This is a genomic window from Catenulispora pinisilvae, from assembly GCF_015356865.1.
In the GTDB taxonomy this organism is placed as follows: domain Bacteria; phylum Actinomycetota; class Actinomycetes; order Streptomycetales; family Catenulisporaceae; genus Catenulispora; species Catenulispora pinisilvae.
This window is the reverse complement of record NZ_JAAFZA010000026.1, coordinates 1-57,671: the sequence shown is the minus strand read 5'-3', so window position 1 is coordinate 57,671 and position 57,671 is coordinate 1. Positions and strand designations below refer to the sequence as shown.

Below are 57,671 nucleotides of genomic sequence, written 5' to 3'. Positions count from 1 at the left end.
AGCTCAACGCCACGCGGCTGCCGATGCTGCTGACCGGCCGGACCAGTCCGCTCACCGAGCGGGTCTCGGACACCCGCGTTTTCAGCCGGGCGGCCGGGATCGAACTCGACGACCTGACGCTCGATGATCTGGCCGGATACCTGCCCGGTACCGCGCGGCCGGGCACGACGGCGACGCGCTGGAACCTGGTACTGGAGGAGTTGATCCAGCAGCCGGAGAGACCGCAGGCCGAACGACTTCTCAAGGTTCTGCGTACGCCGCTGATGACGTTGGTGGCGCGCACGATCTACAGCGACGTACCGGACAACGATCCGGGTGAATTGCTGGACACCGCGCGTTTTCCCACCGTCACCGCGCTTGAACAGCACCTGTTGGCTGGATTCGTGCCGGCGCTGTATCGGCGGCCGTACATATATCCGGCGACATATCCCGCAGCCGGCACCGATGGCCGCGTTCATCGACGTCTGACACCCTCGTGGACCGCGGAACAAGCCGGGCAGTACGCCGCGCACCTTGCCGCCCACGCGCGGCGCTCCGAGGACACGGCGGGGCAAGATCTCGCGTGGTGGCGATTGTGCGACTCGGTCAGGCCGGCGTCGCGGATCTTGGCTGTGGTGCTCGCCGGAATAGCCATGACCATTGTCGCGGATACGCTGGTCGCGCTGTCTTACATCGCGCTGGGCAACCGGAGGCCCATGGCGATGCCCCAAGCGTTCGCCACCGACGTGTTTATCTTCGGCCCGCTTGTAGGGCTGTCCTTCGGGTTCATATATGCGCTGACGGTATTGCCGGGACGGTTTCCGATCGAGCCCTCACAGATGCGGATACGCCTGCTCTTCCCGACGCGACACGCCAAAGGCCCGAGCGGGCATGGGCGCGTGGGAACGTGGTTCGCCTACGGGTTTCTCGGCGGCACCGTTCTGGGCTGCGGATACGGTCTGGGGCGTGCGGTCCAGAACTTGGCGTTCGTCCGCGGCCCCAGCCACACTTCTGTCCATGTAGCCCTCTCGGTCACCCTCACGGACATGGCCGCGTTCACCCTCATATTCGGCCTGGCCGCCGGCTTCTCCTTCGGCCTGGCCGCCGGCCTGAGCGTGCCGGACACCGAATCCGCGCCCACGCCGTTGAGTCTGCTGGCCGATGCCCGCGTCGCAGCCGTGCGGCAACTGCTGCTCCTCGTCCCCGCACTGGCGTTGACGATCGCTGTCGGAGGCAAACTGGTGGCCGAGACCGCGCAGGTGTTCCTCGGACGGCTGAACTGGTCCTTCGCCGCCGCGACCGCTATCGGTGTGGTGGGCGGCGTGATCGGGGCCGTGATGTACACGCTCGCGTTCACCGCCTGGGGGCAGTGGCTGCTGCTGACCCGACTCTGGCTTTCACTGACGGGGCGCCTGCCTTGGGCCACCGCCGATTTCCTCGACGACGCCTACCACCGCGGACTGTTGCGGCAGTCCGGCGCGGTGTATCAGTTCCGGCATGCCCGGCTGCAGGCTCAGTTGTCGGCGGCACCGGCATCCGGGCCGGACGTGAAGCCGCCGGTTCAGGATCTGAACACGACCTCGCTGTAGTGAACCGCACCTCGGGATCGCACCCCGGATCGCCCCAGAAGCCCGGCGGGAAGGACGCGATGAACAAAGTCGCCGGCGATCTCCAGGCCGTAGTGACTCAGGCGGAGAGCGGCCACCGACCGTCCGCGCACCAGGCGCTGACCGACGCCCAGGTGGTCGCGGGCATCCGCGGCTCATGATCCATGGCCGCGAGCCATGGTTGAACTCACCTGTCCTGTCGCACCCGGTCCGCGATATGGCGGGCGATCTCGAATGCGCTCGTCGCGGCCGGCGAGGGCGCGTTCAGAACGTGTACCTGGTCGCGCGCGGTCTCGATGAGGAAGTCGTCGACCAGTGAGCCGTCGCGGTGCATGGCCTGCGCGCGTACGCCCGAGCCGTGGCGCACGATGTCGTCCTCGGTGACGGCCGGGACGAGGCGGGCCAGGCTGGCGGCGAAGCGCTTCTTCGAGAACGAGCGGCGGACCTCGTCCAGGCCGGTCGGGATCGCGTGGCGGCGGGCGAGGCGCCAGGTGCCGGGGAAGGTCGCGACCTCGGCGACGTCTCTGGCGGAGAAGTCGGTCCAGCGGTAGCCCTCGCGGCGCAGGGCCAGGACGGCGTTCGGGCCGGCGTGCACGCTGCCGTCGAGCATCCTGGTGAGGTGCACGCCCAGGAACGGCAGTGTCGGGTCCGGCACCGGGTAGATCAGGCCCCTGACCAGGTGGCGGCGCTCGGGCCGGAGCTCGTAGTACTCGCCGCGGAAGGGCACGATCCGCGCCGACGGCGTCAGGCCGGCCAGCCGTGCCACCCGGTCGGAGTGCAGGCCGGCGCAGTTGACCAGGGTTCTGGCGCGGACCACGCCGGCGGCGGTGGCGACCTCGACGCCGCCGGTGCGCCCGGCCCGGATGCCGAGCACGGCACTGTTCAGCCGCAGGTCGGCGCCGGCCTCGCCGAGCAGCCGGACCAGCGCGGCACACACGCCGGGATAGTCGATGATGCCGGTCGACTCGACCCGCAACGCGGCCACGCACGAGACCTCCGGCTCATACTCCCGAGCCTGGGCCGGCGTGATCCGCTTCGCCGGCACCCCGTTGGCAGCGGCCCGCTCGGCCAGCACGTCGAGCGCCGGGATCTCCTGCTCGCCGGTCGCCACCACGAGCTTCCCGCAGACCTCGACGGGCACGCCGTGCCGCCGGGCGAAGTCGATGACGGACCGGTTGCCGGCGACGGACATGCGGGCCTTGAACGAGCCGGGCTTGTAGTAGAGCCCGGCGTGGACGACGTTCGAGTTGTGGCCGGTCTGGTGCGTGGCCCAGCCGGCCTCCTTCTCCAGCACTGTGACGCCCAGCCCGCGCCCGGTCAGCTCCCAGGCAACGGCCAGACCGATGATCCCGCCGCCGACCACTACGACATCGCCCACAAACGGTCAGGCTACGCGACTCGGTATCGCGTTCCCAGGCACCGGCGATTTCGATCACGAAGGTCGGATATGCGCACCGCGCCGATCCCGCCGATCCCGCCGATCCCCGGCTTCGGCGGAAGGCGCCGGCTCCAGGCTTCAGCGGGGCCGCCGGTTTCACACTTCAGCGAGGGCGCTGGTTTCAGTGGAATCCGCCCCCCGCCCCGGCCCCAGCCTGCCCGGCGAAGGCGATCACCAGTTGTTTGGCCCCCGTGGCGATCTCGTCGGTCAGCGCGCTGGTCCGCTGGTGACCGCGGTGCTGGGCGATCCAGGAGCAGCGGATCTTGATGATCTGGTCGACGTCGGCGGGCCGCAGGAACATCGCCTTGCCGGCGTGCAGCCGCCGCGGCCCGCGGTGCTGCCACAGTCGGTGCCAGAACCCTGATTCGGTGTCGAAGCCGAGATACCGGTTGCCCGTCTCCAGCTTCGCCAGCGCGTAGCGGGTGATCAGGCCGCCCATGCTGAAGCCGCCCACGACGAGCTCGGTGTCCGTGACGAATTCGGCGATCGTCTGCCAGATGCCTGGCCGCGGCCCCGCTGTTCGGCGACTCGGCGTTGCTGGCCTCACGACGACCGGACGATAGAGAAGAAGGGCCCTGATATCACCGACCACGTCTTCGCGCGCGGTGCAACGGGGCCGAGGCCGCGCCGCGACTCCCTTGCTGTGCGCGACGCTACCGGGATCCGACCCCCGGTTCTCGTTGAATGTCGACGATCTGCTCGAAGAAGAACTCGTGCTTGAGGAAGGAGACGTCATACTCGTGGCCCGGATAGGGCGGGATCAGTTGGGATGCCTGGATCAGCCGCCAGCCGTCTTGAAGTGCCGCGAGCCCTGACTCATACGGCGGTTCGTCGCCATCGCCCGTGGTGGGTGACGTGTGCCCGGCACCGTCGTACTGCGACCAGCCGACGACATGGGAGTCCAGTGCGGAGTTGGCCAGGTACAGAACCAGCACCTGCTGGCGGAGCAGGGGAGTCGCGGTGGCGGGACGCCGGCCGGAGTCCGAGGTGGTCGTCATATCGCCGCCTCCTTCGGGCGGTTGGAGACCCTGGTCACCCAGTAGTCGATGTCGAAGCGGTCGTCGCCGGTCAGCGCACGCCACAGCAGGACGCGGTTGTAGCGCTCCAGCCGTCCGGTGGCCGGCTCGTACCACGGGAAGGTGGCGTCCAGTTCCCTGATCACCTGCGGGTCGTCGAGGTCTGAGGTGTTCCACAGCCGCAGTTGGCGGACCGCCGGATTGAAGCGGATCTTGAACATGTGGCGCACCGTGTCGCTGTCGTTGCGCCGGCCGCCGTGCCAGAGGCCGTGGTGCAGAAACGCCACGGTCCCCGCCGGACAGACCAGCCGGTCCTGGCCGCGCAGGTTCTGGTAGCGCCCGGTGTCGGACTCGTTGATCCGGCGCAGGTGGCTGCCGGGGACGCTCAGCGTTCCGCCCATATCCAGCGTCACCGCCTGCGGGTAGTACATCAACTGCACGTCGAAGGCGTCGGGGCGGACATCGATGATGGCGTCCCCGTGCAGCGGTTGCGCCTGGCCGCCGTGCGGCTCGCGGACGTGCACGGCGTGGTGGTCCACGGTCGGCTCGGGCCCCACCAGGCTGTGGAGAGCCCCCGCCACCTGTGGCAACTCCAACAACCGGCGAACGAAAGAGTTCTTCGCATAAGCCTGGGACAGCGGGGTTCCGTACGGCACCGGCGGAACCCCGGCCGCCAGCGCCGTCAAGGCCTCGGCATTCATCTGCTCCGGCACGACCGCGTCCAAGCGCAGCGACCCGCGCGCCACGAAGCGCGCCATCTGAACCGAGGCGAGCAGTACTTTCCTGTTCTCCATGGCCGCCACGCTAGGTGCCGGCCCCGGAGCGCCGGGTGGGTTCGGCTCACCCTCCACTGGTCGATTATCACCATGCTCGCCAGAGGCGGTTGTGATCGCTGTGGTAGACACGTGCCCATGGACACGGCTCTCGCTCACCTTGACGAGCCTCCGAGCCTTGCCGCGGTCGGCATCGGGGTGCACGGCCCGGCCGGTCGTGTGGACGAGTTCTCGCTGCCGGATCTGTGGCAGCTTCATCTTTACGGCTACGAGGCCGACTTGACGGTGGACGGTACCGCGCACGAGATCCGCCCCGGCCGTGTCAGCCTCATCCCGCCCGGCACCCAGGTCTGCTACCGCTACCGGGGCCGCTCCGAGCACCTCTACGTGCACATGCGCCTGCGACCGACCGGGGATGCCCAGAGCGTGCCGGTGATTCAGGACACTGGTTCCGAACTCTCCTCACTCACCGTGCAGTTGCGCCTGGCACTGGCCGCCTGGCCCAACACTCCGGCGCGAGCCGCCGCCGAAGTGTGGGCCGCCCTGTGGCGGATCGCCCAACTCGGCCCGCCGCGGCCCCGCAAAGCGCAGGAGACCCACCCGGCGGTGGCCACCGCGATGGCCCTGATCGAGGCCCAACTGGCCGAGCCGCTGACGGTACCGGCGATCGCACGGGCGGCAGGCGTCTCGCACAACCACCTGACCCGATTGTTCCGCGCTGCCACCGAGCAGTCCGTCGTCGGCTACATCCGTACCAGGCGGATGGAGCGCGCCCGCCACTTCCTGAGCTCCACCACCTTGTCGATCCCCGCGATCGCGGCCTCCGTCGGCATCCCCGACCTGCAGGCGTTCAACAAGGCCTGCCGCCGCGAACTCGGCGGCGCCCCCCGCAGCATCCGTGCCGCCCTGAGAACGGCAGATCGTTCCAGGTGAGAAGCGGCCCCCGTGCTGGGGAGATGTTTGACCAGTCAAACATCGCGGGTCATGGCCGGCGGTATGACCCCGACGCGGTGGCTGACCCCCACGGAGATGCGGGCGTGGACCGCGTTCCTCGACTGCTCGACCCTGCTGGGCGACTACCTTGACCAGCAGCTCAGACGCGACGCGCGCCTGACGCACGCCGACTACGGGCTGCTCGCCCGCCTGTCCGCGGCGCCTGACCGGACGATGGAGATATCGCCGCTCGCAGAGCAGCTCAAGTTCACGCGCAGCCGCCTCACCCGCGCGGTGATCCGCCTGGAGGACTCCGGCTACGTCCGACGCCGGGACGATCCGTCCGACCGGCGCGGCCAGTTGGCCGAGCTCACGGAGACCGGCGCGGAGCTGCTCACGAAAACAGCACCGGGCCATGTCGCCGCTGTACGGCGCGCGGTGTTCGATGTCCTGGTCCCCGAGCAGGTGGGGCAATGGGCGACGATCAGCGAAGCCATCACCGCGGCCCTGCGCCGCGCCGACGAGGAGTCCGCCTACCCGTCGGCGCCGCCCTGGCAACGCCGCTGACATTCCCGCCGGCTGTACCGCCGCCACGGCGGCATCCGCACATCGCACATCTGCCCGTATAGGAGGGCGCCACGCGCGTCGCCATCACCGGATCCACCGGCCTCATCGGTTCCGCCCTCACCCGCTCGCTCCTCGCCGACGGACACCAGGTGGTCCGTCGACTCGGCTCCGGAGACCAATACTGGCCGTTCATCTCGCTCACCGACCACATCGCGGCACTGCGCTTTGCGATCGACGCCGCGGAGGCGTCGGGCCCGGTCGACTTCACGTCTCCCGAACCGCTGACGAGCCGCGAGATCACCCGAGCCTTGGGCCGCGCTCCGCATCGCCCGACCGGGGCCGCCGTCCCGGCCTTCGTCCTCAGGGTGGTGCTCGGCGAGTTCTCCACCAGCATCACCTCCAGCTGCCGCGCAGTCCCAGCCGGATTGCTCAAGGCAGGCTTCGCTTTCAGCCACCCCGGAATCGACGACGCGCTCCACTTCGTTCTGCGAACGAGCTGACCGCATCCGTCGCGGTGAAGGCGCCGCCGGGAAGCCTGCGCTCCAACTGATCGAGCCCACTGTCATGCCGCGGGTGAGCGTCCGTTGGAAGATGAGGAAGAAGACGATCGCCGGGATGATGCCGAGGAGAGCGGAAGCCGCCTGCATCGTCACGTCCACACGGCTGCGCACATGTAGGGCTCAGGGCGCAGTCCTGGACCGAATCGGTTCGACGAGTGGCGTGCGCTGTCGACCTTGGACGCCGGGATGCGCCGGGGAGCGCTTTTCAGGACGCTTTCATAGTGCTGCGCAGGTCTGGGCCTCGCGAAGCGCGAAGTATGTAACACGCCGTTGACCGACCCTGTCAGCAGTCGTAGCATCCGATCCACCGGATACGCGAATCGATTCGATGCCCTGACCGGTCAAGCCGCAGAGCCCGTGACCGGTGTCACTGACGACCTGTCCAGACCGGGGTGCCCGCTGTGTCCTGACAGCGCCCGCCGGCCTTCCGTGAGTCAAACGCATCGTGTGCAGAACAACGCAGCCGCGCCGTACCACAGGAGGAATCGATGAGAACAAGAAGCAGACCCAGCCACGTGGCGCTGGCGATCGCCACCGCCCTGGCGCTCGCGTTCTGGATGCTGGCACCGGCCGTGAGCCGGGCATCCTCCGGCGAGTCGTTGAGTGTGGACTTGGCGTCGACACGCGGACCGTCGACAGGGGTGGGGGAGGGGTTCCTCTACGGCTTCACCGAGGACGGCACGCAGCCGGCGGACCAGTTCATCCAACCTCTGGGGATCAACGCGTTCCGCGGCGGCGGCTGGTTCTCCGGCGGCTGGATCAAGGACAACTACCAACTCGGCTCCGCCACGCAGGCCGATGTCAACTCGATCCTGGCCGAGGCGAAGAGGCTGACCCAGCCGCCGTATCACGCGCAGTACCAGGTGTTGCTCACCGACCTGTACGGACTCAACGGGGGTCAGCCGTCGAACACGATGTATCCGTGCGACAACGGCAACTGCTCGAACTGGGCCGCCTTCATCGATCAGACGGTGAGCGCGTTGCAGGCCTCGGGGTTGAAGCTGGCCTACGACATCGACAACGAGCCGGACATCTCGGTCTTCTGGAAGGCGGGGGTGGACAGCACCCAGTACTTCCAGATGTGGGACACCGCCTACCGGGAGATCCGCCGGGTCGCTCCCGGAGCGCAGATCGTGGGGCCGTCGTTCGGCTACACGCCACAGCGCAGCCCGGGTGAGTGGCAGACCTGGTTCTCGCACGTCAAAGCGGCCGGGACCGTGCCGGACATGATCAGCAACCACGACGAGGGGGACGTGGACGACCCGGTCACCGTCGCGCAGGCGCTCAACAGCGATCTGACGGCGGCGGGGATCGGCGCGGTGCCATTGTCGGCGAACGAGTACCAGCCGGCCGACCGGCAGACCGCCGGCGTGACCGCCTGGTATCTGGCACGATTCGCGCAGTCCGGATACACCAACGCGATGCGCGGCAACTGGTCGTGCTGCGTGACGCCGAACCTGACCGGGGTGCTCACCCAGGTCAACGGGACCTGGCAGCCGACCGGCAGTTGGTGGGCTCTGCGTGACTACGCCGACATGACCGGAACCCTTGTGAACACCTCCGGGCAGGTCGGCTCCACCGCGATCTCGGCGTCCGAGGACTCCGCCGACAAGCGCGCGGTGGCGATCATCGGGGACTCCAACGGCTACACCGGCGCGGCGTCGGTGACCTTCGACAGCCTGTCGTCAGTACCCTGGCTCGCGAACAACGGCAGCGTGAACGTCACCGTGGACCGCATTCCGGACCAGGCGCCGCTCAGCTCGCCGCAGGTGGTCTACAACCAGAACGTCAGCACCTCGGGCGGTTCGATCACCGTGCCGTTCACGTTCCAGTCCGCGCACGACGCGTTCGCCGTGTACGTGACTCCGGCCGGATCGACCGGCGGCGGCTTCCCGAGCGGCTACCACCAGATCACTGTCGCCAGCGACAGCTTGTGTCTTGACGTGTATGGCGACACCGGCAACGCCGGCGCGGCCATCGACCAGTGGACCTGCAACGGGCAGGGCAACCAGCAGTTCCAGTTCGTCCCGGTCTCCAACGGCTATGGCGAGATCCAGGCGCAGAATTCCGGTCAGGACGTCGCGGTCGCGAACAGTTCCACAGCCCAGGGCACGCCGGATATCGTTCAGCAACCGGTGAACGGTGCTTCGAACAGCCTGTGGCTGCCCCAGCAGCAGTCCGACGGCTCCTGGCAGTTCAAGAACCAGAACAGCGGCGTGTGTCTGGACGCGTACGGCGACGGCAGCAATGCCGGCCAGCAACTGGATCAGTGGCCGTGCAAGAACGCGCCCGGCACGAACCAGGATTTCGCGCCTCGCTGAACGCACCCGCCGCCCCGTGGCGTTCGTGACAGAGCACTGCGGGGCGGCTCCCGCCGAATCCTGCGACGGTGTCGCGACTACACTGGTGCGAATCGATTCGATCGGAGTGTCGATGAACATCGGGGAGATCGCCCGCCGCTCGGGGGTGTCGCGCAGCACGGTGTCGTACGCGCTGTCCGGCAAGCGACCGGTGGCGGCGGCCACGCGCAGGCGCATCCTGGAGGTCGTCGACGAGCTCGACTACCGTCCCAGCGCCGCGGCGCGGGCGCTGAGGGAGGGGCGGACCCGCACCCTGGGCCTGGTGATCCCGCCTGCCGGGGCGCGGCTGACGTCCATGCAACTGGACTTCGTCGCCAGCGTCGTGGAGGCCGCGGCCCGTGTCGATCTGGATGTGCTGCTCTCCCCGTCCGGCGGCGACCACGACCGCTCCTTCGACCGCCTCGTCACCGGACAGCGGGTGGACGGCGTGGTCCTGATGGAGATCCGGTTGGCGGATCCGCGGGTCACCCGCCTGGAACAAGCCGGAATGCCGTTCGTGACCGTGGGCCGCGTCGGCGAGCCGGACCGCATGTGGTGGGTCGACGTGGACTACGCGACGCTGATCGCCCGCTGCGTCCACCACCTCGCAGATCTGGGACACCGCCACATCGCGTTCATCAACCGCTCCGCCAGGCTCGTGGCAGCCGGATACGGCCCCGCTCGGCGCGCGTATCAAGGATTCACCGAGGCGGCCGTCCAGCGGGGGGTGATCGCCTCGGAGTTCTGCTGTGCCGACGACGCGTCGGCGGGAGAGACCTGCGTGGCGCAGATCCTCGCCGCGCACCCCGAGGCCACCGCGATCGCGACGATCAACGAGGCCGCGCTGCCGGGCGTCCAGCGAGCGTTGGAGCGCGCCGGGCACGAGATTCCCGACACGTTCTCCGTCACCGGGGTCGTGGCGAGCCGCTGGGCCGAGGAGTCCCGGCCGCAGCTCACCGCCGCCGACGTCCCGGCGGCGGAGATGGGCGCGACCGCCGTGCAGCTCATCATGGAGCGCATCGCGGAACCCGGTGCGGCACCGAAGCGTCGGCTGTTCGCGCCTCCGATCTCCTTGCGCGGCAGCACCGGCCCGGTCGTGCGGTGAGGATGTGTCGTCGGGGCACGGGCTCCGGGAGCGCGGGGATCAGCCCATCGGTATGCGGTGCCGCGTACGGCTTCCAGCGCGGCGGGCGTCTTCACCGGGGTCCAGGCGTTGGACGCGTTCCACTGGATGCCCGCCTGATTGTCGATGTAGCCGGCGGTGGTCGGGGCGTTCCATGTCGTGTACTCGAACGTGATGCCGGAGAACGTGATGTCGTGAACCGGTGTGACGGCGGCCGGGATGACGACGAAGCCGTCCAGCAGCATGTAGCTGCCGCTCTGCTTCACGAGTTGGATGGTGTGGCTGCCGGGCGCGAGGCCGGTCACCGTCACCAGGGCCTGTTGAGCTGTTCGGTCTGGGTAGCGCCGCTGATGACCGGGGTCTGCCCCGGCGCCGCCTGCCACAGGACGGTGTGGCCGTTCTGCCCGGAATCCCGCGGTCCGAGTTGGAAAGTTGTGGAGAGCCGGTAGGTGCCGCCGGTCAGGGACACCACGATGTCTCCGGTCATCGAGCTCGCGAGGCTCTCGACCGTGCTTTTCGCCTGGCTGAGGCTGCATGGCGAAGACGACGAGCAAGCGGTCCCCGAGCCGCTCGGCGAAACGTAAAGCGTCGTCTGCACAGCCGCACGCGCATCGGCGGCGCCGAATAAGGGTGCGCAGATGATCGACGACGCCAGCCGACGACGCCAGCCCGAGTATGGACAGCCACAGCGCGGGTCTGGTTCGGGCTGAGTGCGTTCTCATGTGTTGCGCCCTTTCGGCGTGGCTGCTTCCCGCCTGTCAAGATTGCGGCGTGCTTGCTAGTGCGGTGGCCGGATTGGTTCACCGGGTTGGTGGTGTGGTCACCTGTTGGACGAGAGTCGGGTGCGGAGGTCGCCGGTCGTGTACGGGGTTTAAAGGCGTTGTTGAGAAATCGGCAGATTTCGGCCAAATGTTCTCGCGCACGCGGCGGCGGGCGGGCAGGCGGCCGAAATCCGCCGGTTTCTCAACAACATGTGTACTCACCCCGAGAACGAACAACCCAGGCGCCAACCCCCGACGCCGGGACCAGAACCACCGCAGCGCCCGCACCCAAGCCGGGCACGGCTGAGCCGACCACACATGTTGTGAAAAAACGGCCGGTTTTCGTCCGCCCTGCCACGCGACCGCGCCTTGCGTACACAAGCCGGCGGACGAAAACAGGCGGTTTTTTCACAACGCCCTTAACCCCGTACGTGACCGGCGGCCTCCGTGCCCGACTCTCGCCCAACCCGCAACCACACCACCAACACGGCAAACCAATCCAGCCACCGCACTAGCCATGGTGCAATGTTCCAGACTGATGTAGCTACGGATGCGATATGTGTCAAGCACATCAGTTTTGGCACGAGTGTCAGCGCATCGGGTTGCCGCATCGCCGCTCAGACGCGGCTGCCATTCCGGTGAGACATAAGCCCTGTTGGGTGGCCTTCAACGTGAGGCGAAACGGGTTGATGAACGCCTCGACAGGCGCTGGTAGATGATCTCTTTACCGGGCTCTCCATCGCCGAAAGTTGCATACTCGCCGTGCTGCGCAGGCGCAGCACGGCGGCGCCGTCCGCGCGAGACGATTCCGTCGTGGACGTCGATCTGGAGCGAACGACATGGGATGGATGATCGCACTCCGGCAGGTGTTGAGTAATGGGCTGGTTACCCGGTGCCCTGCGCTGATCGAGCTGGAAGTTTCACCAGGCGGCGGCCGGTGGCGTGCGCGGTCCCGATGGTGACTCGACTCTAAAGGCACTGGTCAGGTGCTTCGTGGAAGCTCACTGGCGGTGAGCTGGTCTGGGCGGGGCTCTAGGAGACCACGATGAAGCTGTGGCGGTCCTTGTGCGCCCGCCGATGTCCTGTCATTGTCAGCCAAGAGGTCCGAAAGTTCGCGCACACATCCCATCTCTGGGTCGGCAGTGTGCCCCAATCCGACCGTGCGGGCGGTGAATGCTGTGCAGCCACGAGGAGGTCGGGTCATGCGACGGCAGAGGTGGGCGGTGCCGACTGGCGGCGCGCGGACGGGATCCGTGTCAGTGCTCTGGCGGCATTCATTTCGACTGCCGGTCGCTGCGGTCGCGGCCGTCGCCGCACTGCTCGCGGCGATGCTCGCGGTCGGACCGGCCTTCGCCCAGTCACGTGTGCCCGGCGCTGCGGCGGTGCAGGTGACGGGGACGCAGCGTGGTCCGGATCCGACGCTCGCGATGATCGAAGCCAGTCGCGGCCCGTTCGCCACCGCGCAGCTCAGCGTTCCGTCCGGCAACGGGTTCGGCGGCGGGGTGGTCTACTACCCGACGGACACCAGCCAGGGCACTTGGGGCGCGCTGGCGATCGTGCCGGGATATACCGCGCTGTGTGCCAATGAGGAGGCCTGGATGGGCCCCTGGCTCTCCTCGTTCGGCTTCGTCGTGATCTGCACCGAGACCAACACCGGCACCGACAGCGACAGCCAACGCGCCGCCGAACTGCGGGCCGCGCTGACCTGGCTGACCACCCAGAGCCCGGTCAAGAGCGAGGTCGACCCGGCCCGGCTGTCCGTGCTCGGCCACTCCGCGGGTGGCGCCGGGGCCATGGAAGAGGCCGAACAGCACCCCGAGCTGCGGGCGGCCATCGGGCTGGCTCCCGGCTTCCCCGGCCAGGGACTGACTCTGGCCACTGACACGGTGCCCACGCTGATCGTCGGCGGCCAGAACGACGCGACCGTCACGCCGTCGTATCTCAGTAACCTGTACGGCACGCTCCCGGCCTCGACGCAAAGCGATTTCGCGCAGATCGCCGGAGCGGACCACGTGTACTACACACACCCGAACAACGTCGAGATGAAGCTGATCATCCCGTGGCTCAAGGTGTTCGTGGACAGCGACACCCGCTACACGCAGTTCCTGTGCCCGGCGCTTCCGGATCCGTCGTCGATCTCCGCCTACCAGCCCAAGTGCCCGTACGTGCCTGGCGGCAGCACCCCGCCGCCGCCCACGTCGGTCGCGATCGTCGGTGCCGGCTCGGGGCGTTGCGTGACTGTGCCCGGTGGTACGCAGACCGGCGGCACCCAGGTGCAGTTGTCGGACTGCACCGGCGGGACCAGCCAGCAGTGGACCGACACCGCCACCGGCCAGTTGCGGGTGCTCGGCACCAGCTGCCTGGACGCGAACGCCCAGGGCACCAGCCCCGGGACCAAGGCGATCATCTGGTCGTGCAACGGCCAGCAGAACCAGCAATGGACAGTGCACGCCGACGGCACCATCACCGGAGACCAATCAGGACTTTGTCTGGACGCCACCGGCGCGGGGACGGCCAACGGCACGCCGCTTGAGCTGTGGACCTGCAACGGCGGCAGTAACCAGAAGTGGACCCTACGGTAGGAGGCTCGTTCCATGCCCGCTTCGGATTCGTTCCCAGAGCACCAGCACCAGCTCACGCGTCGACGGCTGTTGGCCACCGGCGCGGGCGCGGCCGCCGCGTTCGCTCTGCCGCGCTTCGCCCCCGCGGCTTCTGCGGCCGCGACGACCGCCAGTCCTGAGAACCTCACCGCGACCAACGCCGCGCTCCAGTCCGTCGACCTGTCCGGTTCCTGGAGCTTCACCCCGGCCGGCCAGGGCACGACGTCGATCATGGTGCCCGGGGGCGGGTGGTACAAGCAGGGCTTCACCAACGTGGGCGAGGCGGTGTACTCGCGCAGCATCACCGTGCCGGACTCGGGGCAGCCGCAGTCGGTGTGGATCGAGTTCGGCGTGGTGAACCATCAGGCGACGCTGTCGGTGGACGGCCGCGTGGTCGCCACCCAGACCACAGCCTTCACCCCCTCGATGTTCGACATCACCGCGTACGTGACACCCGGCACCACGCACACGATCAGCGTGGACGTCAAAGGCCGCAACGCGCTGAAGAGCTCGTCCGGCAACTATCTGGTGCCTGTCGCCGCCGACTGGTGCGAAGCGATCCCCCAGGGCATCTTCCGCTCCGCGTTCCTGCGCGTGTATCCGGCGGTCTACGTCAGCGACGCGTTCGTGCGTACCTCGGTGGCCAACCAGAGCCTCACCTACGACGTGTCGGTGACCAACACCTCGGGCAGCTCGCGCTCGGTGACGCTGACCGGGTCGCTCGCCTCCGACAACGGCACATCGTTCAGCTACCCGACACTGCCGGGTGCCACCGTCACGGTGGCCGCGCACTCGACCGCGAAGGTGACGGTCGGTCCTGTGGCCTGGAACCTCGGCACCGCCTCCTACTGGTGGCCGAATGTGCCCTATCGCTCCGGCTACGGCGCACAGCTGCACGATCTATCAGTGCTCGCATCCACCGATGACGGACACACCAGCGAGGCCACCTACCGGTTCGGATTCCGGGAGTTCACGCAGAACGGTGCGTACTACTACCTCAACGGCATCCGCGCGAACCTGCGCGGCGACAACCTCCAAGGCGCCGACTACGACCGGGTCAACAACGGCGGCGTGGGCGACGCCTATGACACGCTGCCCGGCTTCCTGCCGCCGTCCCAGGGCAACGGCGGCTGGCCGCAGGCCGTCGACAACTATCAGCGGCTCAACTACAACGTGGTCCGCGTCCACCAGGAGCCGGCCAGCCCCTACATGCTCGATGTGGCCGACGAGATGGGCCTGATGGTCATCGACGAGACCGCCATCCGCGGCTCCAACAACACCCAGGACTTCGTCGCCGGACACGACAACATGGTCAACCACGCCCGCGCCCTGGTGCTGCGCGACCGCAACCACCCCGCGGTCATCCGCTGGAGCCAGGCCAACGAGCCGACCGGCAGCACCTTCGACTCTGAGCAGTTCGAGCAAGACCTGTACGCGGCGATGAACGGCAACGACGGCACCCGGCCGATCAGCGTCGACGCGGGTGTCGGCGCGTCACCGAACCACTACCCGGACATGACGTACGCCAACTTCAACATCGTGCCGCACTACCTGGACGGCTTCGGCCACTACGGCGACCAGCTCTGGTCCGGGACCGGCCGCCCCCTCGGCGACGGCGAGTACATCTGGCCCGCCTGTAACACGAAGCAGGGTTTTGAGTGGTTCGCCACTTCCACGGCCGCCAAGCGCGGCAAGGACGCCAGCGACCTGCGCCCGTACACGCTGCTGTCCGCCTGGGCCGGGTTCGTGCCCGGTGTGAAGACCACCGACTTCACCCCGGAAGAAGGCGGCCACCCGATCTACGGTGCCGACAACCTGCCCGACCCCTGGAGCAACCCGCAGATCCAGCGGATCCAGGCCGCCTTCAACCCGATCGCCGCCCTGGACCTGCCCTACTGGTCGGCCTCCGGCGTCTCGGACTCCAACGGCGACTTCCCGCTTGCCCAGTCAGTGCCCTCATACGCCTACGGCAACACCGTGACACGGAACATCACCATCTTCAACGACGACTTCGCCACCACCTCCGTCGGCTTCACCTGGACGGCGCACCTGGACCAGCCCACCGGCACGGTCATCGCCACCGGCACCAGCACCCTCACCATCCCGCTCGGCTCCCGCCTCACCCAACCGGTCACCTTCACCGCCCCGGCCTCCGGCTCCCGGATCTACCTGGTGCTGTCCACAAGCAAGTCCAGCACCACCACCTTCAGCGACTCGGTCGAGTACTTCACCCTGAGCGGCAGCTCCGGCGGCGGACCCACACCGGGGACGTACCACATCGTCAACCGCAACAGCGGCAAGCCGCTGGCCATCGCCGGCAACTCCACCGCCGACGGCGCCAAAGCCGTCCAGCAGACCGGCGCCGCCGCGTGGACCATCAGCACCACATCGGACGGCGCCTACACCCTGACCTACACGGCCACCGGCAAGGTGCTCGACGTCAACGCGTCTTCCTCGACCGCAGGGTTGCAGCTGCAACAGTGGACCGCCAACGGCGGCACCAACCAACAGTGGTACCTCAAGCCCGCCGGCACCGGGTACTACACCATCGCCAGCCACGACAGCGGACTGGTGGCAGACGTCTCCGGCCAATCGACCAGCGACGGAGCCCAGGTCGTGCAGTGGACCGCCAACGGCGGTACCAACCAGCAGTGGCAGCTGGCGCCTTGACCGAAGACTCACAGGGTCGGCGGCCGGCGATCGCGTCCTGCCACCCACCCGGTGCAGCTACGCGAGCCGGTAAGCGAGTCTTCTATCGATTCAGGGCGTGGCTTGTGCTGGGAGATGCTGACACGTCCAGTCCATGGGGCTGCCGCCCGAAATGTGCTGGTGGCCGACCCGCCCGACGTCCGCCGGCCTGGCCGGGAACAGGCAGCGATGGAGGCTGTGACGATCATCAACTCCAACGGCACCATCACCGGAGTGCAGTCAGGACTCTGCCTGGACGTCACCGGCGCCACCACCGCTGACGGGACACCGGTGGAGCTGTGGACCTGCAACGGCCAAACCAACCAGCAATGGACCCTCGGCTGACCGGATCGCGCCAAGGTTGAAAGTTTCGTTCTCATCGATGAGGAGGGCGCCAGCGCATCGCAGGCCTCGACGAGTCGTGACCTGTGATGTCCGGCGTGCCACCGCTCCAGTCGTCGGCGAATCGATTCGATGCCTTCTTGAGGTTTCGGCGGGACCTCGACACCGTCACCAGCGACCAGCGGTGCCGAAGCGGTGCATCGGGTCGTTGGTCGGCGAGGAGGCGGCGGATGTACAGCGACTTAGTCGGTGAGCGGTCAGTGGAGCACCGGGTTCACAGCCGATGTGAGCGTGACGAACAGCGAGATCGCACCGACCAACGGGTGGAAGGCGCCTTGGACCGCCACCGCGGACTACAGCGGCTCGATCGCGCCGAGAGGCGATACCTCGTCCGGCTTCCGGGCCGGCTATTCGGGTACTGACAGATGTTCGACGTTGACCTGCACCACAAGATGAAAAGGAAGGCGATTGTGTCTAGACTCAGCGGAATCCTCAGGCGCCTGCGTGGTTCCACGGCGGCGCTCGCGGGCCTGGCGCTGGCTGCGAGCGGTGTGGTAGCCGTCGTGGCCGCACCGGCGCACGCCGCGACGTCCATCACCGTCAACGGCGCGTCCGGCGGGCGCACTTTCGATGGCGTCGGCGCGATCAGCGGCGGGGGCGGCAACAGCAGGTTGCTGATCGACTATCCGGAGCCCGAACGCAGCCAGATCCTGGACTACATGTTCAAACCGGACTACGGGGCGGCCGCGCAGATGCTCAAGGTCGAGATCGGCGGTGACACCAACTCCACCTCGGGCGCCGAGCCCAGCATCGAGCACAGCCGCGGGGTGGTGAACTGTACCGTCGGCTACGAGTTCTGGCTCGCCGAGCAGGCCAAGGCTCGCAACCCGAACATCAAGCTGTACGGACTGGCCTGGGGCGCGCCCGGCTGGATCGGCAACGGGAACTTCTGGTCCACCGACATGGTGAACTACCTGGTCTCCTGGCTGGGCTGCGCGAAGTCGCAGGGTCTGAGCATCGACTACCTCGGCGGATGGAACGAGCGCGGGTACAACGTCGCCTGGTATGAGCAGTTGCGCAGCGCGCTCAACGCCAACGGATACGCCGGCGTCCAGATCGTCGGGGCGGACTCCGACTGGACGATAGCCAACGACGTCGACTCCAACCCGTCCTTCGCCTCCGCGGTCGGCGTCATCGGGGCGCACTATCCGTGTGGCTACCGTTCGGCGCAGTCCAGCTGCACGGTTCCGTCGGCGGCGAGTTCGTCCGGCAAGCAACTGTGGGCCAGTGAGAACGGCTCGGACGACTACAACGCCGGCGCGCAGGCGATGGCGCGCGGCATCAACCGCGGCTATATCGACGGGCGGATGACCGCGTACCTCAACTGGCCGATCGTCGCCGCGGTCACGCCGAACCTGCCGTATCCCACGATGGGCCTGGTGTCCGCGCCGCAGCCGTGGTCCGGCTCCTACTCGGTCGGCAAGAACGCCTGGGTGATGGCGCAGACCACGCAGTTCACCGCGCCGGGCTGGAAGTATCTGGATTCCTCCAGCGGCTACATCGGCGGCAATCGCGGCAACGGCAGCTACGTGAGCCTCAAGGCGCCGAACAACAGCGACTACTCCACCATCATCGAGACGGTCGACGCCGGCAGCGCTCAGACGCTGAACTTCAACGTTGCCGGGGGCCTGTCCACCGGCCAGGTGCACGTGTGGGCGACCAACGTCAATTCCAACAACTCCGCCGACTACTTCGTGCACACCGCTGACGTCACGCCGTCCGGCGGGAGCTTCAGCCTGACCGTGCAGCCCGGGTACGTCTATTCCCTGACGACCACCACCGGCCAGGGCAAGGGCACCGCCGTAGGTCCCGCCTCGGCGGCGATGTCCCTTCCGTACAGCGACACCTTCGACAGCGACGCCACCGGTAGCGAAGCGAAATACCTGATGGACTGGCAGGGCTCCTTCGAGGTCGCCGCTTGTGGCGGCGGTCGCAGCGGCCAGTGCGTGCGGCAGATGAGCCCGCAGGCGCCGATCACGTGGGACACGCTCTCCGATCCGCATGCGTTGCTCGGTGATGTGTCCTGGAGCAACTACACCGTCAGCTCGGATGTGCTGCTGGAGAAGTCGGGTTACGCCGAGCTGATGGGCCGGGCCAACACCCAGTCCTACGGCGGGGCCGGCGGGCTGAACGCGTACCACCTGCGCGTCAGTGACACCGGGGCGTGGTCGATCCTGAGCACGAACACCGGCGCCACTGTCAGCACCCTGGCAAGCGGTACCGTCGCGGCACTGGGCACCGGCCGTTGGCACAGCCTGTCCCTGGCCTTCTCCGGCGCCACCATCACCGCGACCATCGACGGCACCCAGGTCGGTACCGCGAACAGCACCACCTGGGGCGCCGGCCAGATCGGCTACGCCACCAGCCAAGGTGAGACCGCGCAGTTCGACAACCTGTCGATCACCCCCGGCACCGGCGGCGGCGGAGGCAGCGGCGAGATCATCGGCACGGGCTCCGGCCGGTGCGTCGACGTGCCCAACGCCTCGCAGACGCAGGGCACGCAGGTCGAACTGTGGGATTGCAATGGCGGCACGAACCAGCAGTGGACCGCCACCGCCGCCGGCGAACTGCGGGTCTACGGCAGCGACTGCCTGGACGCCTCCAACCAGGGCACCAGCGCGGGCACCAAGGTCGACATCTGGCCCTGCACCGGCGGCAGCAACCAGAAGTGGACGCTGAACGCCGACGGGTCGATCACCGGCGGTCAGTCCGGCTTGTGCCTGGACGCCGCCGGGGCCGGTACCGCCAACGGCACGCTGCTGGAGCTGTGGACCTGCAACGGCGGCAGCAACCAGAAGTGGACACACAGCTGATCCGCTCGAGAACCCGTTGATCTCCGTCGTTCGCGACCCGGGTCGCGAACGACGGAGATCAACGCCGCCCGCTGAACCCCCTGGTCACCCTGCCCCACCTGAACAACGCCAGCGGAGCGCTCCGCAACCAGGGGAGTCTCTCCACCGATACGGTCCCGCTGATCCCCGGCAAGACCATCAAGTATCTGACGCTCCCGAATGTCGGCGTGACCTTGATCAACCAGACGGCGCTGCACGTCTTCGCGATCGCCGTCGGCTGACCCTCGCCACACCATGACGGGGCCGGGCGCGGCCCCGCGTCATGGGATGACGACCCAATCGCACCGTCCTGAAAGGTGAAACTTTCGATCAGAGAACCATCGTCGATCAAAGGCGGAAACTTGATCGATATTGCTCTCAAGTGCCATTACCCGGATGACGGTCCGGGACTAAGGAGAGAGCGCCACCAGCCTTTCCTGGACACCCCGTTCAGTTCGGACTACAAGACATCCCATGTGCACCGGCCGCGAAGCCGGTCCGCCACTATGCCATGACCCATGCAGGGAGTCTTTCTCATGCGCTTCCGACTGCTCCTGACCCGGTTCCTTCCTGCGGCGGCAGCATTGGCGCTCGCCGTACCCATCACGGCGGCGACCGCGCTCAAGCCTCCGAGCGCCGCGGCGGCCGCTGCCGGCACCACCACGGCGTGGCACGGCGGTGCCTTCGCGCTCGACACGGCCGCCGTCGTCTCCCGGTCGAACATCGTGATCGGCAAGCCGAACGCGGCGAGCACGCAGTTTCTGCCGCTGGGCAACGGTTCGCTCGGGGTCGCGGAGTGGGCGGCAAACGGTTTCACCGCACAGTTGAACCGCAGTGACACCATGCCGGACCGGCTCTCTGCGGGCCAGGTGCAGATTCCGGGTCTGGCGGCGATGACCTCGGCGTCGGACTTCGTCGGGTATCTGGATTTGTACAACGGGGTGCTTCACGAGTCCGGCGGCGGGCTGAGCATGACCGCGTGGGTGGCGGCGGGTAAGGACGAACTCGTCGTCGATGTCACCGGCGCTGCTCCGGGTGCGCGCCAGACGGCGACCCTGGGTCTGTGGAGCGGCCGCTCTCCGGCGGCTGCGGCGTCCGGGGCGATGGGGACGTTGTCGCAGAGCTGGGTCGACAACTCCCAGTCCGGTGCGTCCGGCAAGACCTTCGGGGCGATGGCGGCGATCACCGCCGGGGGACAGAACGTCAGCGCGTCGGTGGTGGGCTCGGCGCAGGTGCAGGTGGCGTTCACCGCGAACGCCGACGGTTCCTACCGGGTCATCGCCGCCGCGCCGCAGTGGACCGGCGGCGCCGACCCGGCGTCCACGGCCTCGGCCTTGATCGGCTCCGACACCACCGCCTCGACCCCGGCGCTGCTCGCGCCGCAGTCGGCCTGGTGGAACAGTTTCTGGTCGGCCAGCGGCCTGATCGAGTTGAACTCCGGCGACGGTACCGCGCAGTACATGGAGAACCTGCACACCCTGTACCTGTACTTCGAGGCCGGTCTCATGCACTCCGGTGCCTATCCCGGCAGTCAGGCCGGGCTGGCCGATCTGGACAACTTCAACCAGGACCATCAGGCCTGGTACCCGGCCGGCTACTGGTTGTGGAATCTGCGAGGGCAGATTCAGGCGAACCTGTCCTCCGGGAACTTCGCGCTCAACACCCCGATCTTCGACATGTATCTCAATGACCTGCCGGCGATCCAGTCGTGGACGAGTGCGAACATGAACGGCAAGCCGGGTGCCTGTGTCCCGGAAACCATGCGTTTCAACGGCAACGGCTACTACAACGGCGGCGGGATCACCAGCGACGCCTCATGCGCCACCGCCTCCAGTCCCGGTTTCAATGCCGAGACGATCACCAGCGGCGCGGAGATCGCGCTGTGGATCTGGCAGCAGTATCAGGACACCGGTGACGTCGCCTTCCTGCAGAAGTACTACCCGGTGCTCCAGCAGAGCGCGACGTTCCTGCTGGCCTGGCAGTCGGTGGGTTCGGATGGTTACCTGCACGCCGTGGCCAACGCGCACGAGACGCAGTGGGCGGTGTCGGACTCGACCACGGACATCGCCGCCGATCAGGCTCTGTTCTCCGCGACGGCGAACGCCGCGATGATGCTGAACACCGACTCCGCGCTGGTGTCCCGGCTGCGCACCGCGCTGACGCAGATCGAGCCCTACGCCCGCACCGATCAGCAGACGCACAGCCAACTGCTCGGTCCTTCCGCGGACGCCTCCGGCACCGACGTGATCGGTGACTCCTACCAGCCGACCGCGGCCACCCACAACGTGGAGAACCTCGGTCTGGAGCCGGTCTGGCCCTACGGAGTGATCGGCGACGACACCGTGGTCAACGGCGACAACCTGACTGCGCTGGCCGACCGTACCTATACGCACCGGCAGTATGTGGAGAACCCGGACTGGACCTACGACTCGCTCCAGGCCGCGCGCCTGGACCTGGGCTCCGAGGTCGGCTCCGACCTGGTCGCGAGTACCAAGCAGTACCAGGTCTACATCTCCGGTCTGGGCGCCTGGAACCCCGGCACGCTGGACGAGCCCTACATCGAACACGATTCCAACGTCGCCGCCACCGTCGGTGAGGCGCTGGCCACCGACTACGACGGCACCCTGCGGTTCGCACCGGCCCTGCCGCCGGGCTGGGACGCCGCCGGCACCGTCGCCATTCAAGGCGGCTCGAAGGTGGACGTGCAGGTCGAGGGCGGTACGGTGGCCACCGCCGCGATCCAGGCCGGGTCCACCACGACGCTGACTGTGCGCAACCCGTGGCCCGGAAGCCAGGCCGAGGTGGTCGACGGATCGACCGGGGCGGCCGTGGTCGCAGCCACTACCGCCACCACGTTCCAGGTCCCGGTCACCGCGGGCTCGACCTACCTGGTGGAGCAGCCGTCGGCACCGACGACCTCCCTGCCGTTCGCCCAGGTCACCGGAACCGCGGCGCGCACCTACCGGCAACTCGGCAACGTCTCCATCGGCCTGGGCGGAAACAGCCTGCCCCCCGGTGGCGGCGACACCGTGACGGTGAGGAGTCCGGGCAACCAGTCCGGCACGGCGGGAACCGCCATATCCGGACTCCAGGTCCGCGCGACGGACTCCGCATCCGGGCAGACCTTGACGTACTCGGCGAGCGGTCTGCCCGCAGGCCTGTCGATCACCCCATCGGGTCTGATCTCCGGCACGCCGACGGCTGCGGGCACCTATGGCGTCGCGGTGACCGCGACGGACTCCACCGGCGTATCCGGGGCCGCGACGTTCAGCTGGACGATCAGTAGCAGCGGCGGTGGCGGGGGCGGTACATGTCAGGTCTCGTACGTGAAGAACGAGTGGGCCGGCGGCTTCACGGCCAACCTGACGATCACCGACACCGGCACGGCCCCGGTCAACGGCTGGACCCTGACGTTCTCCTTCCCGGGCGACCAGAAGGTGACTAACGCGTGGAACGCGACCGTGGTCCAGTCGGGTAAGGCGGTGTCCGCGACGAACCTGAGTTACAACGCCGCGATCGCTCCGGGCGGCACCGTGCAGTTCGGATTCCAGGGCACCTGGACGAGCGACGACACCACGCCCACCGCCTTCGCGCTCAACGGCTCCGCCTGTACTTCGTGACACGACGCCGAATGACCCGTCCCCGGCGAGCTTCTCCGGGGCACGGGCTTCCGTCCAGCTGATCCATATGGGAGTGATCTGTCTTGCTGCGAGGATCGATGAGGAAAACCTGGTTGTCGGTGGGAGCCAGCCTCACGCTGGCCCTGGCCGGCCTGGGGCTCATGGGCGGGACCGCGCGGGCCGCCACGCAAGGACCCTGCGACATCTACGCCGCCGGCAGTACGCCGTGCGTGGCCGCGCACAGCACCACACGCGCTTTGTACGGCGCCTACTCCGGCAACCTCTACCAAGTCCGGCGCTCGTCGGACAACACCACCGCGAACATCGGCGTGACCAGCGCCGGCGGGTATGCCGACGCTGCGGCGCAGGACTCCTTCTGCGCCGGAACGACCTGTGTGATCACCGTGATCTACGATCAGTCCGGGCGGGGCAACAACCTCACCCAGGCGCTCGGGGGAGGGGCGGCGCCTGGCGCGGACAACCTCGCGGTCGCCACGGCGGCACCGACGACGCTCAACGGACACAAGGCCTACGGTGTGTTCATCCCGGCCGGTACCGGCTATCGGGACGACTCCACCAACGGCATCGCCACCGGTGACAACGCCGAGGGCGAGTACGCGATCTTCGACGGCTCGCACTACAACGGCGGCTGCTGCTTCGACTACGGCAACGCCGAGACCAACAACAACGACGACGGCAACGGCACCATGGAAGCCATCTACTTCGGGAACATCAAGGTCTGGGGCTACGGCTCCGGAAACGGCCCGTGGATCATGGCCGACATGGAGAACGGCCTGTACTCCGGACAGAACGCCGGCTACAACGCCAACGACCCCAGCATCAGCGACCGCTACACCACGGCGATCATCAAGGGCACGGCCAACCAGTGGGCCATCCGTGGTGGCAACGCGCAATCCGGAAGCCTGTCCACGTTCTACTCCGGCCCGCGTCCCAACGTCTCCGGCTACAACCCCATGCGCAAGCAAGGCGCGATCATCCTCGGCACCGGCGGCGACAACAGCCGGGGCTCCGACGGCACCTTCTACGAAGGCGTCATGACCTCCGGCTACCCCTCCGACGCGACTGAGAACGCCGTCCAGGCCAACATCGTCGCCGCCGGATACGGCAGCACACCGCCGGTCACGTATCCCAGTCTCGCGGCGTCGTTCAACGACGTCGGGATCACCTCGGACACCAACACCGGGCCGGGCGACTTCGACGGCAACGGCTACAGCTTCTCCGCGACCGCGCTGAGCAACGCCAAGGCGGCGCCCGGAGCCTCCATCACCTCGTCCGGGGTGACATTCGCCTTCCCGAACGTCGCCGCGGGCGTGGCCGACAACACGGTGGCCGAGAACCAGATCATCACCATGTCCGGCTCCGGGACCTTGGGCTTCCTGCTGGACTCCAGCTATGGGCCGACCTCCGGAACCGGGACCATCACCTACACCGACGGCAGCACCCAGAGCTACACACTCAGCTCGGCCGACTGGTGGTCCACCACTCCCGCCAGCGGTAGCGCGCTCGCGGTCAGCTCGGCCTATCAGAACCGGCAAGGCAACACCACGGCCACCCAGAGCAGCAACATCTTCTCCGAAACCGTGCCTCTGGCAGCGGGTAAGACGCTCGCCTCGGTCCAGTTGCCCACCGGTAACCCCCCGGCGTCCGGCAGCGCTGCTCTGCACATCTTCGCGCTGGCCACGTCCGGATCCGGCACCGGCGGGAACACGGTGACGGTCGCCGGTCCCGGCAACCAGTCGGGCATGGTCGGAACGGCTGTCAGCGGCCTGCAGATCCAGGGCACCGATTCGGCGGCCGGCCAGACGCTGGCCTACTCGGCCAGCGGTCTGCCCACTGGGCTGTCGATCAGCGGCGGCGGCCTGATCGCCGGGACTCCGACCACGGCGGGCACCTCCACCGTGACGGTGACCGCGACCGACGGCACAGGTGCGACCGGCTCGGCCACGTTCACCTGGACAGTCACCGGCACCACGACGGGTCCCTGTCACGTCGACTACACCAAAACCAACGAATGGCCGGGAGGCTTCACCGCCAACGTCACGATCACCAACACCGGGACGACGCCGATAAACGGCTGGACCGCGGCCTGGACCTTCCCGGGCGACCAGAAGATCACCAACGCCTGGAGCGCCACCACCACCCAGAGCGGCGCCGCCGCCAGCGCCACCAACGCCGCCTACAACGGCTCGATCTCCCCTGGAGCAGACACTTCCTTCGGCTTCCAGGGCACGTTCACCGCGAACGACACATCCCCGTCGAGCTTCACCGTCAACGGAGCGATGTGCTCCTGATCCGGTGATGCCAGGGCTTCCCGGGCGTCAGTGGGAACGCCCGGGAAGCCCTTGGGCTGTGTGAACTGCCGCATCCGTTGCGGCCGCAGGAAGCTGCCGGCTGCGTCGCGGCAGCACGGTGATTCTCCAAGCGAGAGGCTTGACACAGATGTCACGAGCGAAACACCGCGCGGGCATGGCCGGCGCACTGTCCGGCATACTCGGGCTCGCCCTGCTGGTGATGCCGGCGCCACCGGCCTCGGCCGCCATCGAGGTGGTCCACAAGTGGCTGACGACCTCAGACCTGAGCCAACACCTGACCCAACAGGCAGACCTCGGTTTCTCCGCGTCATCCGGCTCGGGGACCATCAACGTCGACGACACGCAGAAGTTCCAGAGCATCGTGGGCTTCGGCGCCGCGATGACAGACTCCTCGGCCTGGTTGTTGTCCGACAAGCTCAGCGGCACCGCTCATACCAACCTGATGAACGCGTTGTTCAGCCCCAGCCAGGGCATCGGCATGAGCTGGGTCAGGGTTCCCATGGGCTCGTCCGACTTCTCCGCCACGGCACAGCCGTACTCCTACGACGACAACCTCTCGGCATCCACGGGCACGACGGTCGGCGTCGGTTCGGGACGCTGCCTGGACGACACCGGCAACCCCGCGAACGGCACGCAGATCTACATCTGGGACTGCGCCGGCGGCAACCCGAACCAGCAGTTCGCCTACACCAGCGGCTCACTACTGCAGATCGCTGGCAAGTGCCTGGACGCCAACGGCCAGGGCACCGCCAACGGCACCAAGGTGATCCTCTGGACGTGCAACGGCCAGCCGAACCAGCAGTGGAGACTCAACGTCAACGGCACGATCACCGGCGTGCAGTCCGGTCTGTGCCTGGACGTCTCCGGCGCGGCCACGGCCAACGGTTCGCTGACGCAGTTGTGGACCTGCAACGGCCAGACGAACCAGGGATGGACCCGGCCCGACCCCTCGCTCGCGAACTTCACGATCGCGCACGACCTGCAGTACATCGTTCCGGACCTGAAGGAAGCGCTCGCGCTCAACCCGGGGCTGAAGCTCATGGCGAACCCGTGGAGCCCGCCGGGTTGGATGAAGGCAAACGGCCAGATGAACAACACCAACCACGCCGGAACGCTGCTCGCCACCAGCTACGGACCCCTGGCGCAGTACTTCGTGAAGTTCCTCCAGGGCTACGCTGCGCAGGGCGTCCCGATCTCCGCGATCACCGCGCAGAACGAGCCGACATACCCCTCGGCGTACCCGGGTATGGAGTTCAGCGAGCAGAACGAGGCCGACTTCATCGCGAACAACCTCGGCCCCGCCCTGGCCCAGGCGAACCTCTCCCCGGCGCTGCTCGGCACCGACTTCAACACCGACGTGCTCGGCAGCTTCGCCGAGCCGCTGATGCAGAACGCCGGCGCCGCCAAGTACCTGGCCGGAACGTCCTGGCACTGCTACGCGGGCAACCTGAGCGCCATCAGCACCATGCAGGCGGCATTCCCGACCAAGGACAACTACGAGACCGAATGCTCTGACGGCATCGACCCGCAGAACGCGATCGAGACCTTCATCCAGAGCACCCGCAACTGGGCGCGGACCGCCACGATGTGGAACATCGCCCAAGACCAGAACAACGGCCCGGTGATCCCCGGCGGCTGCAACGCCTGCACCCCGCTGGTCACCGTCAACCAGAGCACCGGGAACGTGACCTACAACGCCGGCTACTACTCCGTCGGCCACTTCAGCAAGTTCGTGCTCCCCGGTGCCAAGCGCATCGCCTCGACCACCACCGCGAGCCTGGTCAACGACGACGCGGACGAAGGCGAGGTACAGCAACCGAATCCACATGATCAGAAATCATCCCGACGGGATCGCCAGCGGGCAGGTGGGGCACGGCGTGCTGCACGGTGAACAGCTGCCCGCAGGTGTTCACCGTGCAGACCCGGTCGAAGTCGGCCGGCGTGATCGTCTCCAGCGCGCCGAAGTGCTCGACGCCGGCGCGCCGAAGTGCTCGACGCCGGCGCAGGAGGCGACCACGTCCAGGTGCCCGAACTCGGCCACTGTCCGCTCGATCAGCGCCGCTGTCTGTCCCGGGTCGGCGACGTCGGCCTGGACGGCGATGGCCTGACCGCCCATGGCGGCGAGTTCGGCCGCCAGCGCATCCGCGGCCTCCTGGTTGCCGCGATAGCCGATCGCCACGGCCGCGCCCTCGGCGGCCAGCCTCCGGGCCACGGCCGTGCCGATGTCGCGGCTGCCGCCGGTCACGACGGCCGCCTTGCCCACGAAACGTCCCTGCTGCGTGGTGGCAACCATTGCTCTACGTCCCTGTTCTCATTCGTCTCGGAGCATCGAGTAAGAAGGCGTAGCCTCACGGCCGCCTCGGGACGGGTTCGGCCCGCACACGGCTTCAGGTCCGTGTTGCCAGCGCCTTCTCGATCCAGGCGTGGATGGCCGGCTCGGCGGCGGGTTCGCCCATGTGCGCACGGCCGCCCAGCACGATCAGGTCCGTGTTGTCGCCCCGGGTTCCCGCCAGGATGCTGTCCTCGATCGGGAAGATCGAGTCCTCCACCCCGTTGATCAGCAGTAGCCGGCACGCCGGCGAGGCCAGCACGCCGGAGTCGGCAAGGCTGAACCGGTGGGCTTCGGCGGCGTAGGCGGCGACCGCCTTCGCAGGGTCCGGATCCCGGTAGCCGAACTTGTGCGCGAGCGCGTCGGCCAGAGCGAACGGGAACTCCATCTGGTTCTGTGCGCTGATCCAGTCGGCGTCGAACATGTGGTGGTATCCGCCGCCGTGCGCCACCACCGCGAACAGCCGGTCGGCGTGGGTGTGCGCGATGCGCACCGCGTGGTACCCGCCGGTGCTGACGCCCCGGGCGAGGATCGTGCCGGGGTCGAACCCGAACTCGGGGGCGCCGGCGACGATCCAGTCCAGGATGCTGCTGATCAGCCGGTCGTCCGACGTCGGGTCGTTCGGCGCCGCCGGGCAGTCGCCCGTGCCGGGGATCTCGAAGGTGAGCGTGGCAAGGCCACGGTCGAGGTGCGCCTGGATGGCCGCGTTCTGGTCGGTCCGGTAGCCGTCGAGGCCACAGATGTACAGCAGGACGGGCCACCCGGCTGCCGGCCGCGGCCCGCCGGGCACACGCAGGTAGGCCGGGATGTCGCCGGCGCGGTCGCCGGCGGCGATGTCGGCGTGCCGGAACGGGATCGCGACGGGGACGTTCGGCGGGTCCAGCAGTTCGGTGCCCCGCTCGTAGGCGGCTTTGCCCTTCTCCCACGCCTGCCGGCCAAGCGGTGAGCGGACGACGGGGACCCGCGCCACCCGGTAGACGGCTGCCGCTCGCAGGAACAGCTCCCGCGCCTCCTCGGTCGAGCCCTGCTTCGCGGCTTCCTGCGCGGCGAGGGTGAGGCGGTCGCCGACCGGGAGGAACGGCGCGGCGTAGTCGTCCGGCCGGTACAGGATGCCCGGGTCGTCGCCGGAGACCGCGCGCAGCTCGGCGAAGATCGGTTCGAAGTCCTCCAGCCGTCCGTCGCCGAACGGGTAGATCCCGGCGGCGCACGGCTGACGCCACTTCTGTGACCACAGCGCCGACACCGACTCGTGGTGCGCGAACACGGGGAAGCCGTCGCGCAGAGCCGCGGCGGTGGACTGGACGTGGAACGGCATGGGTTCTCCTCCAAAAATTACTTCACTCTCGAAGTAATCAACATCCTAACTCGCTTCGGCCGCGAAGCAAAGTGCCCTCCGTGAGACCTACGCCATAGCAATGGTTTGAGTTCGCAGCGCTATGCTGGCCGGATGAGCCAGAGCCGCCCCGATCCGGAAACCGAGGCCCGGCGCGGCGACCGGCACGACGACGACGGGCCGCTGGATCCGGTCGAGCTGAAGACCCTGATCGCGCTCATGGACTCCGTCAACCTGCTGCACTTCCGCCTCGAACAGCAGCTGCGCGCCACGGCCGATATCAGCTTCGTGCAGTTCCAGCTCCTGGTCCGGCTGCGCGACGCGGGCGGGACGCAGAGGATGACCCAGCTGGCCGACGGCGTCGTCTACAGCCGCAGCGGAATGACCTACCAGGCCTCGCTGCTGGAGAAGCTCGGCCTGATCACCCGCTGCCCCGACCCCGCCGACGCCCGCGCCACCGCCGTCGCGCTGACCGACGCCGGCCACGCGGTGCTACTCGACGTCCTGCCGGGGCACGTGCAGCTGGCCCGCCGCCTCCTGTTCGACGCACTGACCGGCGACGATCTGCCCCAGCTGGCCGAGATCATGACGCGGGTCGGCGACCACCAGCGCGCCCAGCCGCCCCGCTCAGCCGATTCGCTCCGGCGCCGCGGCGACAACGCCGAAGCCTGACCTTCTCCGCAGCGGGCTTCGACCCGCCTACTTCGCTGCCGCCACGGCTTCGGCGAGACCGGGTCAGCTAGCGGTGGTTTGTAGACTGTGGCCTGGTTTCGCAGTATCCGTACATATAGGGAGTGGTGGCGCGGGGCTGGGTTTGTGCAGGTGGTGGGGATGACAGCGAGGAAGCCGAGTCCTGCGGTGCAGCGGCTGAGATTTTGGGGGCGCAGCACGATGCGCCGGCGGGCCTTGCGGTCGGCCAATGCGCGGTAGACGTCGCGCACGGCGGTGAGCGGGTACGTTGCGGTGATGGGGATGTCCGGGTCACTGGTAGCGGCGAGGGCGGCCAGTTCGGCGAGTGCCGGGGCACACCGGCATTGGTCGTTCCGAGAGATTTGACGCCCCTGTCCTTGGCTCCGCGATAGTCGACGACGGTGTCGACGCGGTCCAGTGGGACGCCAAGCTTGATGGAGTTCTTGGCCCCGGGGTTAGGCTGGGGTGCCCCAGCTCGCCCGATTCGTCAGGTCTCGCCGCGGGTTCGGGCGACAAGACGTGCCTCGATGTTCCGCAGGGTCGAGATCGCGGCGTCGATCTCGGCGTCTTCGGAGTCGGTGAGAGCCCCCTCCATGAGGTTGCTCCAGGTTGTACGCAGTCGTTGCAGGTTCTCCTGCGCCTTGTCTGTGGGAAAGAGCAGCACGCGCCGCGCGTCCTGGGGATCGACGTCGCGTCGTATGTAGCCGGCCTTCTCCAGGTTCCGCACCGCCCGGCTGAAGTTGCTGGAGATCAGCTGCGTGGCCTCCGCCGCCGCACTGACCGTGGTGCCCGGGTGCCGGTCGATGTAGCGCATCACCGCCCCCTCCATCGGCGTTCCCGACTCGGCTGCGGCCTCCTTGGACGCCTGGATGTGGCGGCCCACCGCCAGAATCAGGTCGGCGAGCTCGAACAGCCGCGAAGTCTGTTCCTCATCCATCCGTCGGGACCTCCGTCGTCGCCGCGTGACTGCCATCGCGTGATTGCTATCAATTGACAACGAATTCTGCCGTGGGCTAGCTTTGCTGTCAATTGATAAGCATCACGCTGCGCGGCCGGCGACCGAGCCGCCGGCGGCGCCGATGGAAAGGGCGGCCACCATGACTCTCATCGCCATCGAGGAACACTGGATCATGCCGGAGCTCACCTCCGCCCTCAAAGCCCTGCCGCGGCCGGACGAGAGCCTGGCCTTCAACGAGATGGGCGACCACCGGCAGCGGCTGGAGGACCTGGGCGACGGCCGGATCGCCGCGATGGACGAGCAGGGCATCGACGTCTCGATCCTCGCCCTGACCCCGCCCGGGACGCATCCGCTGCCGCCCGACCAGGCCCTGCGGCTCAGCCGCGCCGCGAACGACACGGCGATCGAAGCCGTCGGCAAGCACCCGACCCGGCTGCGGGCGCTGTCGACGCTGCCGATGTCCGCCCCGGAGCACGTCGCCGGCGAACTCGCCCGGGCCGCCGCGCAGGGCCACGTCGGCACCATGGTCTACGGCCGCTGCGGCGAGCGCTTCCTCGACGATCCGGTCTACGAGGACTTCTTCGCTGCCGCCGCGCGCCTCGGCCAGCCGGTCTTCATCCACCCGCAGATCCCCTCCGACGCCGTCCGCGACGCCTCGTACCGCGGCTTCGACGCCGTCACCGACCTCGGCCTGGCCACCTTCGGATGGGGCTGGCACCTCGACACCGCCACCGCCGCCCTCCGGCTGATCCTGGCCGGCACCTTCGACCGGCACCCGGAGCTGCAGATCGTCCTCGGCCACTGGGGCGAGATGCTGCTGTTCTGGCTCGACCGCGCGGACAGCCTCTCGCGCGTCGCCGGCCTGCAGCATCCCGTCAGGCACTACATCCGCACGAACTTCCACATCACCGCATCCGGCATGCTCAACCCGGCGCTCCTGCAGTACGCGCTGACCGTCACCACCATCGACCGGCTCATCTTCTCCACCGACTACCCCTTCCAACACCCCACCCGGGACGAGATCACCACGTTCCTCACGCACTTCGCCACCGACGAGGACCGGCAGAAGTTCACCGCGACCAACGCCACAGCCCTCTACGGACTCGAACTCTGACCAGTGCGAAGCGTTGAGGTCTTCCGAATCCTTGGGCCAGGGCTGCGAAGGCACTCAGAGAGACGCTCGACTCCATCGTGAAGGGAACAGCAAGGACTTCTCCGCGAAATGAACCGCACCGGGATCGCGCCACACTCCTTGGTTTGGCAGCAGGTCAAGCAATGGGTCTTGACCTGCTGTCAAAGCTATCGTCGTGGCGGGAACCCGGTACGGTTCAGCGCTACGGCAAGCTTTACCGTCATTGGAGCGGCATGTTCCTGGGGCGGTGAGGGCCGCGGCTTCCCGGGTGTCTGTGGGTAGGTGTCCGGGAAGTCTTCGGTTCGGTTGTGGCCCGTCGGCTACCTTGCTCCGTCCCGTGCTACGGACAGGGCGAGGTCACGATGCGCGTCGTGTTCGGCGAGTCGGGCGACGAGTGTTGCGCGCACGTCGTTATAGGTGTCGGGCCCCAGGGGCAGGCGCAGCGGAGTCGCCGTGGTGTCGACGAGGTCGATCATCGCGCCGGTGATCCTGCGCGGGTCGTTGGGGAGCGGGAATGTGCCGTTGTCTTTGGCGCGTCGTACGTCGCCGGCCGGGGTCTTGTCGTATTCCGGCATGGCCGGTGCGGTGTCGAGAGAGTCGCCGAAGCCGGTCGGCGTCGCGCCCGGTTCGACGATGGTGAGGCTGATGCCGAACGGGGCGATCTCGCGTGCCACTGTCTCGCAGAAGCCTTCGATGCCCCACTTGGAGGCGTGGTAGTAGCCGAAGCTCGGGTAGGTGGTCTGACCGCCGGCGCTGGAGACCTGCAGGATGCGCCCGTGCCGCTGTGCCCGCAGGTGCGGCAGCGCGGCGCGGATGACGTGGATCGAACCCAGGAGGTTGGTGTCGATCACTCGCTGGATCTGTTCGTCGGCGGCCTCCTCGACGGAGGCGAAGAAGCCGTAGCCGGCGTTGTTGACGACGACGTCGATCGTGCCGAGCCTCTGGAACGCGTCGTCCACGACGCGCCGTACCTGCTCGGTGTCGGTGACGTCGAGCCGCGCGGTCCAGAGCTGATCGCCGTATTCGGCGCGCAGATCGTCCAGCGCCTCGGGGCGGCGCAGAGTCGCCGCGACGCGGTCCCCGCGCGTCAGCAGTTGCTCGGTGAGCAGGCGCCCGAAGCCGGACGACGTGCCGGTGATGAACCAGGTGAAAGTCATGATCTCGCCCTTCGTCGGTGTCGTCCCCGACGCTAGGAGTTCGAGTCGACTCGAAGTCAAGCTCGTACACTGGCGCCATGACGACCGCCGCGCAGTCCACCCTGACCATCGGCGAGGTCAGCGAGCTGACCGGGCTGACCACCCATACTCTGCGCTTCTACGAGCAGGAGGGGTTGTTCTTCGCACCGGTGCGACGCAACGCCGCGGGACGGCGCGTGTTCACTCAGGACGAGGTGGCGTGGCTGAGGGTGTGTACGAAGCTGCGCTCATCGGGAATGCCGCTGCCGGAGATCCGCCACTACGCGCAGCTGGTGCTTCAGGGCCCTGGCACTGAGGTCGAGCGGTTCGAGATCCTGCGCCGCCACGAAGCCAAGGTGCAGCAACAGGTCGCCGATCTGCAGGAAGCCCTAGACGTCATCCATGGGAAGGTCGAGCTCTATGCCCGCCGCCTCGCCGCCGGTACCGCCGACCAGCTCTGGCGCAACGGGCCCGAGTGCGATCCGCCTGCGGACGCCGGCTGAAGCCGGTTTCCGGTAGGGCCGTGATGCGGGGTTGGCCATCGTAGTCCGGGCGGGAGCCCGGTGCCGCGTCGCCGAGCTGGAAGCCGATCGCTGCACACGCCATGGTGCCCGGCTCGCCGTAGTCGCTGAACGGCAGCCGGTCCGCGGCGACGCGCAGGTCTTCGGTCGTGTTTTGGGCCGCGGTCTCGGGGACGATGAACCGGTCCCTGATCAGAGGCCAGCCGCGTCCTGGAACGTTCCGCTGCTCAGGACGTGATCTGGTCCGTCGCCTTCGACTGCGCGGGCGTTCCCGTCGTGGCCGAGACCGGTTTCGGGGTCGAGTTCGCTGCCGTGGGCCGCGTCCACGTCGGAGCCGCGGCACCGGGGCCGGTGCTCCCGCTGGACCCGGTGCCGAACGCCGTCACCGCGGCGGCGGCCACCACGCCCATCGCCGCAGCTCCGGAGCCGATGCCGACCCGTGTCGCCGTCGGCGTACGGCGCCGTCGTGCATCATCGCCGCCAGCGGCGTCGAGCGGATGCTGAGGTCCCGAGTCTCGTGGGCCGAAGCGGCCGCAGTCCCTCCATGATCTGCAGGCCCCCAACGGCTGGCCTCCGGGAGATGACGGCAGCTTCCGTCGCGATCCGCCAGCGCCAATGCCTCGTCGTTCGATCGCCAAGAAGACATGAGCTTCACCATCACCACAGGACAGCAGCTTGAAGGCCCCTCACTGCTGGTGCCCCGCACCGGTACTGCCTGTGCAACCTGGTGAGTAGACAGCGTCCGGCGGTGATGCCCTGGCGCGTCCCGTCGCAGCACTCAGATCTTCCACGTGCTCGCCGCTCGGCGCTTCATAGCACAAGCGGACGGCCGGCCCGGACGGACTTCTCGGCGCCCTCAGGCAAGCGGCCCATGGTCGGAAGGTGATCGAGCGGATTCGGATCACTTATAGCCGTACGCCTCCCAACTCGTGAGCACCCGCTCCTGGATCTGCGCCGGCCAGCCGTTCTCGAAGCTGCCCTTCACCGGCCGGGTGCCGTTCGGGAAGAGGTCGGCGAGCAGGCAGTTGTAGATCACCTTGCCGGCCATGAAGGTGTGTTGTTCCTCTTCCGACAGGTAGACCGCCAACTGCATGCTCACCTTGTGCGGGAAATGGAACTCGCCGCGCTCGGGGTGGGAGCGGGTCGCGAAGGCCCAGACCACCTGGCTCAGGTCGGTGATGTCGACGTCGTCCTCGACGACCAGGATCTTCGGGGCGTTCACCGACGGCTTGCCGGCGAAGATGACGTCCGCGATCCGTTCGATCAGCTCGGCCGACGAGAGCTTCGAGGTCTCGTGCCAGTCGCCGCGTACCGAGATCGTCAGCCAGTGCACCGCGGCCTCGAAGTTGTACCAGCAGGAGGCGATCGGCAGGTCCGCCTCGCGCAGCAGGTACAGGATCTCCGCCGCGCTGGTCGTGCCGATGATCGTGTGGTCCTCCTCGACCGGCGGTCCGGCAGCCACCACCGGCTGGATCGCGTCGTCCCGGTAGGTCACGGCCGTGACCCGGAACAGCGCCTTCGGCGAGGCGTCGGTGGCGATGTAGCCGGGGAACTCGTTGAACGGACCCTCCATGACGGTCTCGTCCAGGGAGATGTAGCCCTCGACGACCATTTCGGCGGTCGCCGGGACCAGCAGGTCCACGGTCTGCGCCGGCACGAGTTCGATCCCCTCGCCGAACAGGGCCCCCAGGTAGTGGCTTTCGTCCTCGCCCTGCGGGATCGGCATGCCGCCGACGAACGGCAGGCCCGGCTCCACACCGATCGCCAGCGCGATCGGCATCGGCTTGCCCTCGGCGGCCCACAGGGCGCGGATGATGCCGAGGTGCTGCGGCGCGGGGATCAGGCAGGCGAGCGTGTCCCGGCCGGCGATCATCATCCGGTTGATCGACCAGTTCGTCCAGGACCCGTCGGGCGTGCGGACGATGTTCATGCCATAGGTCTGGAGGTACCGTCCGCCGTCGTTGCCGTGGATCAGCGGCGTGGGGAACGCGAACAAGTCGATGTCGTCGCCGACCATGATGTTCTGCTTGCACGGCGCCGAAGCCGCGTCCACTACCACCGGCGGTATGCCGGGCTTGGAACGCGCCGCCGCCAGGGCCTCCACGATCTCCTGGCCGGTCGCCTCCGCGGGCAGCCCGACGGCCAGGGCGATCCGTGCGAACCGGTGCTCGCCGGAGCTCAGCGCCCCGGGCGCGCCGAACAGGCGGAACCCAGTGTCCTGATATCCGGTGAGGTTGGTGAACAGCGGCGCCGGGGCCAGGAGGTCGTAGGACCGCCGGATGACCGCTCCGGCTTCGAGGTTCCAGTCGACCTCGGCGTCGATCCTCTGCACGTCGCCGATCTCCTCCAGTGCGGCGATGAACTCTCGCAGGCTCTTCAAGTGCGTCATGGTCTTGTCGCTTCCATTTCGATCCGGCGGTGAGGAGCCGGGGATAGGTCGGGTGGGCGGACCGCTCGGGGCTACTCGCCCCAGCGGGGAAGGTCCGGAACGTCGATGCCGAGGAGGTCGAGCGCGCGGCCCGCGGTGTGCTCGACGATCGCCTCGACGCTGTCGGGTCGGAGGTAGAAGGCCGGCACCGGCGGCATGACGATCGCGCCGGACTCGGTCGCGGCGGTCATCGCCCGCAGATGCCCGAGGGTCAGCGGCGTCTCGCGGACCAGCAGGACCAGCCGCCGCCGTTCCTTCAGCGTCACATCCGCGGCCCGGGTCAGGAGGTTGTCGCCGTTGCTGTAGGCGATCGCCGACAGGGTCCTGGCGGAGCAGGGGGCGACGATCATTCCGGCGGTGCGGAACGAGCCGGACGCGATCGCCGCGGCGATGTCGGCCGGCCGGTGGGAGACGTCGGCCATGCCGGCGAGGTCGCGGGCGTCGAGGTCCGTTTCGTAGGCGCGGGTCTGCTGCCCGGCGGGCGTCACGACCAGGTGGGTCTCGACGCCGGCTTTGCGAGCGAGTTCCAGAACCTTGATCCCGTAAGCGATCCCCGTCGCGCCGCTGATCCCCACCACCAGGCGCTTCGGATCCCCGATCGGGGATATGCCGTGCATAAGCGTGCTCCTCAAGCCGATCGGAGATTCTGTGGCCGGTCGTCGTCCCGCGGTACGCACGAGAGTCTTGATCATCGTCGCCGGTGCGGGCAACCGATCCGTCAGTATGTGGGACAGGTACGGGACAGAGGTGGGACAGACCGTCCGCCCGGCGCTCCGGGACGAAGGTCCACTAGGGTTCGTCCGGATCTTCATGGCGGGGGTCGACGCTTCCGGGAGGTGGCGCGGTGGGTGAGAACGGGGCTGGAGCATCGCGGTGGGTGCCGTCCGGCGAGGATCCGGCGGCGAGGCTTGCTGCCGAACTCCGGAGCATGCAAACGGCGTCGCAGCGCCCTCTGCGCGAACTCGAACGGCCGCTGCACACCAGCTCTTCGTCGCTGTCCCGCTACCTGACCGGGCGTTCGCTGCCGCCGTGGCCAGTGGCCGAGGCGCTGTGCCATCTGGTCGGCCGCGATCCTGAGCCAGTGCGGCACCTGTGGGAGGCGGCCCGCAACGGGCCGGGGTCCGTCACGGCGCCGACGGCGCGGAACGACCTGCCCCGCGACACCCTGGACTTCGTCGGACGCACGCGGGAGGCGGAACTACTGCTGGACCGTCGCGGGGTCTGGGTGATCGACGGTATGCCCGGCGTCGGCAAGACAGCCCTCGCGGTCCGCGCGGCCCACCTTTTGGTGGATCAATACCCCGACGGACAGTTCTACGTCGACCTGCACGGCTCCCGGGATCCGTTCCCCACCCACAGCGCCTTAGAGAATCTGTTGCTCGCTGTCGGTGTACCGGCCAAGCGCATCCCCGACAATCCCGACGCACGGGCCTCTCTGTGGCGGGCCGAGCTGGCCGCCCGCCGGTCGGTGGTCGTGGTGGACGACGCCGGGAGCGCCGAGCACGTCTACCCGCTGCTGCCCGGGACGGATTCGAGCACGATGCTGATCACCAGCCGTCGCCGCCTGATCGGGCTGGAGAACGTGCGCTCGCTGTCACTGGATGTGCTCTCGCCCGCGGAGGCCGTCGAACTGCTGACCGTGGTCACCACCGATCGACGCACGGCCTCGGCCGGGGACGATGAGGCCGAACGCGCGGCGCGGGCGGAGATCGCAGAACTCTGCGGCTATCTGCCGCTGGCGGTGCGGATCTGCGCGGCACGCCTGAACCACCGTCCCACCTGGACCGCCCAACGGCTGGCCGACCGTCTGCGACAGGAGAGCCGGCGTCTGGTCGAACTCGACGCGGGCGACGGAGGGGTGGTCGCGGCTCTGACTCTGTCGGCGGAGCAGCTCGACGTCCGGGCGCGGCATCTGTTCGCCCTGCTCGGTTCGGCTCCCGGTCCGGTGGTCGACACCTTCGTGGCCGCCGCCGCGGCAGACGTCTGCTTGGAAGACGCCGAAGACGTCCTGGAAGCACTCACCGACGCACACCTGCTGGAGCCGTGCGGAGCCACGCGATACCGGCTGCACGACCTCACCCGGGACTACACGCGGAGCCTGGAAGTCTCCGACCGCGAGACTGCGCAGCGCCGGATCCTCGACTACTACCTGCACTGCGTCAAGCGAGCCGTTCAGCTTTTCGACCCCTTCCAGGCCCAGGCCGCCGCCGCAGCCTCGGCCTTCGAGCCCGATCCGCCGGCCCACACCCCGGACTTTGCCGACCGGGACGCGGCCGAGGCCTGGCTGGACCGCGAGATCGACAACCTCCTCGGCGCGGCCCGGGACGCCCTGGCCCACGGCGCCCCTCAGCACACCATCGCGCTGGCACGGCAGGCGTACGCGTACTTCCAGCGCGCCGGCCGGACCCAGGAATGGGTCGCGATGAACCAGCTCGCCGTGGCCGCGGCCCGAGCCGTCGGCAGCCCCGACGACGAAGCCTGGGCCCTGCTCGTCCTCGGCGTAAGCCACCGCCGCGCGGGCGACACGGATGCGGCCCTGGCCGCGCTGCGCACCGGAGCCGAGGTAGCCCGCCACAACCCGACGGTCCCGGCACACGGCAGCCTCCTGCACGCCCTCGCCCTGACGACCGGAGACCTCTGGCAGCTCGACGAGTCGGCCGCCGCGTCCCGAGCGGCCATCGCGGCCTTCGACGCGGCCGGCAACCCGACCGGCGCGGGCATGGCCAGAACCGGCTACGCCATGCTGCTGTTGCGACTCGGCCGTCCCGACGAAGCCGAGCAGCTGACCCGAACCGCCCAGAAGACGTTCGAAACCACGGGGTACGACGTGGGCCGGGCCCTGGCCGCGGTCCGCCTGGGGGACATCGACGTCGCCCGCAGACACTTCGCCCCCGCCATCGAGCACTACCGCCAGGCCATCGACCAGGCCCGACTGCTCGGCCACCGGGAACTGGAAGCCAACGCCCACAACGCGGTGGCCGTCGCACTGCGCCGGAACGGCGACACCGAGGCAGCCACCGAGCACCACGAGCAGGCCCGCGGCGTGGTCGAGACCGACGGCCACCAGGGGGAAATGGCCTTCCTCATCGACGAGGCCCGCACCCACCTGGCAGCCGGCCGCACCGCGTCGGCCGAACAGGCCGCGAAGCAGGGCCTGGAGATCGCCCGAGCCCGCGGCAACGCCTACGAGCAGGCCCGCGCCCTACGGACGATCGCGGCCGCGCGCCTGGGCGACCAGCGCATGGCTCGGCGTCTCGTGGCCGAGGCCGAGACCTTGCTCGCCGCTATCGGCGCGAGCGATGACCTCGATGACGTGGACGACGTGGACGACGTGGACGACCCCAACGCGTGGCGTCCATCAGACCGCGTCGACACGGGCGATCCTGACGGCTCTCACGGCCCGGCCACCTCGAACGAACCGGAGAACCCCTGATTCTGAACCGCGATCCTCCGAGCCGGTCGTCGCAGCCGCGTTCCGCAGCGATGTGGCGAAGTTCGTGCACTCCGGCCGTGCTGTCCCGTCTCGGACGATCTGGCCCGCGTCTTGAGTGATGTGGTCCGTTTCGCTCGGAGTCTCCAACGATCTGGTCCGCCAGGGGCCGCTTCATCCGTTCTCAGTGAACGCGAAGGAGTGATAGCTTCTTCGCCCGACGGATAGGGGCACCGATGGAACGCGAGATCGTGACGGCTCAGGCCGGGAGGCTGTCGGTCGACACCCAGACCGGCTTCGGCGGCAACGTCACGATCGGCGTCCAGGACGCGACCACGCCCCTGTGGCTGAGCATCTTCGCGGAGGTCGCCGCGAACGAAGACCTGCTCATCGGAGTAGCACCGGTACTCGACGCTTTTCCCGCCGTGGAGACTGCGGCTCGCGCTGCTCTGGTGGACGAGCTGTGCACGGGGTCTCAGGTGCGGGAGTTCATCGAGTTCCACGTGGAGGAACTCGGCCTACCCGTCATGGGCGAGATCCTGGCCGCGTTCACTAACGGAGCGATGTCGGCGGATGCCTTGGTCGCCGCGCTGGCGGTCGAATCCTTGGTCTTCCATGTCACGGACGAAGGGCAGTTGGCCTACTGGATGGACTTCGTGGTCGATGCGGGCCGCTCAGACGAGGTTCTTGCCGTACGGTTCGATGCCGACAGCGTGTTCACCGGCGTGATCGACTGGGAAAGCTGAACCGGTGGTCCCGTTTACGCGGCCCGCGAACCCGGGCGAGGATCTGGGACCGGGCGGCCGATACCGTGTCGGCGGTCGAGCCGGAGCGGCGTCCGGGCTCACCGCGGCAGGACCAGATCAACTGAGACAACCCTCTCCAGCTATCCCCCGGGGCCAGGTCAATTCAGATCGCCGGCAGCCTGCCCGTCGGCTTCGGCCGAACTGGCCGACGGCCCTGACCCACCGGATTCTGCAACAACTACATGTGCCCCCCGGCGGGATAGTGGTTGATATATCCGGGGCCACGTCTCAGACCGTCGCGTTCTATGCGTCGATCTCGTCAATCAGGCCCTTGATGAGGCCTTCGATCTCGTCGCGGATCGGGCGCACGGCTTCGACGCCTTGGCCGGCGGGGTCGGTCAGGACCCAGTCGAGGTACTTCTTGCCGGGGTAGACGGGGCAGGCGTCGCCGCAGCCCATCGTGATGATGTAGTCGGAGGCCAGGGCGGCTTCGTCGGTGAGGATCTTCGGAGTCTCGGCCGACAGGTCGATGCCTACCTCGTTCATGGCCTCAAGCACGGCGGGGTTGACCTGATCGGCGGGCGCGGAGCCGGCGGAGCGGACCACCACGCGGTCCCCGGCGAAGTGGGTGAGGAATCCGGCGGCCATCTGGGAGCGGCCGGCGTTGTGGATGCAGACGAACAGCACCGAGGGCTTGTTCTCAGACATCGGGGGTGCCTTTCGGGTCGTCGGTGCCGCGGTCTGCGGCTTCCGGCAGGTAGGTGAGCAGGTCGGCGACGAGCAGGTCGAGTTCGTCGCGGATGCGGCGGACCTCGACCATGTCCTTGCCTTCGGGGTCCGGGACGTTCCAGTCCAGGTAGCGCTTGCCGGGCAGGACCGGGCAGGCGTCGTCGCAGCCGACGGTGACGATGATGTCGGCGGCGGCCACGAACTCGTCGGTGAGTGGCTTGGGGTATTCGGCGGAGATGTCGGCGCCGATCTCGGCCATCGCCTCGAGGACCCCCAGTTCGAGCTCTGCCGCCGGTCGGGAGCCGGCGGAGCGGGTGTTCACTCGGCCCCGGGCCTGCATGTCCAGCAGCGCGGCGGCCATTTGGGAGCGGGCGGCGTTGCGGTCGCAGACGAACAGCACCTGCGGGACCGGGCGAACCGGGGGCTTCTGCGCGTAGGCCAGGGCCACGAGCCGGTCGTCGGCGAACCGCTCGGTGAGGGCGGGCAGGAACGCGGCCAGCCGGGCGCTGGCCGCGAGGGCCTGGTAGGACTCGAAGACGTAGCGTTCGACGGTGGCGTGGGTGAAGGTGCCGCGGAAGCGTTCCGCGAGCCTGTCCGCGATCTCGGACAGTTCCTTCTCGGCCCGCTCCAGGTCGTCGGGTCCGAAGGGCAGGTCGTCGAAGCTCATGTCGCGGCCGCCGGAACCTGCTCGGCCTGGGCCGGGGATTCGGCGTCGGCGTGTTTTGCGACCGGGTAGAGCGCCGCCACCAAGACCACCCCGATCGCGGCACCGACCACCTGGAAGGCGACGAAGGCGGCGACCGAGCCGGGCGCGATCCCGGCGAAGGTGTTCGTGAACGCCCGCGCAATCGTGACGGCCGGGTTCGCGAAAGACGTGGACGAGGTGAACCAGTAGGCGGCGCCGATATAGGCGCCGACCGCCGGGGCGATCACCGTTGAGCTGCGTCCCGTCCGGACCAGGCTGAAAATCAGCAGGACCAGTCCGGCGGTCGCCACCGTCTCGCCGAGCCACAGGTGCCCGGAGGAGCGGGTGTGTGTCGAGGCGGTGATCGCGGACAGGTTGAACATCAGGTTCGCCAGCACCGTGCCACCGATACCGCCGGCGATCTGTGCCGGGATGTAGGCGGCGACCGACCGAGGATCTGTCCCGCCGCCGGTTCGGCGGGACAGGACGTAGTCGGCGAGGGTGACGACCGGGTTGAAGTGCGCACCCGAGACCGGCCCGAAGATCAGGATCAGCACCGTCAGCCCGAACACCGTCGCGGTCGAGTTGGCCAGCAATTGCAGCCCGACATCGCCGGAGAGGTTCGTCGCCATGATCCCGGACCCGACCACCGTCGTGACCAGCAGCGCGGTTCCCAGGAACTCAGCGAGGATTCGGCGGGCCAGCGGCGCGGTCATCTGGTCGCCGCCGGAGCGAGCAGCGAGGACAACTGGGCCAGGGCGGCGGGCCGCACCCTGTAGTAGATCCACGTGGCGCGGCGGTCGGAGTCGACCAGCCCGGCCTCGCGGAGCACCTTCAGGTGGTGGCTGATCGTCGGTTGGGACACGTCGAAGTGGGGCGTGAGGTCGCAGACGCAGGACTCGCCGCCGTCGAACGAGGCGATCAGCGAGAACAGGCGCAGGCGCACCGGGTCGGCCAGGGCCTTGAACACGTGCGCCAGCCCCTCGGACTCGATCTCGCTCAGCGGCTCGGCGACCAGCGCGGTGTGGCATGCCTCCTGGACCACCAGAAGCTCATTCTTCGACATGTGTCTATATTGACAGTGGTTTATCTATCGAGGCAAACGGGCTTGGCGAACGTCGGTTGAACTCCTGGTGCGGGGCGCGCGGTCACAGCCGACCGGTCAACGTCATCGCCACCGCGCCGATCAAGCAACAGGCGGCGGAGGCGACCATGGGCTGGGTGTAGCTGTGCGTGACCGGGCCGTCGGGACCAAGAACACTGAGAAGGCGTGGAACAGCACGCCATGGCCGACGGTCTCGCTGATGGCCAAAGCCGCGACCAGTCGCCATCGATAGTCGGTCAACGCTCGTCGGGGACCGCGTGAAGACGCGGCCCCCGACATAGACGTCAAGCTCAGCTGCCGCAGCACCCGGTCCCGCTGTCGTGCTCGGCCGGTACGCCGACCTGCACCAGGACGGGCTCGCTCGCGCAGCAGGCAGCGGTGTCCTGGGCCGGCGGCAGCGCCTCGGACAGCAACCCGCCCGCAATCCCTGTCGCCAGCCCGACACTCACCGGCTCGGCGGTGCCGCACGACGATCCGCAGCCGCCGGCCTCGCCTTCCTCGCCGGGCGGCGTGGTGTTGCAGACCCCGGTCTCCGGCAGTTCCAGACGGAGATCGCGGGCGGCGCCCCAGTCGCCGTCCAAGGCGGCGACCACCGAGCGGGCCTGCTCGTAGCCGGTGGCCAGAAGGAACGTCGGGGCGCGGCCGTAGGACTTCATGCCGATGGCGTAGAAGTTCGGCTCGGGATGCGCCAGCTCGTCCACGCCGTGCGGCGGCACGGTGCCGCAGGAGTGCTCGTTCGGGTCGATCAGCGGCGCGAGCGTGCGGGTGGAGCCCAGGATCGGGTCCAGATCCAGGCGCAGCTCGGAGGCGATCGAGTGATCGGGACGGAAGCCGGTCGCGGCCACGATCCGGTCGGCGGTCACTACCTTCTTCACCCCGCGCGCATCGACGCTCTCCACCTCGACACGGCCGTTGCTCAGGGTCCTGATGGCCTGCACCGAGAACTGGTTGACCAGCTCGATCCGGCCGTCGGCGACCAGCTTCTTCAGCCGGGTCCCCAGCGCACCCCGGGCCGGCAGCGCATCAGCCTCGCCGCCGCCGTAGCTGCGGGCGGCCGAGCCGGTACGGATCGCCCAGGAGATGCGGGTGCCGGGCTCGGCCTCGGCGAGGTCGGCCAGGACCAGCAGCGTGTTCGCCGCCGAGTGCCCGGCCCCGATCACGAGTGCGTGCTTGCCGGCGTAGGTCGTACGGTCGGCGCCGAGGACGTCCGGCAGCGCGTGGTTGATGAACGCCGCCGCTTCGGCCTCGCCGTGCGCCGGCAGTCCGGACGCGCCGACGACGTTGGGGGTGTCCCAGGTGCCGGAGGCGTCGATGACCGCGCGGGCGTGCAGATCGGTGGTGATGCCGTCCACGCTGACGCGCAGCAGGAATGGCGCAGACTCGCGGCTGCGCGAGCGGACCCGGTCCACCCCGACCCGGCTGATGGCCACGACCCGGTGCCCGAACCGGAGGTGCGGGGCGATCTGCGGCGTGGCTGCCAGTGGTGCCAGGTATTGCTCGACAAGCTCCGCGCCGGTAGGCGAGGCGTTCTCATCCGGTGCAGCCCAGCCGCTCGGCTCCAGCAGGGCACGGGCGGCGGGGTCGACGTCGTAGCGCCACGGGCTGAACAGCCGCACGTGGCCCTACTGCCGCACCGCGGCGCCGATCTGGTTCCCGGCCTCCAGGACCAGGAAATCGATGTTCCGCTCGGCCAGGTGCGCGGCAGCGGCCAGACCCACCGGTCCCGCACCGATCACCACGACTGGAAGCTCTGTCTGCGCCTGGCTCATGCCGGTGGCTCCGTTCTGCTCAGCGTGCACGCTGTGACGTGCGAATCCGATGACTGTGTCGATGATCCGGTCGGGCCATCGCGGTCAGGATCGGCATGGCCGTCCCGCCGGCCGCCACGGCGACCGATCCGTTCAGCTCACCGGCTCTGTCGACGTTGATGATCAGCGGACTGCGGCCCTTGGCGGCCAGTCGGGTGGCGTGGTGGGCCGAGCCGAGCGTGCCGATCTCCTGGCCGTCGAGCAGCGCGATCGACAGCCCGATGCCCTGCGGGAGGCAGTTCTTCAACAGCCGCGCGGCGTCCAGGGCCACCGCGACGCCGGAGGCGTTGTCCGAGGCGCCGGGCCGGTGGTCTGGGTGTTCATCCGCAGCAGCCCGCACCTTCGGCGACCGCCTCGGCCTTGGCCGTCGAGCCACAGCAGGCGCCCTCGGCTTTGGCCTCAGCGGCGGAGCCGCAACACGGTCCACTCGTCAGAGTCGGCGTACCGACGCCGGTGTTGGCGGCCGGGGATCCGCAACAGCCGGTGCCGGCCGCCGGGTTGAACGCGTCGGCCAAGTCGCCCTGGAAGCCGCCGACGGCGCCCGTGGTCTCCTCGCTCACGTCCTTGCTCCTCACGTGTTCGATGGTGCGGACGATGGATAGGACGGGTCAGACGCGGGGGAGCTTCACCGCAGCCGACGTACGGGCGGCGTCCAGGCGGCGGGCCGAGCGCTCGGCCCGGGTGGTGACGCCGTAGCCGTCGCAGAACTTCACGCCGAAATCGCGGTGGGCCTTGCTGGAGGTGCTGATGATGCGGCGGAACATGGGATGCCCCTTGTCTCGAAGTTTTTCGAAGTAGCCACAGCTTGCCCTCTGTTTCGAGATCTGTCAATCTAGAGGCATGTCGAAACAGAAGGAGCTGCCGCTGCTGGAGGCCGAGACCTCCGCCCCGTGCTGCGAGCCCCTTGCCGAGCACTCCATCTCCACCGCCGACGCGATCGCCCTCGCCCCGGCCTTCAAGTCCCTCGGCGACCCGATCCGTCTGCAACTGCTCTCCCAGATCGCCTCCGCACCCGAAGGCGAGACCTGCGTGTGCGACCTGAACGTCGGCTTCGACGTCTCCGGGCCGACCATCAGCCACCACCTCAAGGTGCTGCGTGAGGCCGGGTTGATCGAAGGCGAGCGGCGCGGGACCTGGGTCTACTACACCGCGGTGCGCGAGAGGATGTCCGCTCTGGCTGGACTGCTCGTTACCGGGCCCGCCGCGGTCTGAGCGGCAGCGGTAGAGCGGCCGGGCTGTCGCGCCCGTCCAACCAATGCAGAGTGAACATGGGCTGCCATCAGGCTCCTGTCAGGTTTTGATCTGGCAATACGCGTATCAGTCCTGAATACTGCGCGTGGTATCCGTGCTGACGGAGCATGGAGCGGACGGTACCGAGGAGACTGGATGAGACGTCCCGGGCGACAGCCACGCATAAAACTCGCCGCCGGGCTGCTGGCCCTCAGCGCTGCCGCGGCGATGGTGGTGACCACCAGCGGCACCGCGCAGGCCGACTCCCAGCACGGTAAGACGCCGAAGATCGGCCACGTCTGGACGATCATCCTGGAGAACAAGTCCTACGAGGCGACCTTCTCCGGGCTGAACCAGAACAGCTACCTGTGGAAGACGCTGCCGTCCTACGGCGCGTTGCTGACGCAGTACTACGGCACCGGGCACTACAGCCTGGACAACTACCTCAGTCTGGTCGCCGGTCAAGCGCCCGCGCCGGACAACCAGAACGACTGCCCGACCTACAAGAATGTCTCCCCCGGCACCCCGGCCGCGGACGGCCAGGTCAACGCCTCCTCCGGCTGCGTGTACCCGGCGTCGACCAAGACGCTGTTCAACCAGCTCGACGACAAGCACGTGCCGTGGAAGATCTACGCGCAGGACATGGGCAACACCCCGACCCGTGAGAACGCCTACGCATGCGGCGTGCCCGGCGACCCCTCGGGTGCCGGCGTCCCGGACCCGGGCGGGGCGACCCCGACCGACCAGTACGTGCCCAAGCACAACCCGGCGGCGTGGTTCCATTCGTTGTCCGACAACCCGCGCGACTGCGCCGACGTCGTGCCGCTGAACGGCCTGCCGGCGGCCGCCGGCCACCCGGCCGAGAGCGGCATGGCCCAGGATCTGAAGTCCATCAAGACCACGCCGGCCTTCTCCTGGATCACTCCGGACAACTGCTCGGACGCGCACGATGCCACCTGCCAGGGTGACAACCTCTCCGGCGACCCGAACAACCACCAGGGTGGCCTGTACGCCTCGGACCTGTTCCTGGAGAAGGTGATCCCCGAGATCATGGCCTCCCCGGCGTTCCAGAAGGACGGCCTGATCCAGATCGTCTTCGACGAGGCGTTCCCGCCCTACAAGATGTACGGGAACTCCATCGGCGACTACACCGGCAACCCCCCGGCCTCGGGCCTGAACACCCCGACCGACACCGCGCAGTCGGTGGTGGCGTGCTGCGACGAGCTGCCCGGACCGAACACCACGCAGCCCGGCGATCAGGCCTTCGGCCAGGACACCACGCCCGGCGGCGGCATCACCGGCGCGGTGATGATCTCCCGCTTCATCAAGCCGGGCTCGGTGAGCGCCCAGCCGTACAACCACTACAGCTGGCTGCGCAGCATGGAGGACTTGTTCGGCGTCAAGCACGGCGGCACCGACGGCAAGGGCCACCTCGGCTACGCCGCGGCCGACGGGCTGCGACCCTTCGGCGGCGACGTCTACAACAATCCGTCCGGCCGTGCCCTGCCCCCGGCGCCGTCCGGCTCGATCACCTACCCGGCGGTCGCCGGCGTGACCGACGTCGGCCGTCCGGTGATCCCGGCCGGCAGCGTCTACGCCCACTGAGGAACCAAGTGAACACCCCGCACATCGCGGCCTCGCGCCGGACCGGCTTCTTCAGCCGGTCCGGCGTCCGCCGCCTCGCCGTCGCCCTGGCCGCCGTTCCGGTCGCGCTGCTCGCCGCCGGCTGTTCCAGCGCGAAAAGCTCGTCCGACCAGTCGGCGACGGATGTCATCAACAAGCTCGGCGCCGTCCCGATCCCGAGCGCCCCGCAGACGCAGCTGACGCCATCCGCCGACGAGTCGCACCCGCAACTGGTCGCCGTCGGCTCGGCCGTGGCGGTCACGCTGCCGTCCGGCACCGGCACGATCACCGCACTCGGTCCCACCGAGGATCTGCCGACCCCGCTTCCGGCCACGATGCCCACGCAGGTGGCCGGCACCATCACCCTGCGGGTCGCGACGAAGACCGGCACGGTCAAGGTCACCACCACCGACCTGTCCTCGCGCGACGACCACGGCAACGACATCGCCCTGACCCCGGTCGGGGTGGCCCAGGCCGCCGCAACCGCCGGTGGCACGGCGGACTTCGTCGTGCGCGGCACGTTCTCCTCCGGCGCGGCGCAGATCACGCTGCGCGAGGACGGGCACGTGGTCGCCGTCTGGGATTTCAACATCGAACTCGACTGACGCCGCACACCCGCCGACGGCAGGTTCTTCAGTCGTAGGCGAGATCTCCAGGACTGTCGCAGCCGCGGCCGGGCTGTTCGCCGGCACCGACATCGACGACCTGATCGTGCCTGCGCTCCTGTTCCTGTCCGCGCGGTACGTGGCGGTCTGCGGTCTGACCAGCGCTGTCGTGTCGCATACGGAGGCGCCGGTAATGGTGACCGTGCCGGGGCGCAGGGGGTCCACTGCGCGGTCAGGGTCATCCTCGGAGTCCGGAACGAGGAGTGCGGCGTTCCCCATGGCGGGGAACGCCGCACTCGTCATTTCGCTACTAGCAGAAGCGGGAGCCCAGCCTTACGGCACCCGAATCTTCCAGATGCCGCGTCCGTGCGTGGCCGCGTACATGTACCCGTCCGGACCGAGCTTCAGCTGTAGCGTGGCGTTGGTCGGCAGGCCATTGCCCAGGATGCTCCAGATGTGGGAATGCGGGCCCTCGTAGAACACACCGAGGTCCGTGGCCAGCGCGATGCCGCCGTGCGGCAGGATCTGGATCGAGTCGGCCGGGACATCCGGCAGGTTGCCCGAGATGTCCTTCCAGGTCGCGCCGCCGTCGTGGCTCTCGAAGATGTGGCCGACACCCGCGCCGGGGCCTTCGGTCCACATGCGGGAGAAGCCGTTGACCGCGACGTAGACGTGGTTGGCGTCGTTGGGGTCGATGGTGATCGAGGACAGGTAGCGGTTGGGGATCACGCTGCCGTCGGCCGGCAGGTTCAGCTGGTGCCAGCCGGTGCCGTCGGCGTTGCCGACCGCGATGCCGCGGCTGAAGCCGACGCTGTTGCAGCCGCCGCCGCACCAGGCCGCGTAGATCTTGCCGCCGGAGGAGGCGACGGCTGAGGCCAGGTGGCCGGCGCCGAGGTCGTAGACGTCGGTCCAGTCCGAGGTGGCCCGGATCGCGAAGCCCTTGGTCTGCACCGCGATGTGCTGGCCGCCGGCGACCCAGGTATTCGGGTTCTTGATGTCGGCGGTGAACGGTGCGGTGAAGCGGGCGGTGCCGTTGACGCCGTCGTTCGGCGGCACGTTGTACTCGGTGGCCGTCGAGGGGTCGGTGCTGACGTTCTGGCCGCAGTCGTTGGTCACCCAGATCGACTCGTTGGTGTATTCCTCGGCGATGTTGCAGCCGTTGGCCGGGTCGACGAGGGTGTCTCCGCCGTCGCCGCCGAAGTTGGAGCCCATGACCGTGGCCCCGTTGCGCAGGATCGATTGCCCGTTGTCCTGAAGGCCGCCGGAGACCGCGACGCCCTTGCCGCTCGGGTCGGCGCCGACGCCCACCGAGTAGTACTGAAGGGTGTCGATCGTGCCGTCGTTGAGCGACTGCCAGTCTGCGGCGTGGCCGCCGGAGTCCAGCGTCCCGTTCAGCGGCCGCTTGTAGGCGCCACCGTCGTTTCCGACCACGACGTAGCTCTTGCCACCCATGCTGCCGATCGCAACAGCATGCTGGTCGGAGTGAGTAGTGGGACTACAGGTGCCGGTCTCCTTGGTCGGGTCGATCGACCAGCACGGGTAGGTGAAGTTCCAGTACGGGCCGACCGTGTTCCAGGTGGCGCCGGCGTCGTGGGATTCGTAGACCTCTTCCAGGCCCATGTAGACGTGGTTCGGGTCGTTCGGGTCCACCTGAAGGAACTGGTTGTACCAGGCCTGAACGCCGGGGTTGTAGGTCGCGCCGGTCTCGGCCGAGCCGGAGGCCTCCAGCTTCGGCGAGTCCGCGACCAGGTGCCAGGGGCCGAACGGTGTGCCGTCGGAGACGTAGACGCCGCCGAGTGTGGACTGCGCACTGGTGATCTTCGTCGGGTCCTGGTTGATGGCGTAGAACTTGGAGCCGTCGGTGGACCGCGCAAAGGTCACCGCGCCGACGTTCGCGGCCGCGGTCGGCAGATCGCCGAGCGAGGTGGTGATGCGCGTCCAAGTGCCGGCGGACTTGGTGTAGAAGCCGTTGTAGGTGTCACCGCTGCGCCAGCCGATGGCCGCGATCAGCTTGGTCGGGTCCTTCGGGTCGGCGGTGATGTCGTTGACGATGTTCTTGTACGGCGCGGCCGGATCAGCGGCCTGCGATCCGCCGGGCAGGTAGGTGGGGTTCGGCGCGAACTCCAGCTTCCACGCGCCGTGCAAGTTGCTCAGCGAGTGCGAGTACAGGCCACGGGTCGTGGCCGCGTAGACCGTGTCGCCGATGAAGCGGATCTTGCGGATGCTGGTCGACTCCAGCTCCGTGCCGCCGACCCGGTCAGCGGTGCTGAACTGGCCGGAGCCCGGGTGCGCCAGCACGTAGACGCCGGAGCCGGTGAAGGTGTCAGAGGCCGTGTTCGCCTCACCGGTGGCGTACCAGAGCCGCCCGGCCGAGTCGAGCTCCAGGTCACCGGTCGAGGCCGCGGGCAGCGACTGCGAGATCGGCGTCCACTTGCCGCCGCCGGTGGCCGAGCGCCACACGCCGCCGTTGGCGCCGCCGGCGTAGACGTGCCCGGCGTTGTCCGCGGCCATGCCGGTGATCCGGCCGGTGACGTCGCCCGCGCCGCCGGAGGAGTTGGAGTCGTAGTCGCGGTACAGCGGGTCGTCGGAGTTGTAGGGCGTGGTGGTGACCGACTTCCACGTCGGCCCGTAGTGCGGCATCGACTGCATCTGCTGCCACGCTGCCCCGTACGCGCCGGGGGCGACGACACCGGGCGCGCTGCGTGCGGCGAAGTACTCGTTGTCTGCGGCACTAGGGTCGTCGACGCCGCCGTCGGGGTCGCCGGGAGGGCCGCCGGTGGCCGCAGCCCGAATGGGTCCCGTAGATGAGGCGGGGGCGCCGATCGCGTGCGGCCGGTTGTGGTTCTGCGTGGCTCCGATGCTCGCGGCGGACGCCTGCGGGCCGGTGAGGGCCAGCGCCAGGGCCGCACAGGCTGCTCCGATCGGGAGCAGACCGATTCGTGAGGCAGTTCGCATGCCGTGGGTCCCAACCTTTCGAGGGATGATGAAGGTTGTGCCTGCGCAGCGTTCCATGTGCAATGGCACTTTGAAGAGACCCCGAATGGTCAAGAATTCGTAAAGTAGCGTCCTGACTAGGCATTGCGTGCGGCGGGGCAGGCCGCGGCCGTTCACTCGTCCCGACGCACTGGCCGGTAGCACCGCTTACGGGCGGAGTGGCTGCACCCTTCCTTAGGCAGCGGACGGCCGTGTCCATCGTTGACAGCGACGGACACGGCCGTCATTCAGCCGGCGTGAGCAGGCATCACCGCCGAGCTCTACCTCAGAGCCCCGAGCGCCGGCGTCCTCGGATGCTGGGGCGTAGCGTAGACCGGTCCGGTGGTAGCCCGGATCGGGCCTCCGCGCATCGCGAGGCCGCCGCCGACGGTCCACATGCCTTCGTCGAAGGCCTGGCCGTTGGTCGGGGTTTTGCCGACCGCGAACAGCGCGACGCCCTTGCCGTTCACGACCGAGCAGGAGATGTAGTCGCCGACCATGTAGCCCTGGCTGGTGTTGGCGATCTGGGCCATGGTCATCGGGCCGGCCACGGTCTGCGCGCTGCTCCAGGTGCTGCCGCCGTCGGCGGAGGAGATGTAGCCCACTGACATCTGGCAGGTCGCGGTGGTGCAGTTGGCGTTGGAGTAGGCGTAGTAGTACAGGCCGAGCTTCGCGGTGGCGCCGGAGGTGGCGTGGTCGACGCCCAGGCCCGGGATGAAGTGGTCGGTGCCTGAGGTGACCGCGTCGATCGGGATCCGGGTGACCGCCGACCAGGTGGTGCCGTTGGTGGAGGTCGACATCACGATGTCGTTGCCGGGGCAGCCGGAGCGGAACCGGCAGTCCTGCCAGGCCACGTACACCTTGCCCGTAGCGTCGATCTCCGCTGAGGGCAGGCCGGAGCCGTCACGCAGGCTGCCGTTGGCGGTGTGGACCTGGACCTGCGCGATCGTGTTGACGTTGCCCCAGCTCGCGCCGCCATTGGCGGAGGTGAAGGCCTCGATCGCGGATCCGTTCGTGGAGAAGGGCACGACGACGGTGCCGTTCGGCTGCACCAGCGGCTGCCCGCCCAGCCCGGACGGACCGCCGGAGGGGTTCTCCGCGGCACCCCAAGTCTGGCCGCCATCGGTGGAGGTGGACATGAGTTCGGCGTTGCCCTGCGAGGTGTTGTCGGCCTCGATGTAGCAGTTCCCGTAGTAGGGGCTGGTGGACGTGTCGTCGCAGACGATCCACTGCTTGTCGTAGCCCTGGCCGTCGAAGCCGACCGCGTTGACCGGGTTGGTCCAGGTGGTGCCGCCGTTGGTGGACCGGTTCACCAGGACGCCCGCGGCGTTGCCGGAGGAGTCGATCGGCAGGCCCGCGACCATCCACGTGTTGTGCTTGACGTCGTAGGCGACCGAGGCGTCGGAGACCTGTGAATAGGTGCCGCCCTGGTTGACGGTGATGCCGGGCAGGAAGCCGTTGGTCCAGGTGGTGCCGCCGTCGGTGGAGGTGGCCCAGCCCAGGTTGGAGGAGCCGCCGCCGTTGACCCGGCCGACCTGGTACGCGGCGACGACCGTGTTGCCGTAGGCGAAGGTGTCCGGCTCGACCTCGGTGGCGTGCTGCGCGTCGGTGTCGGTGTAGGGGTCGGTGGAGACCTTCTGCAACGTCGGCCCCCCGGAACCGTTCACCGTCAGGGTGAACGTGGTCGCGTGGGTGGCCGAGGCACCGGTTCCGGTGACGGTGATCGGGTAGCTGCCGGGCGGCGTGCTGGAGGCAGTCGCGACCGTCATCGTGGAGGAGCCGCCGGCGGTGACCGGGTTGGTCGAGAACGTCGCCGACGCGCCGGACGGCAGGCCCGAAGCGGACAGCGTCACGCTCTGGGCGCTGCCGGAGGTGACGGCGGTGGAGATCGTCGACGTCGCCGACGCGCCAGGGTTCACCGCCGCCGACGCCGGGCTGTCACTGATCGAGAAGTCGTTGGCCGGAACGCCGCCGGAAAGGGTGACGTCGTCGTACAACGTGTACGTGGGGTCGCCTGGGTAGTTGTCGTCCTTGCTGGTCAGCGTGAGCGTGTAGTTGTGGTTGGCGGTCAGCGTCTTCGTGACCTGCTTCCACCCCGAGGACGGGTTCACACAGGTCTTGGGCAGCACCGTGGTCGTGGTGTTGGTGGTGGTGTCCTTCAGGGTCGCGGTGGCCCAGTCGTACTGGACGGTGTCCGGACACACCACGTCGTACCAGAACGACAACGATGGGCTGCTCGCCGGCGCCGTGAACGACTGCGCGATCGAGGAGGTGTTGCTCGGGCTGGTCGAACCGACCATCGCGGCGTACGTGCCCGAGTGCGGATTCGTGGTGGTGACCGAGGTGACACCGGTGGCGGTCCAGCCGGACAGGTTCCCGGTCTCGAAGCCACTGTTGGTGATCGAGGTGGCGGCCGAGGCGGGGGTGCCGATGGCCGCGGTGCCGAGGAACATCAGCCCGACCGCCGAGACGACGGCGAGCAGTCTGCTCCGCAGCGGACGTGGGGGATGATGGCGCACAGTGACTCCCTGCTAGGGCCGGGCGGATCCACGCCCGGCAGCGGATTGCATGGGGTGCACGCGGGGTTGGGTAACGTCAGGTGCGGAGGGTTCTCTCCAACCTCTGACACCCTGCGGTGGGGCCTGAATCAGTGCACGGCGACGTCGTCGTACAGGGTGTAGGTGGGGTCGCCGGAGTCACCGTTGGTCGGCGTGGTGGCTCCGAGTCGGGCGGTGTAGGACCCCCAATGGGAACCCGAGTTGACCACCGACGTGGTTCCGGTGGTGGTCACGGTGATCGGGTACGTCCCCGCCGGGGTCGAGGCCGCAGTGGTGACGGCACGACTTCCTGGTTCTGGCCCGAGCACGCGGAGCTGACGTCCAGAATCGGCCCTACGGTTGCTCGCGGTGCCTGGCGTGCGGAGGCCGGCCCGGATGTCGCGACTCCCACGACGAGGAACGTCGCTGATTGCCGCGGCCAGACATCGCAGCCTGCGACGTGAGGTGTTGGGGGGTCGCGTACGGGCTCGGAGCATGGTGGCACCCCTTCGACTGCACTGGCGGATTCGGGGCGTTCCTTGGAGCGCAACCGCACAAAATGTCGCGGGCACGGCGGATGCTAGATATGACCCTCTACATAGTCAAGGTTCTGCTAACACCCGGTATCTACGTAGTCGGTAGTAGATGTGCGTGGCACGAAACCTGACAAGCATCGACCTTGCGCGATGTCACAATATTCACCGTTGTCTTCTTCCCCCGAGCCCCCGGGCTCGACGGCGATTACGTCGGCGCCCCGTTCTGTAACGAGTCTGGTCGCGATTCCGGTGCCCGCGCCGATGTCTGCGGCGCGAGCGCCTGTCAGCGAACGGCTCAGGAGCTCCTCGACTGCGTCGAAGAGGGTGGACGGTTATGAGGGGCGGCTTTCGTTGTACTAGGCAGCCACCGTGTTGAGAGATTGAGCGCGTGCCTCGGCATTCGCCTCGCTACTGTCGTCCACTGATTCGGACCCGAGGTCAAGCGGTGCTGGGGCGGCTGGCGGCTGGTCGCCCGAGGCCCAACGCCCGATCGGACAGCAGGTGATCAGCTGGTGTAAGGACGCTTGAGGCGTTCGGTGTCGGTGCGCGGCTTGTCGGTCGTATCGGCGGCTGACTGCAGGACGTGTCAGGCGCCAGGATCTTCCGGTCCGAGGGCTGACGTACGCAGGCGTGCCTTTGCCTTCGACGATGTCGCTCCTGGCCCCGGTGTCGAGAGGACATCGTCGGTGTGCACCTCTGCGCGGCAGTGCGGGCAGATCGACAGGGGTTGCATGGTGTGGCCACAGGGCTCGTGGATGAGTACGACCGGCGGGCCCGATGGTCCGGCGGCCCAGGTGTCGCCCCAGTTCATCATCGCCCTGATCAGCGGGGCCAGTGCGCGCCCCTTCTCAGTCAGCGTGTACTCATAGCGCGGCGGGTGCTCCAGGTACTGGCGGCGTTCCAGAATTCCCTGGTCGACGAGCTTGTGCAGTCTGGAGGAGAGCACGCCGCGGGCCATCCCCAGACTCTCCCGGAACTCGTCGAACCGGGTGGCGCCGCGCAGTGCGTCCCGGACGATCAGCAGGGTCCACCACTCGCCGACCACGTCGAGGGTTCGGGCGATGGAGCAGTTCATCTCGGACAGGCTGGTCAACCGCATGCGCTCACTCTAGCCGCGAGTAGGTCTCTTGACGAGACCAACTGGGTCCGCCATGGTCAGTCCTATGAGAAGACCTACAGATCGCGGGTCCGAGTCGTGGCGGACGCTGGCGGTCCTGTGCGTGGGCTCGTTCGCCGTCCTGATGGACACCACGATCGTCAACGTCGCGATACCCAGCCTGGTCGACACCCTGCACGCGGGGCTGGACCAGGTGCTGTGGATCAACAACGCCTATCTGCTCGTCTTCGGCTCGCTGCTGATCACCATGAGCCGGCTGGGCGACGTCTTCGGTCAGCGCCGCCTGTTCATCCTCGGGCTTGCCGTGTTCGCGCTCTGCTCGGCGCTGTGCGGGGCCGCGCAGAACCCGACCGAACTCATCGTGGCGCGCGCCTTCCAGGGCCTGGGCGCGGCCATCCTGGTCCCGCAGCCCCTGGTCATGATCTCGGCGACGGTGCCTGCCGAACGGCGCGGCGCCACCCTGGGCGTGTACAACAGCATGATCGGGCTCGCCGCGGTGATCGGGCCGACGCTGGGTGGCGTGCTGGTCACGTACGTCGACTGGCGCTGGATCTTCTATGTGAACGTGCCGATCACGATCGCGGGCATCGTGCTGGCCTTCCGCGTCCTGCCGGATCTGCGGCTGGGCCGCCGGCACCGGCTGGACGCGGTCGGGGTGGTGCTGGCCACGCTGGGGCTGGCCGGCGTGGTGTTCGGGCTGATCGAGGGCCAGCGCTACGCCTGGGGCCGGGTCGCCGGCGGGCCGGTGACCATCCCGGAGATCATGATCGCCGGCGCCGTACTGCTGGTGGCTTTCGGCTTCTGGGAGCGTGGCAGGCGCGGTCAGGAGCCGTTGATTCCGGCCGCGGTGCTGCGCGACAAGACGATCGTGTTGCTGTGCGGGCTCACCGCGACCGTCCAGTTCGCCTTGATGGGCATCATGATTCTGGGCGCGGTCAACATGCAATCAGTGCTCGGATACAGCGCGGTGGTCTCCGGACTGACGGCGCTGCCGTTGAGCGTCGTGCTGGCGATGCTGGCGCCGTTCGCCGGCCGCTTGTCCGACCGGATCGGCTCCCGGTTGATCCTGGTCGGCGGGTTCACGGTCTACGCGCTCGGCGTGATCGTGCTCATGGCGGCGCTGTCCGTCCACGCGACGCCGTTCACGTTCGTCCTGCCGTACTGCCTGGTCGGGCTCGGCATGAGCTGCCTGTTCGCGCCGCTGACGACCGAAGCGCTGCGGCGGGTACGCCCGGAGTTCACCGGCGCTCTGGCCGGCATGCTGAACACCTCCCGCCAACTCGGGTCTTCGATCGGCAGCGCGGTGGTCGGCGGAGTGCTGGCCACCTTGTTGGCCGACAGGATGCGGTCCAAGGCCGCCGCCGCAGCCGGCGGGCTCCCATCGCAGGACCAATCCCTCTTCCTGCGCGGCTTTGCAGGCCCCGGGCACAGCGGGCTCGCGGTGGGACGCGGCCAGTCGGGCGGGGCCACCGTCGCGGCCGGCGTCCCCGAACCGCTGCGCACTCAGCTTCAGCGTCTGGTCCACACCATATTCACCGGCAGCTACGTCGACGCGATGCGCAGCACTCTGATCATCCCCGCTGCTCTCCTGCTGCTTTGCGCCGCCGGCTGCGCGCTGCTCATCAGGCCGCAGCGGCCCGCAACACCGGCTACGTCACAACCCAGGCCGATGAAAACAGTGGACACATGAACCATGCCCAATCAGGAACGCCGGACCGGTCGGCGAGTGATCAACTCCTGGCCGCGGCCTTGTCGCGGATACGGTCCAGGGCGTGCTTTTCGGCGAGGGTGATGGCTTCGTCTGGGATCTGCGGAGACACCGCGATCAGGCGGGCGCCGCCAGGGGCCGAGCTCGCTGTCGGCGTAGCCGAGCGCGGTGTCCACGCCGGAGTTGATCAGATTGCCTCCGACGAAGCCGGCCGGGATTGGCAGCAGGGTGTAGTAGAACGCGGTCAGGCCCAGGCCGCTGTACTGCCCGATGGCGTGGCCCACCTGCGTGGTCACCGCCACCGGGTCGGCCAGCAGCAGGTGGGTGGTGGGGTCGGCGCGGGGCACCGCCGCGGTCAGCTGCTTGCCGATGGCCAGCGACGCCTGGTGGGCCGCGGCCTGGCTGATCTGGGACGCCAGCGACGAGCCCAGGCTGCCCAGCCCCGGGTTGGTCAGGACCGTGATGGTCGGGCGCACCGTGGCCTGCGTCCTGGCGAGCGCCCCGACCGAGGCGGTGAAGTCCGGCGGGATCACCAGCGCCCCGTAGACCTTGCCCGAGGCCAGGACGTCCGATCCGTGATCTTCGGTGTCGGCGAGACACTCATGGACGACTCAGTGTTCTGACGGTCGTGGGCGCAGTGGATCGGCGTTTCCACCACACTCTGGCTGCGCTAGTCGGCGCGGTGACAGCGACAGCACTGGGA

At 68.4% G+C, this 57,671-nt stretch carries 45 protein-coding genes and 5 pseudogenes (1 of these 50 running past the window's edge); 24 read left to right on the top strand and 26 right to left on the bottom strand.

The genetic code is table 11. The features are described 5' to 3' along the window. Window positions 1-1,568: the 3' portion of a hypothetical protein gene (locus tag IZR01_RS10030; protein WP_228559126.1), read on the top strand. It extends 265 nt beyond the left edge of the window; the window shows 1,568 of its 1,833 coding nt (coding positions 266-1,833); its start codon lies beyond the left edge, outside the window; its stop codon occupies window positions 1,566-1,568. 205 nt (window positions 1,569-1,773) lie between these two features. Here the strand turns inward: IZR01_RS10030 and lhgD are convergent, their stop codons facing one another. The 4 genes from lhgD to IZR01_RS10010 all read right to left on the bottom strand — a co-directional run bounded on the left by lhgD (window position 1,774) and on the right by IZR01_RS10010 (window position 4,834). Beyond that, window positions 1,774-2,964, bottom strand: coding sequence for an L-2-hydroxyglutarate dehydrogenase (gene lhgD / locus IZR01_RS10025; protein WP_194923686.1), 1,191 nt, complete (start codon window positions 2,962-2,964; stop codon window positions 1,774-1,776). 181 nt (window positions 2,965-3,145) lie between these two features. Then, the gene (locus IZR01_RS10020) at window positions 3,146-3,571 is read right to left on the bottom strand and encodes a hypothetical protein (protein WP_194923700.1); all 426 of its coding nucleotides are present in this window, start codon (window positions 3,569-3,571) and stop codon (window positions 3,146-3,148) included. A 106-nt stretch (window positions 3,572-3,677) separates the two neighbouring features. Further along, window positions 3,678-4,022 carry a hypothetical protein gene (locus IZR01_RS10015; protein WP_194923685.1) on the bottom strand — a complete coding sequence of 115 codons (345 nt, stop codon included), beginning with the start codon at window positions 4,020-4,022 and terminating at the stop codon, window positions 3,678-3,680. Next, a complete protein-coding gene (locus tag IZR01_RS10010) occupies window positions 4,019-4,834 on the bottom strand; it encodes a phytanoyl-CoA dioxygenase family protein (protein ID WP_194923684.1) in 816 nt (271 codons plus the stop codon). The genes IZR01_RS10015 and IZR01_RS10010 overlap by 4 nt, the downstream gene beginning before the upstream one ends. 117 nt (window positions 4,835-4,951) lie before the next feature. On the opposite strand from IZR01_RS10010, the gene IZR01_RS10005 reads away from it, so the two are divergent. The 3 genes from IZR01_RS10005 to IZR01_RS53105 all read left to right on the top strand — a co-directional run bounded on the left by IZR01_RS10005 (window position 4,952) and on the right by IZR01_RS53105 (window position 6,813). Next, complete coding sequence (locus IZR01_RS10005) at window positions 4,952-5,746, top strand: helix-turn-helix domain-containing protein (protein WP_194923683.1); 795 nt, start codon at window positions 4,952-4,954, stop codon at window positions 5,744-5,746. Between the two features lie 63 nt (window positions 5,747-5,809). Beyond that, window positions 5,810-6,313, top strand: coding sequence for a MarR family winged helix-turn-helix transcriptional regulator (locus tag IZR01_RS10000; protein ID WP_194923698.1), 504 nt, complete (start codon window positions 5,810-5,812; stop codon window positions 6,311-6,313). Between the two features lie 83 nt (window positions 6,314-6,396). Then, entirely contained in the window at window positions 6,397-6,813 is a 417-nt protein-coding gene (locus IZR01_RS53105; RefSeq protein WP_194923697.1) for a DUF1731 domain-containing protein, read from the top strand. A gap of 48 nt (window positions 6,814-6,861) precedes the next feature. Here the strand turns inward: IZR01_RS53105 and IZR01_RS54135 are convergent. Then, window positions 6,862-6,972, bottom strand: a pseudogene (locus tag IZR01_RS54135) (carbohydrate ABC transporter permease); the annotation flags it as partial. A gap of 389 nt (window positions 6,973-7,361) precedes the next feature. Between IZR01_RS54135 and IZR01_RS09990 the strand changes: the two are divergent. Both IZR01_RS09990 and IZR01_RS09985 read left to right on the top strand, forming a co-directional pair. Beyond that, complete coding sequence (locus tag IZR01_RS09990) at window positions 7,362-9,194, top strand: RICIN domain-containing protein (RefSeq protein ID WP_194923682.1); 1,833 nt, start codon at window positions 7,362-7,364, stop codon at window positions 9,192-9,194. A gap of 112 nt (window positions 9,195-9,306) precedes the next feature. Beyond that, window positions 9,307-10,317: a LacI family DNA-binding transcriptional regulator gene (locus IZR01_RS09985; RefSeq protein WP_194891747.1), complete on the top strand. Its 1,011-nt coding sequence runs from the start codon at window positions 9,307-9,309 to the stop codon at window positions 10,315-10,317. A gap of 325 nt (window positions 10,318-10,642) precedes the next feature. On the opposite strand, the gene IZR01_RS09980 is transcribed toward IZR01_RS09985, so the two are convergent. Then, window positions 10,643-10,822: a hypothetical protein gene (locus IZR01_RS09980; RefSeq protein ID WP_194923681.1), complete on the bottom strand. Its 180-nt coding sequence runs from the start codon at window positions 10,820-10,822 to the stop codon at window positions 10,643-10,645. 1,602 nt (window positions 10,823-12,424) lie between these two features. Between IZR01_RS09980 and IZR01_RS09975 the strand changes: the two genes are divergently transcribed. The 8 genes and pseudogenes from IZR01_RS09975 to IZR01_RS53100 all read left to right on the top strand — a co-directional run bounded on the left by IZR01_RS09975 (window position 12,425) and on the right by IZR01_RS53100 (window position 27,461). After that, a complete protein-coding gene (locus IZR01_RS09975; RefSeq protein WP_438939693.1) occupies window positions 12,425-13,678 on the top strand; it encodes a poly(ethylene terephthalate) hydrolase family protein in 1,254 nt (417 codons plus the stop codon). Window positions 13,679-13,690: 12 nt separating this feature from the next. After that, on the top strand, window positions 13,691-16,366 hold the full coding sequence (locus IZR01_RS09970; RefSeq protein ID WP_194923679.1) for an RICIN domain-containing protein: 2,676 nt from the start codon (window positions 13,691-13,693) through the stop codon (window positions 16,364-16,366). Between the two features lie 225 nt (window positions 16,367-16,591). Continuing rightward, window positions 16,592-16,729: pseudogene (locus IZR01_RS09965) on the top strand (RICIN domain-containing protein); the annotation flags it as partial. Between the two features lie 246 nt (window positions 16,730-16,975). Beyond that, entirely contained in the window at window positions 16,976-17,182 is a 207-nt protein-coding gene (locus IZR01_RS54130; protein ID WP_369125345.1) for a cellulose binding domain-containing protein, read from the top strand. 14 nt (window positions 17,183-17,196) lie between these two features. Beyond that, complete coding sequence (locus IZR01_RS09955) at window positions 17,197-19,599, top strand: ricin-type beta-trefoil lectin domain protein (RefSeq protein WP_194923678.1); 2,403 nt, start codon at window positions 17,197-17,199, stop codon at window positions 19,597-19,599. A 554-nt stretch (window positions 19,600-20,153) separates the two neighbouring features. Then, window positions 20,154-23,237, top strand: a complete 3,084-nt coding sequence (locus IZR01_RS50280) for a cellulose binding domain-containing protein (RefSeq protein ID WP_228559122.1) — start codon at window positions 20,154-20,156, stop codon at window positions 23,235-23,237. 98 nt (window positions 23,238-23,335) lie between these two features. Then, window positions 23,336-25,549: an arabinofuranosidase catalytic domain-containing protein gene (locus tag IZR01_RS09945; RefSeq protein ID WP_194923677.1), complete on the top strand. Its 2,214-nt coding sequence runs from the start codon at window positions 23,336-23,338 to the stop codon at window positions 25,547-25,549. 148 nt (window positions 25,550-25,697) lie between these two features. After that, on the top strand, window positions 25,698-27,461 hold the full coding sequence (locus tag IZR01_RS53100; RefSeq protein ID WP_194923676.1) for a ricin-type beta-trefoil lectin domain protein: 1,764 nt from the start codon (window positions 25,698-25,700) through the stop codon (window positions 27,459-27,461). 18 nt (window positions 27,462-27,479) lie between these two features. Here IZR01_RS53100 and IZR01_RS09935 read toward each other — a convergent pair whose 3' ends face one another. Then, window positions 27,480-27,863 carry an SDR family NAD(P)-dependent oxidoreductase gene (locus tag IZR01_RS09935; RefSeq protein WP_228559120.1) on the bottom strand — a complete coding sequence of 128 codons (384 nt, stop codon included), beginning with the start codon at window positions 27,861-27,863 and terminating at the stop codon, window positions 27,480-27,482. Window positions 27,864-27,957: 94 nt separating this feature from the next. Further along, complete coding sequence (locus tag IZR01_RS09930; protein WP_194891739.1) at window positions 27,958-29,214, bottom strand: alpha/beta hydrolase family protein; 1,257 nt, start codon at window positions 29,212-29,214, stop codon at window positions 27,958-27,960. 132 nt (window positions 29,215-29,346) lie between these two features. On the opposite strand from IZR01_RS09930, the gene IZR01_RS09925 reads away from it, so the two are divergent. Further along, window positions 29,347-29,904 (top strand): MarR family winged helix-turn-helix transcriptional regulator, encoded by a 558-nt coding sequence (locus tag IZR01_RS09925; RefSeq protein ID WP_194891738.1) that lies wholly within the window; start codon window positions 29,347-29,349, stop codon window positions 29,902-29,904. Window positions 29,905-30,409: 505 nt separating this feature from the next. Here IZR01_RS09925 and IZR01_RS09920 read toward each other — a convergent pair. Beyond that, on the bottom strand, window positions 30,410-30,859 hold the full coding sequence (locus IZR01_RS09920; protein WP_194891737.1) for a MarR family winged helix-turn-helix transcriptional regulator: 450 nt from the start codon (window positions 30,857-30,859) through the stop codon (window positions 30,410-30,412). Window positions 30,860-31,019: 160 nt separating this feature from the next. On the opposite strand from IZR01_RS09920, the gene IZR01_RS09915 reads away from it, so the two are divergent. Continuing rightward, window positions 31,020-31,994 (top strand): amidohydrolase family protein, encoded by a 975-nt coding sequence (locus tag IZR01_RS09915; protein WP_194891736.1) that lies wholly within the window; start codon window positions 31,020-31,022, stop codon window positions 31,992-31,994. Between the two features lie 338 nt (window positions 31,995-32,332). Here IZR01_RS09915 and IZR01_RS09910 read toward each other — a convergent pair whose 3' ends face one another. Further along, window positions 32,333-33,169, bottom strand: a complete 837-nt coding sequence (locus IZR01_RS09910; RefSeq protein WP_194923675.1) for an SDR family oxidoreductase — start codon at window positions 33,167-33,169, stop codon at window positions 32,333-32,335. Window positions 33,170-33,246: 77 nt separating this feature from the next. Here IZR01_RS09910 and IZR01_RS09905 point away from each other — a divergent pair, with 77 nt between their 5' ends. Continuing rightward, window positions 33,247-33,690 carry a MerR family transcriptional regulator gene (locus IZR01_RS09905; RefSeq protein ID WP_194891734.1) on the top strand — a complete coding sequence of 148 codons (444 nt, stop codon included), beginning with the start codon at window positions 33,247-33,249 and terminating at the stop codon, window positions 33,688-33,690. 252 nt (window positions 33,691-33,942) lie between these two features. Next, window positions 33,943-34,212, top strand: coding sequence for a hypothetical protein (locus IZR01_RS09900; protein WP_194923674.1), 270 nt, complete (start codon window positions 33,943-33,945; stop codon window positions 34,210-34,212). 397 nt (window positions 34,213-34,609) lie between these two features. On the opposite strand, the gene IZR01_RS09895 is transcribed toward IZR01_RS09900, so the two are convergent. Together IZR01_RS09895 and IZR01_RS09890 are read right to left on the bottom strand one after the other, a co-directional pair. Further along, window positions 34,610-36,097 carry a UbiD family decarboxylase gene (locus IZR01_RS09895; RefSeq protein WP_194923673.1) on the bottom strand — a complete coding sequence of 496 codons (1,488 nt, stop codon included), beginning with the start codon at window positions 36,095-36,097 and terminating at the stop codon, window positions 34,610-34,612. A gap of 71 nt (window positions 36,098-36,168) precedes the next feature. Beyond that, the gene (locus tag IZR01_RS09890; RefSeq protein ID WP_194891731.1) at window positions 36,169-36,753 is read right to left on the bottom strand and encodes a UbiX family flavin prenyltransferase; all 585 of its coding nucleotides are present in this window, start codon (window positions 36,751-36,753) and stop codon (window positions 36,169-36,171) included. 227 nt (window positions 36,754-36,980) lie between these two features. On the opposite strand from IZR01_RS09890, the gene IZR01_RS53095 reads away from it, so the two are divergent. Together IZR01_RS53095 and IZR01_RS09880 are read left to right on the top strand one after the other, a co-directional pair. Next, window positions 36,981-39,569, top strand: a complete 2,589-nt coding sequence (locus tag IZR01_RS53095) for an ATP-binding protein (RefSeq protein WP_323746966.1) — start codon at window positions 36,981-36,983, stop codon at window positions 39,567-39,569. Between the two features lie 233 nt (window positions 39,570-39,802). Next, entirely contained in the window at window positions 39,803-40,312 is a 510-nt protein-coding gene (locus IZR01_RS09880) for a DUF2004 domain-containing protein (RefSeq protein WP_194891729.1), read from the top strand. Between the two features lie 303 nt (window positions 40,313-40,615). Here the strand turns inward: IZR01_RS09880 and IZR01_RS09875 are convergent, their stop codons facing one another. From IZR01_RS09875 to IZR01_RS09840, 8 genes and pseudogenes are all read right to left on the bottom strand, one after another. Continuing rightward, window positions 40,616-41,020 carry an arsenate reductase ArsC gene (locus IZR01_RS09875; protein ID WP_194923671.1) on the bottom strand — a complete coding sequence of 135 codons (405 nt, stop codon included), beginning with the start codon at window positions 41,018-41,020 and terminating at the stop codon, window positions 40,616-40,618. After that, on the bottom strand, window positions 41,013-41,708 hold the full coding sequence (locus tag IZR01_RS09870; protein ID WP_194923670.1) for an arsenate reductase ArsC: 696 nt from the start codon (window positions 41,706-41,708) through the stop codon (window positions 41,013-41,015). The genes IZR01_RS09875 and IZR01_RS09870 overlap by 8 nt, the downstream gene beginning before the upstream one ends. Then, window positions 41,705-42,442: an aquaporin gene (locus tag IZR01_RS09865; protein ID WP_194923669.1), complete on the bottom strand. Its 738-nt coding sequence runs from the start codon at window positions 42,440-42,442 to the stop codon at window positions 41,705-41,707. Before IZR01_RS09865 ends, IZR01_RS09870 begins: the two co-directional genes overlap by 4 nt. After that, a complete protein-coding gene (locus IZR01_RS09860; RefSeq protein ID WP_194923668.1) occupies window positions 42,439-42,792 on the bottom strand; it encodes an ArsR/SmtB family transcription factor in 354 nt (117 codons plus the stop codon). Before IZR01_RS09860 ends, IZR01_RS09865 begins: the two co-directional genes overlap by 4 nt. A gap of 329 nt (window positions 42,793-43,121) precedes the next feature. Continuing rightward, a pseudogene (locus tag IZR01_RS09855) lies at window positions 43,122-44,600 on the bottom strand (FAD-dependent oxidoreductase). A gap of 19 nt (window positions 44,601-44,619) precedes the next feature. After that, the gene (locus IZR01_RS52235) at window positions 44,620-44,979 is read right to left on the bottom strand and encodes a M28 family peptidase (RefSeq protein ID WP_194923667.1); all 360 of its coding nucleotides are present in this window, start codon (window positions 44,977-44,979) and stop codon (window positions 44,620-44,622) included. After that, on the bottom strand, window positions 44,960-45,214 hold the full coding sequence (locus tag IZR01_RS09845) for a hypothetical protein (RefSeq protein WP_323746091.1): 255 nt from the start codon (window positions 45,212-45,214) through the stop codon (window positions 44,960-44,962). Before IZR01_RS09845 ends, IZR01_RS52235 begins: the two co-directional genes overlap by 20 nt. A gap of 33 nt (window positions 45,215-45,247) precedes the next feature. After that, window positions 45,248-45,403 carry a hypothetical protein gene (locus IZR01_RS09840; protein ID WP_194891722.1) on the bottom strand — a complete coding sequence of 52 codons (156 nt, stop codon included), beginning with the start codon at window positions 45,401-45,403 and terminating at the stop codon, window positions 45,248-45,250. Window positions 45,404-45,479: 76 nt separating this feature from the next. Between IZR01_RS09840 and IZR01_RS09835 the strand changes: the two genes are divergently transcribed. The 3 genes from IZR01_RS09835 to IZR01_RS09825 all read left to right on the top strand — a co-directional run bounded on the left by IZR01_RS09835 (window position 45,480) and on the right by IZR01_RS09825 (window position 48,097). Further along, window positions 45,480-45,851 carry an ArsR/SmtB family transcription factor gene (locus IZR01_RS09835; protein ID WP_194891721.1) on the top strand — a complete coding sequence of 124 codons (372 nt, stop codon included), beginning with the start codon at window positions 45,480-45,482 and terminating at the stop codon, window positions 45,849-45,851. A 174-nt stretch (window positions 45,852-46,025) separates the two neighbouring features. Beyond that, on the top strand, window positions 46,026-47,474 hold the full coding sequence (locus IZR01_RS09830) for an alkaline phosphatase family protein (RefSeq protein WP_194923666.1): 1,449 nt from the start codon (window positions 46,026-46,028) through the stop codon (window positions 47,472-47,474). 8 nt (window positions 47,475-47,482) lie between these two features. Further along, entirely contained in the window at window positions 47,483-48,097 is a 615-nt protein-coding gene (locus IZR01_RS09825) for a hypothetical protein (RefSeq protein ID WP_194891719.1), read from the top strand. A 333-nt stretch (window positions 48,098-48,430) separates the two neighbouring features. Here IZR01_RS09825 and IZR01_RS09820 read toward each other — a convergent pair whose 3' ends face one another. From IZR01_RS09820 to IZR01_RS09805, 5 genes and pseudogenes are all read right to left on the bottom strand, one after another. Continuing rightward, window positions 48,431-51,052: a ligand-binding sensor domain-containing protein gene (locus IZR01_RS09820; RefSeq protein ID WP_194923665.1), complete on the bottom strand. Its 2,622-nt coding sequence runs from the start codon at window positions 51,050-51,052 to the stop codon at window positions 48,431-48,433. Between the two features lie 299 nt (window positions 51,053-51,351). Further along, on the bottom strand, window positions 51,352-53,589 hold the full coding sequence (locus IZR01_RS53090) for a hypothetical protein (protein WP_323746964.1): 2,238 nt from the start codon (window positions 53,587-53,589) through the stop codon (window positions 51,352-51,354). Between the two features lie 128 nt (window positions 53,590-53,717). Further along, on the bottom strand, window positions 53,718-53,861 hold the full coding sequence (locus IZR01_RS09810; protein ID WP_194923664.1) for a hypothetical protein: 144 nt from the start codon (window positions 53,859-53,861) through the stop codon (window positions 53,718-53,720). 470 nt (window positions 53,862-54,331) lie between these two features. Beyond that, window positions 54,332-54,511 (bottom strand): annotated as a pseudogene (locus IZR01_RS54125) (SAM-dependent methyltransferase); the annotation flags it as partial. A gap of 218 nt (window positions 54,512-54,729) precedes the next feature. Further along, window positions 54,730-55,242, bottom strand: a complete 513-nt coding sequence (locus tag IZR01_RS09805; RefSeq protein ID WP_194923663.1) for a winged helix-turn-helix transcriptional regulator — start codon at window positions 55,240-55,242, stop codon at window positions 54,730-54,732. 64 nt (window positions 55,243-55,306) lie between these two features. Between IZR01_RS09805 and IZR01_RS09800 the strand changes: the two genes are divergently transcribed. Further along, window positions 55,307-56,950 carry a DHA2 family efflux MFS transporter permease subunit gene (locus IZR01_RS09800; protein WP_194923662.1) on the top strand — a complete coding sequence of 548 codons (1,644 nt, stop codon included), beginning with the start codon at window positions 55,307-55,309 and terminating at the stop codon, window positions 56,948-56,950. Window positions 56,951-57,090: 140 nt separating this feature from the next. On the opposite strand, the pseudogene IZR01_RS09795 reads toward IZR01_RS09800, so the two are convergent. Beyond that, window positions 57,091-57,537: pseudogene (locus IZR01_RS09795) on the bottom strand (YhgE/Pip domain-containing protein); the annotation flags it as partial. Window positions 57,538-57,671: the final 134 nt, after the last annotated feature.

Bases quoted from the DNA above. Each gene is read 5' to 3' on its own strand.
- IZR01_RS10015 (WP_194923685.1), bottom strand. From the start codon at position 4,022: ATGACGACCACCTCGGACTCCGGCCGGCGTCCCGCCACCGCGACTCCC.
- IZR01_RS10010 (WP_194923684.1), bottom strand. From the start codon at position 4,834: ATGGAGAACAGGAAAGTACTGCTCGCCTCGGTTCAGATGGCGCGCTTC.
- IZR01_RS10005 (WP_194923683.1), top strand. From the start codon at position 4,952: ATGGACACGGCTCTCGCTCACCTTGACGAGCCTCCGAGCCTTGCCGCG.
- IZR01_RS10000 (WP_194923698.1), top strand. From the start codon at position 5,810: ATGACCCCGACGCGGTGGCTGACCCCCACGGAGATGCGGGCGTGGACC.
- IZR01_RS09990 (WP_194923682.1), top strand. From the start codon at position 7,362: ATGAGAACAAGAAGCAGACCCAGCCACGTGGCGCTGGCGATCGCCACC.
- IZR01_RS09985 (WP_194891747.1), top strand. From the start codon at position 9,307: ATGAACATCGGGGAGATCGCCCGCCGCTCGGGGGTGTCGCGCAGCACG.
- IZR01_RS09980 (WP_194923681.1), bottom strand. From the start codon at position 10,822: ATGACCGGAGACATCGTGGTGTCCCTGACCGGCGGCACCTACCGGCTC.
- IZR01_RS09975 (WP_438939693.1), top strand. From the start codon at position 12,425: ATGCTCGCGGTCGGACCGGCCTTCGCCCAGTCACGTGTGCCCGGCGCT.
- IZR01_RS09970 (WP_194923679.1), top strand. From the start codon at position 13,691: ATGCCCGCTTCGGATTCGTTCCCAGAGCACCAGCACCAGCTCACGCGT.
- IZR01_RS50280 (WP_228559122.1), top strand. From the start codon at position 20,154: ATGCGCTTCCGACTGCTCCTGACCCGGTTCCTTCCTGCGGCGGCAGCA.
- IZR01_RS09945 (WP_194923677.1), top strand. From the start codon at position 23,336: ATGAGGAAAACCTGGTTGTCGGTGGGAGCCAGCCTCACGCTGGCCCTG.
- IZR01_RS53100 (WP_194923676.1), top strand. From the start codon at position 25,698: ATGTCACGAGCGAAACACCGCGCGGGCATGGCCGGCGCACTGTCCGGC.
- IZR01_RS09935 (WP_228559120.1), bottom strand. From the start codon at position 27,863: ATGGTTGCCACCACGCAGCAGGGACGTTTCGTGGGCAAGGCGGCCGTC.
- IZR01_RS09930 (WP_194891739.1), bottom strand. From the start codon at position 29,214: ATGCCGTTCCACGTCCAGTCCACCGCCGCGGCTCTGCGCGACGGCTTC.
- IZR01_RS09925 (WP_194891738.1), top strand. From the start codon at position 29,347: ATGAGCCAGAGCCGCCCCGATCCGGAAACCGAGGCCCGGCGCGGCGAC.
- IZR01_RS09920 (WP_194891737.1), bottom strand. From the start codon at position 30,859: ATGGATGAGGAACAGACTTCGCGGCTGTTCGAGCTCGCCGACCTGATT.
- IZR01_RS09915 (WP_194891736.1), top strand. From the start codon at position 31,020: ATGACTCTCATCGCCATCGAGGAACACTGGATCATGCCGGAGCTCACC.
- IZR01_RS09910 (WP_194923675.1), bottom strand. From the start codon at position 33,169: ATGACTTTCACCTGGTTCATCACCGGCACGTCGTCCGGCTTCGGGCGC.
- IZR01_RS09905 (WP_194891734.1), top strand. From the start codon at position 33,247: ATGACGACCGCCGCGCAGTCCACCCTGACCATCGGCGAGGTCAGCGAG.
- IZR01_RS09895 (WP_194923673.1), bottom strand. From the start codon at position 36,097: ATGACGCACTTGAAGAGCCTGCGAGAGTTCATCGCCGCACTGGAGGAG.
- IZR01_RS09890 (WP_194891731.1), bottom strand. From the start codon at position 36,753: ATGCACGGCATATCCCCGATCGGGGATCCGAAGCGCCTGGTGGTGGGG.
- IZR01_RS09880 (WP_194891729.1), top strand. From the start codon at position 39,803: ATGGAACGCGAGATCGTGACGGCTCAGGCCGGGAGGCTGTCGGTCGAC.
- IZR01_RS09875 (WP_194923671.1), bottom strand. From the start codon at position 41,020: ATGTCTGAGAACAAGCCCTCGGTGCTGTTCGTCTGCATCCACAACGCC.
- IZR01_RS09870 (WP_194923670.1), bottom strand. From the start codon at position 41,708: ATGAGCTTCGACGACCTGCCCTTCGGACCCGACGACCTGGAGCGGGCC.
- IZR01_RS09865 (WP_194923669.1), bottom strand. From the start codon at position 42,442: ATGACCGCGCCGCTGGCCCGCCGAATCCTCGCTGAGTTCCTGGGAACC.
- IZR01_RS09860 (WP_194923668.1), bottom strand. From the start codon at position 42,792: ATGTCGAAGAATGAGCTTCTGGTGGTCCAGGAGGCATGCCACACCGCG.
- IZR01_RS09840 (WP_194891722.1), bottom strand. From the start codon at position 45,403: ATGTTCCGCCGCATCATCAGCACCTCCAGCAAGGCCCACCGCGATTTC.
- IZR01_RS09835 (WP_194891721.1), top strand. From the start codon at position 45,480: ATGTCGAAACAGAAGGAGCTGCCGCTGCTGGAGGCCGAGACCTCCGCC.
- IZR01_RS09830 (WP_194923666.1), top strand. From the start codon at position 46,026: ATGAGACGTCCCGGGCGACAGCCACGCATAAAACTCGCCGCCGGGCTG.
- IZR01_RS09820 (WP_194923665.1), bottom strand. From the start codon at position 51,052: ATGCGAACTGCCTCACGAATCGGTCTGCTCCCGATCGGAGCAGCCTGT.
- IZR01_RS09805 (WP_194923663.1), bottom strand. From the start codon at position 55,242: ATGCGGTTGACCAGCCTGTCCGAGATGAACTGCTCCATCGCCCGAACC.
- IZR01_RS09800 (WP_194923662.1), top strand. From the start codon at position 55,307: ATGAGAAGACCTACAGATCGCGGGTCCGAGTCGTGGCGGACGCTGGCG.